Origin of the sequence: Halomonas sp. MMSF_3323, from assembly GCF_030733595.1 — a bacterium.
Taxonomy (GTDB): Bacteria; Pseudomonadota; Gammaproteobacteria; order Pseudomonadales; family Halomonadaceae; genus Halomonas; species Halomonas litopenaei.
This window is the reverse complement of the sequence record NZ_JASHIT010000009.1, coordinates 1-57,120: the sequence shown is the minus strand read 5'-3', so window position 1 is coordinate 57,120 and position 57,120 is coordinate 1. Positions and strand designations below refer to the sequence as shown.

Below are 57,120 nucleotides of genomic sequence, written 5' to 3'. Positions count from 1 at the left end.
GCGGCGAACTCACCGACCACCAGCGAGACGTTGACCAGGATGACACCGGCAACGAACAGCCAGAAGCTCAAGTTGTTAAGGAAGGGGAAAGCCACGTCGCGCGCGCCGATCTGCAGCGGCACCACCAGGTTCATCAGACCGATGACCATGGGCATGGCGACAAAGAAGATCATGATCACACCGTGGGCGGTGAAGATCTGATCATAGTGGTCAGGCGGTAGATAGCCCTCGGCTCCGGCCGAGGCCATGGCCTGCTGGGTACGCATCATGATGGCGTCGGCGAAGCCACGGATCAGCATCACCAGCGCGACCAGGAAGTACATGATACCGAGCTTCTTGTGGTCGACGGAGGTGATCCACTCGCGCCACAGATAGCCCCACTTCTTGAAGTAGGTCAGGCCGCCGACCACGGCGATCCCGCCCAGGGCGATACCGATCGCCACCACCATGATGATGGGCTCCTGGATCGGAATCGAGTCTAACGTCAGTTTTCCAAACATGATTTACTCCGCTGCCTCTGCGCTCATGGACTCGCCGTGAGACTCGCTCTCGTCGCCATGGCCGCCTGCGCCGTGCCCGTTGACCACGCCGCCGTAGGTCTCGACGAACTCGGCATGCTTGCCGCCGGCCAGGAAGCTCTTGATGATGCGCTCATAGAGCGCCGGGGTGATCTCGGAGAAGTACTGGACCTCGTTGTCCTCGCTTGGCGTGGCGAGATCGTAGTACTCCTCGGGGAAGGTCAGCGTATCGGACGAGGAACGCACCTTCTCCACCCACTCTTCGAAGTCCTCGACGGAACCCACGTGGGCGTCGAAGGTCATCTCGGAGAAGCCTGCACCGCTGTAGTTGGTGGAGCGGCCCGGATAGACGCCCTGCTCTTCGGCGATCAGGTGAACGTCGTTATCCATGCCGGCCATGGCGTAGATCTGGCTACCCAGGCGCGGAATGAAGAAAGAGTTCATCACCGAACCGGAGCTCACCCGGAAGCGCACCGGAGTGTCCTCGGGGAAGGCCAGTTCGTTGACCGTGGCGATGCCCTGCTCCGGGTAGATGAACAGCCACTTCCAGTCCAGCGATACGGCCTGGATTTCCATGGGCTCGTTCTGTCCTTCCTTGGCCTCGAGACTGCGGTGCGGGTCGAGACTGTGGGAGGTGTACCAGGTCAACAGCGCCAGGAAGACGATGATGACGCAGGGAATGAACCAGACGATGGCCTCGATCTTGGTCGAATGGGCCCAGTCGGGTGAATAGGTGGCATCGGTGTTGCCACGGCGATAGCGCCAGGCAAACCACAGGGTGAGCACGATGACCGGCACCACCACGATCTGCATCAGACCGAAGGCGGTGAGGATCAAGGTACGCTGCTCACGGCCGATCTCCCCCTTGGGGTCGAGCAGCGCCGATTCGCAGCCCGCCAGCAACAGGGGCAGCGCCAGCATCAGCACAACGCTGAGCACGCGCAGGTACGACTTTCTTCTCATGTAGCAACCTCGTCAGGGCTTGGAGGCGGAATACCAGAGATTACGAGCTCAGGCTCGCGCGATGTGCAGGGGCCGCTGAGGTGGAACATTGCATGCACCTTTGGCAAAAGTTGCATGAAATGTGCCGAACCACGGACTAGACCCGCAAAATTTCGCATCCCCTACCCTGCCTCGGTACCACGACAAGACGTCGTCACCTGAACAAAAGAAGTAGATGGAATGCGACCGGGGCGTATTGTCGACAGAGCGACCAGACTTGAGAAGCGACGATTTGCCGCAGGGGTGTCGCACCTTTCCTTGATCTGTCGCACCAAGGCGTCGCAACAGTGCACAAATGGCCAATTGCCTGGGCCAGCAGAACCTGCCCTGCGACCCAACACCACACCCAGCAAGCACCACCAGGAACCGTATCAGCGAGGCCGGACCCCACCCCATGGGAAAGGCGATCTGATGGAAAAGAACGATAAGCCGCGCCGCGCTATCGCATGACGCTATCTACCCCGACTCCATCGCCCCAACGCCAGGACGAAAGCGATGACGATGCCGAGAGAGCCAGATCGTGAAGTGTCAGATAAGGAAGGGACAGATAAGGGAGGGCCAAAGCATGGAGGGCTTGGTCATGAAAGAGCGAATCGGCGACGAGGGCCAGATCAGCAAGGGGGCCAAGGGAAGGCTCGAGCAGAAGGGACAGACCACAACGAGAGGCGCAACCGTGCGCCCAGGGGACCGCTATCGAGTAAGGCCGTCAGTGACTGAAAAGCCAAGGATCCGCAATACAAGGATCCACAAGCCAAGAATCCGCAAGAAAAGGATCCGCAAGCCAAGGATCCACGCTGGGCAAGAAACCGAAACCGGGAAATCAGGGATGAACCAGCCGAGACGCCACTTCCGGCGTGCGTGACAGGCCTGCGGCACCCTCGCCGTGGGTGATGATGACATCGGCGTCGATCAGGGCGCCAAAGAAGGCGGGACGCAGTACGCCCCACTTGCTGTCGTCGAATACCAGGATCCGCTGGGCGGCGGTTTCGATGGCGGCCTGCTTGGGCGCCACTTCATGAAAGTGAAAGCAGCTCAGGCCCCGTGCGGCATGCACCCCGGCGGCGGAGAGAAAGGCGCGATTGATGCCGAGTCCCCGGACCTGGCGGGCGATGTCATCGCCATCGAAGGACTGGGAGACGCCCTGATAGACGCCGCCCAGCAGGATCAGTCGGATGCCATCGAAATGGCTGACCGCATTGGCTACGTTCAGGGCGTAGGTCACCACCGTCAGGTCTCGTCGGCTGGCCAGTTCTGCGATCATCGGCACCAGGGTGGTGCCGCAATCGATAAACAGGGTATCGCCGTCTTCCACGTAGCCACTGGCGCGGCGACACAGACGCGCCTTGATATCGGCGCCGCGATCCTGTTGAGTTTCCAGGTCGTAGACTGGCGTGAAGTGGGGGTCGTCGCGGCGAACCAGATGCCCGCCCATCAGCATCAGAGGGCTGTCCTTGGTGGACACGTCGCGCCTCAGAGTCATCTCTGACACACCGCAGAGGATGGCGGCGTCCGCCAGCCTCAGGCTGCCGCCTCCGGCGAGCGCCTGCAAAAGGCGCTCCTGTCGCTGAATACTGCGCTGATTCATGGATTCTCCCCCGCGCCTCGACGGTCATGGCTTGCTGCCGTCGTTTTTCAATAAGCATGCCCTGAACTACCGGGTTCAGCCAGTGCCCGGGCAGGTAAGAAAACGCCACTGCACAAATGTTATTTTTCTCACATCAAGTGTTACTATACACTCATTGACGGATGGGCCCAGCCCGTGCCGGCCAATTCCGCTCGACAACAATCACTCGACACGAGCCGCCGCCATGCCCCATCACCTCTATAATTCCTGTTCTGATACCCCATTCGGCATAAGAGATTTCCGCCCCGTTCGAGGCAATTGCCCGCTATCAACGCGATGCGGGACGCCAGACCAGGCCCGAAGTGCGATGATCTATTCTTCAACGTTCATATTTTGATGAGGCGAAGGAACCTATGACACTCCTGATGAGCCTGGTCGGCATGGCCACCCTGATCGCCATCGCCGTCGCGTTCTCCTACAACCGCCGTGCCATTCGCCTGAGAACCGTGGGGGGCGCCTTCCTGATCCAGGCTGGTCTCGGGGCCTTCGTCCTTTACGTGCCCTTTGGCCAGAAGGTCCTGAAGACCGTATCGGACGCCGTCAGCCAGGTGGTGCTCTACGCCAACGACGGCATCGATTTCCTGTTCGGCGGCCTGGCCAACGCCGACAGCGTCGGCTTCGTGTTCGCGGTCAAGGTGCTGCCAGTCATCATCTTCTTCTCGTCGCTGACGGCGGTGCTCTACTACCTGGGCATCATGCAATGGGTCGTGCGCCTGCTCGGCGGCGCGCTGCAGAAGCTGCTCGGCACCTCACGCACCGAGTCGCTGTCCGCCACCGCCAATATCTTCGTCGGCCAGACCGAGGCGCCGCTGGTCGTGCGGCCCTTTATCGCCCGCATGACCGCCTCCCAGCTATTTGCGGTGATGTGCGGTGGCCTTGCCTCGGTGGCGGGCTCGGTGCTTGCCGGCTACGCCGCACTCGGCATCCCCATGGAATACCTGGTGGCCGCCTCCTTCATGGCGGCCCCCGGCGGCCTGCTGTTCGCCAAGCTGATCATGCCGGAGACCGATCCCGAGGCGGATAAGGCCGACCGCGTCTCCGAGGTCATCGAGGACGAGGACAAGCCGGCCAACGTGCTTGACGCCGCCGCCGGTGGCGCCTCGTCCGGCCTCAAGCTGGCGGCCAACGTGGGCGCCATGCTGCTGGCCTTCATCGGCTTGATCGCCCTGCTCAACGGTATCCTCGGTGGCGTCGGTGGTTGGGTCGGGTTCGAGGATCTCAGTCTCGAGCTGATCCTGGGCTGGGTGTTCTCGCCGCTGGCCTTCCTGCTCGGCATTCCCTGGGAAGAGGCGACCCTGGCCGGGTCCTTCATCGGCCAGAAGCTGGTGGTCAACGAGTTCGTCGCCTTCATCAACCTGGCCCCCTATATCGACGGCGAGCAGCTCGTGGCCGCCACCGGCGAGGTGATGAGCGACCATACCGCCGCGGTGCTGTCCTTCGCGCTGTGCGGCTTCGCCAACCTGTCCTCCATCGCCATCCTGCTCGGCGGGCTCGGCAGCATTGCCCCGAGCCGTCGTCACGACATCGCCCGCTATGGCCTCAAGGCGGTACTGGCCGGCACCCTGTCCAACCTGATGTCGGCCTGCATCGCCGGCTTCTTCATGACCCTGGGCGCCTGATCCCACGTCGCGGATCCAGCGCCCGCCCTCACATCTTCGGCCGCCCGAGGCGGCGGCCTGTCCCACTTCAGGAGCCTCCCATGTCCTCCCAGTCGACCAACCCCTCCGTGATCGCTCGCCAGGCACTGTCCTTGATGGATCTGACCAGCCTCAACGATGACGATACCGACCATGTCGTCGAGGCCCTGTGCCAGCGGGCCAAGACGCCGCTGGGCCACACTGCTGCGGTGTGCATCTATCCGCAGTTCGTGGTGCCGGCGCGGCGCGCCCTCACCGCCCACAACCTCAGCGGCCAGGTCAAGATCGCCACCGTGACCAACTTCCCCCACGGCGAAGACGATGTCATGGCAGCCGCCCGCGCTACCCGCGAAGCGGTGGCTTCCGGTGCCGACGAAGTGGACGTGGTCTTCCCCTATCGCGCCTTCATGAATGGCGATGATCAGATCGGCCAGGGACTGGTCGAGATGTGCAAGGCCGCTGCCAGCGGCCGCACCCTCAAGGTGATCCTGGAAACCGGCGAGTTGAAGGACGCCGAGCTGATCCGCCGGGCCAGCGAGCAGGCCATCGCCGGTGGTGCCGACTTCCTCAAGACGTCCACCGGCAAGGTCGCCGTCAACGCGACGCCCGAGGCCGCGCGAGTGATGCTGGAAGTCATCCGCGACGCGGACCGCCCGGTCGGCTTCAAGGCCGCCGGGGGCGTTCGCAGCGTCGAGGACGCCGCCGTCTATCTGGAGCTTGCCGCCGAGATCATGGGTGCCAACTGGGCCCGTCCCGAGACCTTTCGTTTCGGCGCCTCGGGCCTGCTCGACAACCTGCTGATGACCGCCGGTGTCGGTGTCGACGGCGGGGGCCAGTCCGGAGGCTACTGATGCTGTTGCAGGATATTCTTGCCGCCAAGCGTGACGGCCAGGCGCTGTCCAGCGAGGCCATCCGCCAATTCGTGATGGCCATCGCCGATGACAGCGCCGGTCAGGAGCAGATCGGCGCCTTCGCCATGGCCACCTATCTCAACGGCATGACGCTGGATGAGACGGTGGCGCTGACCGAGGCGACCCGGGACTCCGGCAGCGTGCTGGACTACCGGCAGCTTGACCTGCCGGGGCCTATCCTCGACAAGCATTCCACCGGCGGCGTGGGCGACCCGGTATCGCTGATCCTCGGCCCCTGGCTCGCCGCCTGCGGAGCCCACGTGCCGATGATCTCCGGTCGTGGTCTGGGCCACACCGGCGGCACCCTGGACAAGCTCGAGGCCATCGCCGGCTATGACGTCACGCCTCGGCGCACCACCTTCGAGCGCCTGCTCAAGGACGTCGGTGTGGCCATCGTCGGACAGAGCGGCGATCTGGCGCCGGCGGACAAGCGCCTCTACGCGGTGCGCGACGTCACCGCCACCGTCGCCTCGTTGCCGCTGATCGTTGCCTCGATCCTCGGCAAGAAGCTCGCCGAAAACCTCGATGCCCTGGTCATGGACGTCAAGATCGGCAACGGCGCCTTCATGGCGAACGACGACGAGACCCGAACCCTGGCAGCCACCATCGCCGACGTCGCCCGACGTGCCGGCACCCCGACCACGGCGGTGCTCAGCGACATGAACCAGACCCTGGCCGAAAGCGCCGGCAACGCCATCGAGGTACGCGAGTGCCTGGCGATCATGCGCGGTGAGCGGCGCGATTCGCGGCTGTTGACGCTGACCCGCCGCCTGGCGGTGGAAGCGCTGCTGGCCGGCCGACTGGCGACGTCCAAAGAGGACGCCGAACGCCAGCTCGAGGCACGCCTGGCCAGCGGCGACGTGGCCGAGCGCTTCGAGCGCATGGTGGCAGGTCTTGGCGGACCGACCGACCTGCTGGAAAACGCAGGCGCCCTGCCCGCCCCGGCCCCGGTGATCCAGGACGTCCTGGCCGAGCATCCGGGACGGGTGGCACGTCAGGACGTCAAGGCGCTGGGCATGGCGGTGGTCGAGCTGGGCGGCGGGCGCCGCCGTGCCGGCGACGCCATCGACCATCGTGTCGGCCTGGACGCCATCGCCGCCATCGGCCAGACGGTCGACCGTCACACCCCGCTGGCGCGCATTCACGCCGCCAGCCAGGCGGACGCCGACAGACTCGCGGCACGAGTACGTGAGGCCTTCACCCTCGGCGACGAGGGCACGCCCCCGCCACTGGTGCACGAGACCTTGTGCGATCCTTCGATAACGGGAGAGACACCATGAGCCGCGCGATCGTGCTGGTGATGGATTCCTTCGGCATCGGTGCTGCCCCCGACGCCGAGCGCTTCGGCGACGCCGGCGCCGATACCCTGGGCCATATCGCCGAGGCCTGTGCCCGCGGGCAGGCCGACGACCGTGGCCGCCGCGGCCCGCTGCAACTTCCCAACCTGGCCCGCCTGGGGCTCTATCACGCCCACCGCGAGGCCACCGGCGCCAGCGCCGCAGGCATCCAGCTAGGCGAGATCGACGGCGCCTACGCACACGCCATGGAGGTGTCCTCGGGCAAGGACACCCCGTCCGGGCACTGGGAAATCGCCGGGGTCCCGGTGCGCTTCGACTGGGGGTACTTCGAGGACAGGGAGCAGAGCTTTCCGCCGCAACTGCTCGAGGCATTGATCGAGGAGGCGGCGCTACCCGGTGTGCTGGGCAACTGCCACGCCTCAGGCACCGAGATCATCGCCCGTCTGGGTGAAGAACACTGCGCCAGCGGCAAGCCCATCGTCTACACCTCCGCCGACAGCGTCTTCCAGATCGCCGCCCATGAGGACAGCTTCGGCCTTGAGCGCCTGCTGTCATTGTGCGAGACCGCCCGGCGGCTGCTCGAGCCCTACAATATCGGTCGGGTGATCGCGCGCCCCTTCGTCGGTGACGACGCCGCGAGCTTCCAGCGCACCGGCAATCGTCGCGACTATAGCGTCGAGCCGCCCTCGCCCACGGTGCTGTCGAAGCTTCACGACGCCGGCGGCGAGGTCGTGGCGATCGGCAAGATCGCCGACATCTATGCCCACTGCGGCATCAGTCGTCTGATCAAGGCGTCGGGCCATGACGCTTTGATGGAAACGACCCTGGCGGCCATGGATGAACCGGTAGCGAGCGACACCCAGCGCCTGATCATGACCAACTTCGTCGACTTCGACATGGTCTACGGCCATCGCCGCGACGTCTCCGGCTATGCGGCGGCGCTGGAAGCCTTCGACCGACAGTTGCCGGCGCTGCTCGAACGGCTGACCGACGACGATCTGCTGGTGATCACCGCCGACCACGGCTGCGACCCCACCTGGCAAGGCAGCGACCACACCCGCGAGTTCATCCCGGTACTGGCCAGTGGCGCCGGGCTTGCGGCCGGATCGCTGGGGCGTAGGCAGAGCTTCGCCGACATCGGCCAGAGCCTGGCGAGCTATTTCGGTCTTGCCCCCATGGCCGACGGTGAAAGCTTTATCGAGCGCAAACGAGCATTGGATAGACGAGGAGCTTAGATGGCTACCCCCCACATCAAGGCCGAACGTGGTGATTTCGCCGACACCGTGCTGATGCCCGGCGATCCCCTGCGCGCCAGATACATCGCCGAGACCTTTCTCGAGGATGCGCGCCTGGTCAACGAGGTGCGCAACATGTACGGCTACACCGGCCGCTACAAGGGACGCGAGATCTCTGTCATGGGCCACGGCATGGGCATCCCCTCGGTATCGATCTACGCCAAGGAACTGATCACCGAATTCGGCGCCAGACGGCTGATCCGCGTGGGTTCCTGCGGCGCCGTGCGCGACGACGTCAAGGTACGTGACCTGATCATCGGCCTCGGCGGCAGCACCGACTCCGGCGTCAACCGCTCGCGCTTTCGCGGCCTCGACTTCGCCGCCATCGCCGATTTCGACCTGACCCGTGCCGCCGTGGACGCCGCCGGCGCCCAGGGCACCCCGGTCAAGGTCGGCAACATCTTCTCTGCCGACCTGTTCTATCACCCGGACCCGGCGCTGATCGACTGCCTGCGCAAGTTCGACATCGTCGGCGTCGAGATGGAGGCCGCCGGGCTCTATGGCGTCGCCGCCGAATTCGGCGCCCGCGCCCTGACCATCTGCACGGTATCGGACCATATCGTCAACGGCGACAGTCTCTCCAGCGACGAGCGCGCCACCAGCTTCGACGAGATGATGACCATCGCCCTCGAGGCCGTGCTCGAGGACGACCGCCAGCAAACCAGTCGCCAGGAGACCACCCGATGAGCGATCCAAGGACGACAGAGACCGTCGACGCCGATATCGTCAAGGCGCTGATCGAGGTACGCGGCCGCGCCTACGTGCCCTACTCCAGCCATCCGGTAGGCGCCCTGCTGATCAGCGACTCGGGAGCCCGCTATGTCGGCGCCAACGTCGAGGTCGCCCACTACAAGGGGCTGTGCGCCGAGGCCTCAGCCATCGCCGCCATGGTCACCAGCGGCGAGACCCGGCTGAAGGAGGTCTACGTCATCGGTCCCGGCGAGCACCTGTGCACCCCCTGCGGTGACTGCCGTCAGCGCCTGCGCGAGTTCTCCTCCCCCGACACCCTGATCCGGGTGGTGGACGCGGACGGCCAACTGCTCAAGCGCTACACCATGGATGAGTTGCTGCCGGACTCCTTCGGGCCGGAAAACCTGGGCAAGGACTCCGCTTTCGTCAGCTAGGCGAGCGAATTCACTTCCTGGAAGTTGTCCGCTCTGGCGCTGCCGAATCGGCTCGATTTGCCTGGCAGACCTGCCTGAGCGCCAAACGAACTGACTCGGCAACCGGAGCGCTACTGGATGCCCTGAAACAATCTCGGATTGTAGATCCGTGCCCGGATGTCGATGAGCGAGACGTTGTCCATGTCCGGGTGCAGCGGATTCACCACCGCCACCTGATCAATGCCCGCAGCAGCGGTACTTGGCACCAGCAGTATCAAGTTGCGGGCCGCCGACAGGAACGCGGTACCGAGTCGCCGCGTGTGTTCAGGAGGGGGAAACAGGTCCCAGCCATCAGGCAATTCATCGACTCCGACCTTCTCGACGGCGCTGCTTTGTACGTCATAGATGCCCAGGCGAAAATCCTTCGGGACCAAGCGCGGGTCTGGAATATAGTTACCCATTTCCAGCATGGCGACGGAGGCACTGGTACCGAAATACAGCACCGGATGGCCGGGGTCATTCCAGCGCGCCCCATCGTGATAGCTGGCACCGCGCCCGGACAGGTTGGTCAGAAAACGCTCAGGAGCGATACGGTACAGCCTCATCAACTGAAGTCGCCGTGACTGATCTTGCGCAGCACCTGTCGTACCAGTTCACGGCCAGCAAAGGTATCCAGGAGTTCGATCGGGCGCGAGCCGGCGAGTGCGGGTACCTCGGCGTGCAGCCATTGATGACCGACCGCTTCGTCAGCGAACACCTCACCTACCTCGACAAACAACTTCAGCGTGTCGAGCACTTCTTCGCTTTGCGCACGCCCCAGCGCCTTGCGCTTGTAGAAGCGATGCAGATTGCCGGAGTCCGTCTCCAGCAGTCGTACAAAGAGATCGCGGTCGGCCGACAGTGCATCGATCGCCTGTTTGAGCACGCTTCCCGGCAGCCCTTGCCTGACGGTTCTGATAAAAGCGGCTGAATCGGTGTACACCTCGCGGGGCAGGTCGATCTGCGCCATCACCCCGCCACCCGCTGCACGGTCCTTTTCGAGAAGCTCCATCGCGGTCTCCCGGCGCTCACTCGCTGGCACGGCGCCAGCAACATTCCCACCTGTACGCTTCAGCATACATCAGATCGAAGTTTTACCAACATCAATATGACCCAAACTCGGCAAGGGTGCACTTTCGCCGACTCGCCACCACACAGCGGAACGCGTCACCGCCAGCGGGCAGCACCGGCCCGAGCCAATTCGGCCTATGCTCAATACTGTTCAGCGCGACCCCGCCCGGCTCACCACAATCGCTCGAGACGTGACGTTCGCTTTGGCCGCGAGGCAGGACGAGGGTCACCCGCGCTGCATCACCCTGTGCAGGTCATCGGGGTGGCGGCCATCACGGCGCAAGCTCCTGCGTCCAAGTACCCGCCTCAATTCAAACAACAAGGTAACGGTCCATGACCACAGACTTCTCTCCCGGCGACAATATCGCCATGAAGATTCCCGCCCACGAGTACGAGGCGACCGTTGCCTTCTACCGCGAGATCCTGAAGTTCGAGGAATTGACGCCCCCCGGTGACCGGGAGACGCCGCGCTTTGCCTTCGGCGACAAGGTGCTGTGGCTGGATCGCGAGCCGCACTTGAGCCAGGCGGAGATCTGGCTTCAGATCGTTGCCAGCGACATCCAGGCCGCCTCGAGCTACCTCGAACAGCGTGGCTGTCAGCGCTGCGACGAGATCGAGCACCTGCCGGAAGCATTCAACTCGTTCTGGATCACCAGCCCCTGCAATATCATCCACCTGGTGTCACCCGCCGATGACTCGCCCCCCGACGATATGACAAAGGAAAACTGAGCCAGTTGACTGCAGCTGCCGCAGCCAGCCGGACGCAAAAAAGGCCACCACTGGTGGCCCACAAGGCTTGCTGGACTTGCCTGAGATCGGTTCCATCAGACGTGCTGTAGCGTCTTTCGCGTGGCGAGACTGGCGGTGACGCCACGCGATTCGAAGGCTCGTTTGTCCCAAGTGGTGGCCGCGCTTGCTTCAGGCCACCCTTGCTTCAGGCCGCTTTGGGTTCATGAGTCCCACGACGTCAGACGCTTTGCTTCAGGCTACCTTTCCCTTGCTGAAGCGCTTCTTCAGGTAGGCGACGATGTCCATGGATTCGTACATCCAGGTCTCGCTGCCGTCTTCATTGGTAATCAGCAGGCACGGCACCTGAATCTTGCCGCCGCCTTCCTTCAGTGCCTTGCGGTGCGCCGGGTTGGCGCCCGCGTCGCGGATATCCACCTCGACGCCGAGCTTGTCGAGTTCACGGCGCACAAAGGCGCAGAACGGGCAGTGGGCGAAATGGTAAAGCGCGAGATCCTTGGCAACGGTCATGGTGACGACTCCCTCGTGGGTGATACCGCTCGTTGACGATGTGGTCGGTGACGTCACTCCCTTCAAGAGTCGACGACACCCGAAACAGTTGGTGCAGGCGACGGCGCGTTCCGGAGGTTCAACCTTGGCGCTGAGCCTTGGTACCAGACCTTGGCGCTGAGCCTTGGTACCAGACCTTGCCGCCGCCCGACTTGCTAGCTTGGTGTCGCCACTCGCGAGTTCCTGACAGCCTTTCCCGACTTTTCTCACCTCAGTGCATTGCATGCGGGGTACAGCACAACGCCATCAGGTTCCCGGATCGGGCGAGGCGCCGGTAGCACTGGTTTGATGGTGGGGGTCTGCCACCCCGGCCTGGCCTCGGGCGCGCCCGCTGGCATCGCGCCCCTGGTGGTCGGCCTCGCCTTCGCTGGTGGTGCCATCGAGACGCCCGCCGCCACGGCCTTCCATGCTGACGCTGAGGCGCGGCGCGCCCAGTTCGACGCCCATCTCCTCCATGCGCTGCTTGAGCAGCATGTTGAAGGCACGGGCCACGTCCCACTGCATTTCCGGCGAGGTGCGAAAGCGCATCCGCAGGATCGCGCAGCCATCCTCGAAACGATCGATACCCTGCATTTCCAGCGGTGACCAGATGTGGTGGCGCATGATCGGATCCTGGCGCAGATCCCGGGCGGTCTCCTGCATCAGGGTGGTGGCGTCGTCGATCTTCATGTCGAAGGGAATGCGGATCTTCATCAGCGCCACGCCGAACTGCCGCGACATGTTATGGATGGAGTCGATACGCGAGAAGGTCAGGATATGCACGATGCCGTCCAGGTCACGCAGGCGTACGGTCCTGAGCGTCAACCCTTCCACCGTGCCCATGTGGCCGTTGATCTCGACGAAGTCGTCCACCGCCAGGGAGTCCTCGATCAGGATGAAGATGCCGGTGATCAGGTCCTGCACCAGGGTCTGGGCGCCGAAGCCGATGGCCAGACCGATCACCCCGGCACCGGCCAGCAGCGGCGTCACGTTGACCCCCAGATTGGCCAGGCCGACGATGGAGGCGATGATCACGATGGCTGCGAAGATCACGTTGCGAATCATCGGGGTGATGGTCTGGGCCCGTGCCTGGTTGACCCGGCGCCCGCGCGAGCGCGCCGAGGAGGTCAGCGCCCGCTGGATGGCGGTATCGGCGAAGATCCACACCAGCCAGGCCAGCAATACGGTAAAGGCGATCGCCAGGATCGCCTGGCCGATGCGCACGCTGGCCACCCCTTCGCGGCCGATGCCCACCAGCGAGCCACCCCACACCTGCAGCGACAGCTCGGCGAACACCAGCCAGGCAAGCACATGCCCCAGGGTATAGGCGAAACGTTCGAGCCTGCGGCGATACTCGCTGTGGTGGCGGTGGCGACCCCGGCTGTGGTCATGACGTTCGTTCTGGCGGCGCAGCAGCGCGGTAACCACCAGCGTCAGCACCAGCAGGGCGGCGTTGATGATCGAACGGGCCAGTGCGGTACCGACATCGCCTCCGGTGACGAAGATCGCCACCAGCGAGGCCCCCACCAGCAGCAACGCGGGAATATGCCACAGCCGACCGATCACCCGAGTGACCTCGGTGGGACTCGAGCAATCGCTGCGGATGGTGTAGGTGCGGTTGCGAATCAGATGCTTGATCGGCCGCTTGAAGCGAACGATGAAGCGGAAGGTCAGCACCGCGGCCAGGATATTGGCCAGCACCGAGGCTAGCGAGGACAGGTCGACCCCCAGTAGGTCCACCAGACGTTCGGTCTTGAAGGCGTCGCCGAGGGCGATCAGTGCGCCGATGACGAACAGCGGACGCAGAGCCCGCTGCTGCAGCAGCTTGACCGCGGTATAGCGATGCCCGCGGGTGAACACCGAGATGACGATCTCGACCACCACCGACAGGATGCGCCCGCACAGTGCGGCGTAGGCGATCACCGATACGACAGTGCGCCCGGCGCTGCCGGGCACCAGCTGTGACACCCCCAGCACCGCCAGAAAGGCCAGCGCCCAGGGCAGCATGCGGCGCAGAAAGTGAGCCGCCAGCAGCCACGCCTTGGGCTCTCTCGGCAGGTCCATCGGCCAGCCCCGGCGGGATCCGATCAGACGCCCCAGCGCCACCAGGATGATCACCATGCCACCCCAGATCGTCAGCAGGATGCTGAACTCCACGGCGAACTGGGCCAGCTCGCTATGGCTGGTGTCGGCGATCAGGCCATTGATATCGCGCCAGCCCTCCGCCAGCTTGGCGCGCCACTGGGCCATGGGCGACCCGGCCCCTTCGGCCTGCTCGCCAAGCTCGGTGAAGGTGTCGGCAAGCGCCCCCAGCAGTCCCTGGGAACCGGTGCCGGTTTCCGCTGCGGCCTGGCCCGCGTCGCGCAGTGACCTGAGGCTATCGAGCAACTCCTGACGGCTCTGGTCGCTTTCCAGCGTCTGGATCAGGGTATCCAGGGATCGCTGCAGCTCTTCGGAGGAAGCTTCCTGGGGGGCCTGTTCACCGCCCCCGGCCAGGGCCTCCAGCGCCAGGCCCTGGGCCGACGCCTGAACGGGCAAAATACATGCCCCAATTAGAAAGAGAAGCACAAACCATTGAAATATGTGAACTATTTTACTTCTATGCAGCAACATTCGTGCTCCCTGCCGGTGAGGACTCGGCGCCGCCGCCGATGAAAAGTGACCGCCTATGGTAGTCTGCGAAGTAACGTCCCACTAATGCCTTATCAGGATGCCGCCATGAAAGCTCAAGCGCCACCCGAGCCCACCACCGCCGACGGAGACATCCGCAAGGTGGGAGTGGAAATCGAGTTCGCCGGCCTGGACCCCATGGCCACTGCAGAGATGGTCCAGTCCCTGTTCGACGGTCGTATCGAGGTCCAGAGCGCCCACCGGATGAAGGTCAGCGACACCCAGTGGGGCGACTTCAAGATCGAACTGGACTCTCAGTACGTCCACCCCGAATCCCCCGAGGACGCGGCCAAGACGCCCGGCGACGACTGGGATCGCATGCGCCGCGACCTCGATCGTCGCTCTCGCGAGCTGCTTGGCGACATGGTCACCGGCCTGGTGCCGACGGAGGTCGTCTGCCCCCCGGTCCCCTGGGATGAGCTCGACAAGCTGGACACGCTGTTCGACGGACTCCGCGAGCACGGCGCCAAGGGCACCGAGGCCAGCCTGATGTACGGTTTCGGTCTGCATCTGAATCCGGAGCTCCCGAGCCTCGAGGCCGAGGACATCCTGCGCTATCTGCGCGCCTACCTGCTGTCCGCCGACTGGCTGCGCGAACAGATCCGGGTCGATATCACCCGGGAGGTGCTGCCCCACGCCAATCCCTTCCACAAACGCTACTGCCTCAAGCTGTTCGACGAGGACTATGCTCCCGATATCGACCAGTTGATCGATGACTATCTGGCCGACAACGACACTCGCAACCGCGATCTGGACATGCTGCCGTTGTTCGCCCACCTGAGGCCCGACCATCCCCACGAGCTGTTTCGCAAGGAACTTGTCCAGCCGCGACCCACCTTTCACTACCGTCTGCCCAACGCTCAGCTTTCCGAAGCCGACTGGGGCGCGGTGACCGAATGGAACCGCTGGCTCGAGGTCGAACGCCTGGCCTGCGCGCCCGAGACCTTGCATGAGCGTATGGCGGAGTATCGAGCCCGTCACCTCGACAGCTCGCTGTGGCAAAAGATAAAGCACAAGCTCAAGGGAGACTCCAAGGATGGCTGAACGCCCGGTGATCGGTATTTCCACCTCCGACCACAAGAGCCTGCTGGCCTGGTGCTTCGACTGGTTCGCGGTGTGGCGCCATGGAGGCAAACCGCTCAGGCTATCGCCGTCGCGGCCACGACCGGACCGGCTCGATGGCCTGATCGTCGGCGGAGGTGATGACATCCAGGCGCATCTGTACGGCGGCGAGATGCAGCTCGACGTGCGCGTCGATCCAGAACGTGACGAACTGGAACTCGAGCTGCTGGCCCGCGAGATCCCGCGCAATACACCGGTACTCGGTATCTGCCGCGGCTCGCAACTGATCAACGTCCACCTGGGTGGCACCCTGGACAGCGACATCTACACCACCCACGAAGGGCTCAAGCGCCGGCGCACCGTGCTGCCACGCAAGACCGTTGACATCGTCGAGGGTAGCCGACTACATCAGCTGCTGCGGGTCAGCTGGTGTCGCATCAACAGCCTTCATCACCAGGCGGTGGAACACACCGGTCGCGGTGTCGATATCGTGGCACGTGACCGGGACGGCCTGGTTCAGGGGATCGAGTCCCGTGAGCACGACTTCCTGCTGGGGGTTCAGTGGCACCCGGAATTCCTGATCTTCAATCGCCCCCAGCAACGACTCATCCGCGCTCTGGTCGACGCGGCGAGAAAGCCCCACGCCGAGCGCCAGGTGCCACCGGAACCCCGCGCCGAACGTCCCACGCAAAGCGCCTCCTGAGCACGAGCCTTCGAGGGTCAATGCAGCTGCGCGAAAAAGCCCGCCAATCGGCGGGCTTTTCCATGTGGCAACAACATCGTGGCAACGACGTCGCTGACGCGACCCGGCCGGATCAGGCCAGCTTGGCGTCCAGGCTGATCTCGGCGTTCAACAGCTTGGAGATCGGGCAGCCGGCCTTGGCCTTCTCGGCGGCCTCCTGGAACACCGACTCGTCGGCGCCGGGGATGCTGGCGCGAGTGGTCAGATGCACCTTGGTCACGGCGAAGCCACCGTCGACCTCATCGAGGGTCACCTCGGCGCTGGTGTCGATGCTGTCGGCTTCAAGGTCGGACTCGCCCAGAATCATCGACAGTGCCATGGAATAGCAGCTGGCGTGGGCCGCACCGATCAGCTCTTCCGGATTGGTCCCGGCCTGGCCTTCGAAGCGCTGCTTGAAGTCATAGGGAACATCGCTGAGCGCGTCGCTGTTGGTGGACACAACGCCCTTGCCCTGCTTGAGACTGCCCTTCCACTGCGCGGATGCGGTGTTGGTGATACTCATGACGACTCCTTCCAGTTGAGATACACGGGCTGGTAAACACACTACGGTGGCGCCTCTTCCTGAGGCGCTCGCCCCGCCACCTCCCATCGATGGGCGGTACCTGCGGGGCCAATCATCCCTGGCGGGACAACTGATGACTTCACCATGCATCTTGTACCGAGGTCTGTCCAGCCTCGTCTTGCGCGCCGACGGTCATGGCTGCGATAGTCGATCGCATCTCTGGAAAACTATTCCGCAAAGGTGTGCGACATGACGACTGCCAAGGTTCTGCTGGAAACCGGAAGCACCGCCGAGGCCCTGCCTGCCCTGGGCCAGGGCACCTGGTACATGGGTGAAGGGCGTGCGCCCCGGCGACAGGAAATCGCCGCCCTGCAACGTGGGCTGGAGCGAGGTCTGCGGCTGATCGACAGCGCCGAAATGTACGGCGACGGTGCCGCCGAACGCCTGGTCGGCGAGGCCATCCAGGGTCGCCGCGACCAGGCGTTTGTGGTCTCCAAGGTCTACCCCTGGAACGCCGGTCGCGACAGCGCCATCGCCGCCTGCGAAGCGAGTCTTGAGCGCCTGGGCACCGATTACCTGGATCTGTACCTGCTGCACTGGCCGGGGAGCATCCCACTGGACGAAACGCTGGAGGCCTTCGATCGCCTGGTCGCTGCCGGCAAGATTCGTCGCTTCGGTGTGTCGAACTTCGACGTAGACGATATGCAGACGCTGGCTCGCCTGCCCGGTGGCGGCGACTGCGCGGTCAACCAGGTCCTCTACCATCTGGCGTCGCGGGGAATCGAGGTCGCCCTGAGGCCATGGCAACGCCGGCAACGGATGCCGCTGATGGCTTACTGTCCGCTGGCCCAGGCCGGCGCCGTCGGCGCAGATCCCCTGGCCGACCCGCAACTTGGTGAGCTCGCCGCGGACCTCGGCCTGACCCCGGCGCAACTGCTGCTGGCCTGGGCCATCCGACCGGTCGAGGGCCAGCACGAGGTCATCGCGATTCCCAAGGCCGCCTCCCCCGAGCACGTCGACGACAACGCCAGGGCGCTGGAGGTAACCCTGGACGCGGCAACACTTGCGCGACTCGACGCCCTGTATCCGGCGCCCCAGCGCAAGGTGCCGCTGGACATCGTCTAGCCGGGCCGGGCTCGACGAGACACGGGAGTTCGCCTTCGACTCAGCGAAAGCGTGCTTTCAACTCGGCCAGTTGCTCGGCCAGACTGTCGCTGCCGATCTCCCTCAACCTTTCGATATTACGCTCGGGGATAGCCTCGGGGTAGGGATAGTGGGCCAGCGCCCTTTCCAGACCCTCTTCACGCAGCAGATGCCAGACCGGCCAGGGAGAACGATTGGTGAAGTTGGCCGGATCATCATCCTCCACGCCGTCGAAGACATAGTCAGGGTGGAAGCTCGCCAGCTGGAAGACGCCCTCGTAGCCACGGTCGGCGAGCAATGCCTCGGCCATGGCCAGGGCGTCGAGATAGTCGTCGAAGTCGGCAAGCCCTCGGGTGAACACCAGCAGACTGGTCTCCACCTCGGGTGTCGTCTCGAGGTGGTGGCAGGCCTCCATCAGCGCCACCAGGGCGTCCTCGAGCCTGCGCCCGTCGACCTCGATATAGCGAATCGATCCGCGTGTGACCTCACGCCCGGCGAAGGGGCAGACGTTGAGGCCAACCACGAATTCCTCGACCCAGGCTGCGGTGGCCGCAACGCCGGGTGATACCTCTGTGTCGGACATGGCGAGTTCTCGGATGCTTGAGTGAAGGCCGGCTCAGCGCCGTGACGCCAGCCTGTCGGCCAGCCTTGTGGGTTCGGGCAACTTGTAGCGGCCGAGGCAGGCCACCGCCCAGGCCCTGGCCGAATCCACCGACAGCCGGTGGCCCGGCGACACGAACACCGGCTTGACGCCGGCGCGCGAGCGTAGCACGACCCCGATGCGCTCGTCGCCGTCCATCAGGTCGGTACTTTCCGCACGCCCCTCGGGGACCTCGCCATGGCGCCCGGTCAGGCGTTTCTTGGCCACGCCCAGGGTGGGCAGATCCAGCCACAGTCCAAGGTGCGCCGCCACCCCGAGGCGCCGGGGATGGGCGATGCCGTGGCCATCCACCATGACCAGATCCACGCGGCTGTCGAGTCGTTCGAAGGCCGCCAGGGCCGCCGGTATCTCACGAAAGGACAGGAGCCCCGGCACGTAGGGCATGCGCGTCGGCTGACGCGCCACCACCTGCTCGATCGGCGCAAGCCCCGGCCAGGACAGCACCACCACCGCGGCGCGGGTGGTGTCGCCTCCATCTTCGAAGCCGATATCCACTCCGGCAATGTGTTCCACTTCACCGAGGGCGTCCTCGCGTATCAGGCGTCCTGCCAGGGTACGCTGCAAGGCGATGGCCTCCTTCGGTGCCAGGTCCCAGTCGTGCAGCGCAGTCTCTCGTGTCCTGGGGTGCTGGGTCATGTCACCTCCCTGTTGATGACCTGCGGTGGCTGAAGACACCACCCGCTCGCGGTAGACTACGCGCCAGTCACGGGGATCAACAAGCTGCCGGCCGCAGGGCCTGGCGCTCCATCAGGGAGGACGGATGAGGATCATCCACACCGCAGACTGGCATCTGGGCCAGAGCTTTCACGGCCAGGAACGTCACGAGGAACATCGCGCCTTCCTCGACTGGCTGGTCGACATCCTCGCCGAACGCCAGGTGGACGCGCTGCTGGTCGCCGGCGACGTCTTCGATGTGGTCAATCCGTCGCTGCGCGCCCAGGAGCTGCTCTATGACTTTATCGTCAGGGTCCACCAGAGCTGTCCCGACCTGACCATTGCGCTGATCGCCGGCAATCACGACAGCGGCAGCCGCATCGAGCTGCCCGCCCCGCTGATGCAGCACCTGCGCACCCATGCCCTTGGCCGGGTGCGCTTCGTCGATGACGGCGCGCTGGACAGCGATCGCCTGCTGGTGCCCTTGAGCGATGCCAAGGGTGAGGTCCGCGCCTGGTGCCTGGCGCTGCCCTTCCTGCGTCCGGCGGAGATCACCGGTCGTGGCCGGCAGAGCAGACAAGCGGCGGGTGCAGCAGGAGAAGAGACGAACGCCGGCGACGACTATGTGGCCAGCGTCGAGCGGGTCCATCGCGAACTGATCGCGGCGGCCCGGGAAAAGCGCGAGCCTGGCCAGGCGCTGATCGCCATGAGCCACGCCCACCTGCGTGGCGCCGCCGTCTCCGAGGCCAGCGAACGCCCTATCGTCATCGGCGGCGAGGAATCGCTGTCGGCCTCGCTGTTTCCCGAGGACATCGACTACGTCGCCCTGGGGCACCTGCACCGCGCCCAGCGGGTTGGCGACGAACGCATACGCTACAGCGGCAGCCCGCTGCCGCTGGACTTCAGCGAGGTCGACTACCCCCACCAGGTGCTGATGGCGGACTTCGCCGATGGCGCCCTTGCCCATGTCGAGCCCATCAGCGTGCCGCGGGCGGTGGCCATGCGTCGCCTCGGACCTGCTCCGCTGGAAGAGATCCTGGGCGCGATCGAGACGTTGCCGGCCCGCGACGGGGCCGGCCCGGTCGAGCGCTGGGACTGGCTCGAGATCAACGTGCGTCTGGACGCCCCGATGCCGGAGTTGCGCTCGCGCATCGAGCAGGCGCTGGGCGACCGGGCGGTACGCCTGCTGCGACTGAAGCGCGAGCTGCCGGTCACTGAGTCACAGGCACCCGGACGTGGCGAGCGCCTTGAGGACATTGGACCCCGTGAGCTGTTTTCGCGCACCTGGAAAGAGCGCTGGGGCGAGGCGCCGGACGACAGCGTGATCGCCGACTTCGACTGGTTGTGCCAGCGCGTTCAGGACGCGGATGCCGACGACCAGAGCGCGGATGCGCAAGTCCAGCACACCACCGAAGGGGGCACGCAGCCATGAAGATTCTCGCCCTGCGCCTGTCCCAACTGGCCTCCCTGCCCGGTCCGGTCGAGCTGGACTTTACCGCGGCGCCACTGGCCGATGCCGGCCTGTTCGCCATCACCGGCCCCACCGGCGCCGGCAAGAGCACCCTGCTCGACGCCCTGTGTCTTGCGCTGTTCGGCAATACGCCGAGGCTTCGCAACGCCCCGGGGCGCGACTCCCATCTGGAGGACCTGGACGGCTCGCGGATCGCCACCGCCGACCCCCGCAGCCTGCTGAGGCGCGGCGCCGCCAGCGGCTACGCTGAGGTCGACTTCATCGGCCGCGACGCTCGCCGTTACCGCGCGCGATGGGCCGTGCGGCGCGCCCGGGACAAGGCCGACGGCAAGCTGCAGGCGGTGGAGCAATCGTTGACCGACCTGGACGACGAACGCCTGTTGACCGCCCAGAAGCGCGAATTCGCCGAGCTGATCCCCGAGCGCCTGGGGCTATCGTTCGAGCAGTTCACCCGCGCCGTGCTGCTGGCCCAGAGCGAGTTCGCGGCATTTCTCAAGGCCGACGACAACGCCCGCTCGGACCTGCTCGAGAAGCTCACCAACACCCAGGAATACTCGCGCATCTCGGTCGAAAGCTACGCCCGGGCCAAGGAGGCCCGCGACGCGGTGGCCCGCCAGCAGGCGCTGCTCGCCGAGGCCGCGCCCAGCGACGACAGCGCACGCCAGGCCATGGAGCAGGAACTCGCCGAGGCCGGAGGCGAGCTGGACACCTGCCAGCGACAGATGAAGGCGCTGGACGAAGAGGCCCAGTGGCTCGCCCAGGACGCCCAGTGGCGCCAGCGCTGCGAACAAGCCGACGCCAGCCTGGTCGAGGCAGAGGCCCGATGGGAGGCACTGAGCGAGCAGCGCCGTGAGTGCGAGATGCTCGAGCGCGTCGCACCCTGGCGCCCCCAGTTGCTGCGCCAGCGTAGCCTTTCTCGACAGTTGCCGGACCAGCGCCAGCAGCTCGATGAAGCCAAGTCAGCCCTGGCCCAGGCACGCACCGCCCTGGAACAACAGCACCAGCAAACCAGCCGTCGCCGCCAGACCCTGGAGGACAGCGAGCAGGCGCTCGAGCAGGCCCGGCCCGCCATCGCCCAGGCCCGTGAAATTGCCAGCGAACTCAAGGGCCGCGAGCAACAGCATCGACAGCTGGAGGACGAACACCAGAAGCGCAAGCGCCAGCGCGAGGATCTCGACGGGCAGCAGCGAGCGCTGGCAGAGCGCCATCGCCGCCATCTGGAGCAGCGCGACGCCGCCACCCGCACCCTGTCACGCCATCTTGGCCAGCATCAGCAGGTTGCAACGGCCAGGGCCGAGGCCCAGCAACACCTCGAGGACGCCGGCCATCGTCTGCTGGCGCTGTCCGAACTGGAGCAGCGCTGGCGTCTGCTGCGCCAGCTCGATGAGCAACAGCGCCGGCTCGACGCCGAGCGCCGCCGCGACAGCGCACAGCGCGACGAACTGCTGGACCAAGGCAAGCAGGCGCGGGCGCGCCTGGACCACGCCACGGCGGAGCACGAGCAGCTCACGCGCTTTATACAGCGCGCCCGCGCCACCCGAAGCGACAGCGTCGCCGACATGCGCGCCACCCTGGAACCGGACTCCGCCTGTCCGGTGTGCGGCAGTCACGAGCACCCCTGGCGCGACTCGCCCCCCGCCACCCCGGAGGCCACCCAGCTCGCCGCCCAGATCGCACTGGAGGATGATCAGCTCGCCGAGTCCGAAAGCCGACTCGGCGAGCTGCGCGAGCAGCGTGACGCCCTGTTCGGGCGCTTTCAGGCGCTGAAGGCCAGCGTCGAACAGGCCGAGACCAGCCTGCTCGCGCTTGAACCTCGAAGAAACGAGGCCCAGGCCGGTCTCGAAGAAGCCCAGGCCAGGCTCGACGACCCGGCGCTCGCCGAGCAGTGGCGCGCCCTCGACGCCGACGCCCGCCAAGCCTGGCTTACCGAGCACAGCGAAAAGGCCCGCCAGCGCCAGCAACAGGCTCGCGAGCGCCTCCAGGCACTGGACGACGCCGAACGCCAGCTTGCCCCGCTGGCAGAGGCCATCGAGGAAGACGAGCGAGAGCGTCAGGCGCTTGCCTTGCGCGCCACCACCTTCGACGAGGAACTCAAGCGGCTCGACGATCAGCGTCCCGAACTGACCCGCAGCATCGACGAGCACAGACGACGTCTGGCCGAGGCGCTCGGCGATGACCGCTCGGCAGATGCCTGGCTCGAGCGCCTCGAAGCCCAGGTCCGCCAGGCACGTCAGGACCACGAGCAGGCCCGCCAGGCCCATGACCAGGCCCAGCGTCAGGTGCTGAGCCTGACCCAGAGGATCGAGCACGAGGGCAAGGCGCTGGCGGTGCTGGAGGACGAAAAGACCCGCCTGGACGCCGAACTGGAACGCTGGCGCAACGAGCACCCGGACATCACCGATGGCGACCTGGAGCGGCTGCTCGACCAGGCCGATGATGCGCTCAAGGCCCTGCGCGCCCGACTGGACGGCGCCCGCGAGGCCTGCCAGACCGCCCGCACCAGTCGCGACGAGCGTCGCCAGGGCTGGCGCGCCTGGCGGACCCGCCATCTGCCGGAGCAGGACCCGCAGACACTGCTCGACGAGGCCACCCAACGCCAGCTGGATGCACGCCAGGCCGACCTCGACGCCAGACGTGAGGCCAACCGGCCGCGGCTGGAGGCCGCCCAGCAACGCCGCGATGGCGCCCTGCACGCCGTGCGCGACGATGATCGACGCCGGCAGCGCCAACGTGACGGCCTCGAGGCCCTGGAAAGGGCCAGGGCCGAGCATCATCGCTGGGGCCGCATCGCCGAGCTGATCGGCGCCACCGACGGCAAGACCTTCCGGCGCATCGCCCAGGCCTGGAACCTGGAGCGCCTGATCGACGAGGCCAATGTCCACCTGGCGGGCCTCAGCCGGCGCTACCGTCTGGTGAGAGGGGGCAGCCCGCTGGGGCTCCTGGTGATCGATCAGGACGTCGCCGACGAGCGTCGCTCGGTGCACTCGCTATCCGGCGGCGAGACCTTTCTGGTGTCACTGGCCATGGCGCTCGGGCTCGCTTCGCTGGCCTCGGGGGAGCTGGCCATCGAGTCGCTGTTCATCGACGAAGGCTTCGGCAGCCTCGACCCCCAGTCGCTGGCGCTGGCCATGGACGCCCTCGACGGCCTCCAGGCCCAGGGCCGACGGGTCGGGGTCATCTCCCACGTCCAGGAGATGCATGAGCGCATTCCGGTGCAGATCCAGGTGCATCCCGCCGGCAATGGCGAGAGTCGGGTCGCGCTGTCCGACTGAACCCGGTCCGCCCCGCACGTCGCTGTTGGGCGACCCAGTCTTGGGCGAACCAGTCTTGGGCGGTTCCTGTCTTGGGCGGACCAGTCTTGGGCGATCCGGGAGAGCGGCGTGCTCGGGCGGTAACCCGGGGCGATACGCTGGGGCGCGTCGCCTGGCCATGGTACATTGACGCTCCTTGTGACCTCAGTCGACGGAGCCTTCATGACCGCACACGACCTGCTCAAGACCCTGGTGGGCTTTGCCACCGTGTCTCGGGATTCCAACCTGGAATTGATCGCCTTCGTCGAAGAGTGGCTCGACCGCTACGGCGTCGATCACTGGCGGGTCGAGAGCGACGACGGTTCCAGGGCCAATCTGCTGGCGCGCATCGGCCCGGCGGTCGAGGGCGGTGTGGTGCTCTCGGGCCATACCGACGTGGTGCCGGTGGTGGGCCAGCCATGGACCAGCGATCCCTTCACCCTGACCGCCGGCGAGGGCGACAATGCCGGGCGCCTGTACGGTCGCGGCACCTGTGACATGAAAGGCTTCATCGCCTGCGCCCTGGCCGAAGTACCGCGCTGGAGCGAACTGGAGCTTGAGGTGCCGATCTGGCTGGCGCTGTCCTACGACGAGGAAATCGGCTGCGTCGGCGCCCCGCGCATGATCGAGACGCTGATGGCCGAACACCCCCGCCCTGCCGCCGTGGTGGTCGGCGAGCCGACCCTGATGGAGCCGGTGGTGGCCCACAAGGGGGCCAGCAACTTCCGTACCACGGTGATCGGACGCGAAGCCCACTCGAGCCAGGTGTATCAAGGGGTCTCGGCGATCCACGTCGCCGCCCGCCTGGTCACCCGCATCGAGGACGTGATGGCGGAGCTCAAGGAAGAGGGTCGGGTCGACGAGGCCTTCAGCGTGATCCACTCGAGCCTGCACGTGGGCAAGATCGAGGGTGGCACCGCCATCAACATCATGGCCAGGCGCTGCAGCTTCGAATGGGAAATTCGCCACCTGCCCACCGATGACGCCAAGGAGCTGCTGGCCCGGGTCGAGGCCACCGCCCGCGAACTCGAAGCCCGCATGCGCCAGCGCGCCCCCGAGGCCTCGATCACCACCGAGGCGCTCAACACCACCGTGCCGGCCCTGGCCGATCGTGACAACAGCGAGGCGCTGGGCCTGTGCCGCGAACTGCTCGGAGACAGCCCCGACGGTGCCGCCGTGGCCTACGCCACCGAGGCCGGTCAGTTCCAGCTCGCCGGCCTGCCCACGGTAATCTGCGGCCCCGGCAGCATCAGCCAGGCCCACCAGCCCGACGAATACATCGAGCGCGAACAGCTCGACGCCGGCAGCCGCTTCATGGTCGCCCTCGGTGATCGCCTCACGCGCGGCTGAATCTACACCTGCAAGCGCCCCTGGATTCCCCTTTTCGAGCCAAGACCGTGACCCACACTGCTTCAAGCCCGGCGAGGCCTGTTGAGCCGCCTCGCCTTGCCATCTTCAAGACCGGCGACAGCTTCGCCGATGTCGTCGCCGAGCACGGCGACTTCGAGGACCTGTTCAGCGCACGTCTCGACGGCTTTCGTCGTCGTGGCGGCGTCATCGAGGTGATCGACGTTCGCCGCCAGCCGCTGCCGGCAATCTCTGATCAGGACGGGGTGATGGTGACCGGGTCCCACGCCATGGTGTCCGACCGGGAAGCCTGGAGCGAAGCGCTGAAACCCTGGCTGAGGGAGGCACTCGACCACGGCCTGCCACTGTTTGGCGTGTGCTATGGCCACCAGCTGATGGCCGAAGCCTTCGGCGGCAGCGCCGGCTACCACCCCCGGGGGCGAGAATGCGGCTCGCGTACCCTCACGCTGACCGAGGCCGGTCGCGGGGACCCGCTGTTCGGTGCGCTGCCCGATGCTTTCGCCGCCCAGCTGACCCACGCCCAGAGCGCCCTGTCACGCCCCGAGACCGCCACGGTCCTGGCGGCCAACGACCATGACCCCAACCAGGCCCTGCGCTATGGCCCTGCCCAGTACAGCGTGCAGTTCCACCCGGAATTCACCGTCCAGGTGACCGCAGCCTACCTGGCACACCAGCGCGATATTCTTGTCGCTCAGGACGAGGACGTCGAGGCACTCGAGCGGTCTGTGGTCGAGACCCCCGAGGCCAGCAGCCTGCTGGACGCCTTCGCCCTGACCCTGTTCGATCGGCGAAGCTAGCCAGACGAGACATCTCCAGGCAAGCAGGTCGCCTGGCGCTGGGCGATACGCGGCGCGGCACCCTGGTGCGGCGTTGCCTCGCGTTGCGGCTCCAGTGTCAGGCGGCAGCGCTCCCGCGGGCTCGGCCCCCAGCGAAGCTGATAGCCGCGGTGTGCATCGATTCCCCTGACCACTGCCATGCGCCCCTGACCCAGCACCGCCAGCACGTCTCCATCGGCGTCGATCAACTGCGCGCCGAAAGGCGCCGGCGTGGTCACCCGCACCAGGGTCGGCGCCCCCACCAGGGTGTCGTAGGTCAGCCTGACGATAGCGCCTCGGCGAGGCGCTACTCGCCTGGCATTGCCCTTGATCTCGACGCCATCGGTCATGCCGGAGGGATCCAGCGCCACCCGGTTGTAGCGGTAAGGTGTCAGTCCGCTGATCGCCCCCTTGCCTCGCCCGTCCAGCAACACCTGGTCATGTTGAGAAATCGCCGCGCCCTTGGCGCCCGGCGCCTCGATGACCGCCATGGTCTCGCCTTGATCCCGTGTCAGCACCAGGCCACCCGCATAGGCAATGGCGGTGCCATCGGCGCTGGCGCTGTAGCTGCGGTAGTCATCTCCGGCGCTGAGGTTGAGGCCAAGACGTACCCTGGAGGTGTCCATCCCCAGGTTGCCGCCATAGCTTGAATCGTGCGACCGGTCATCACGGCTGTGATTGACGTAGACACCATAGTTCAGCGCGCCGCTGTCGCCGCTGAGGTTCAACTGGCCCGAGCGATGATCGCCCCGATGGGCCAGATTGGAGGTCAGTTGCAGGTGGCCTCCCAGCGGAAGGCTGAGATTGAGGTAGAACTCGTTGGTGTAGTCGCCTTCGGTCTCGCTACGGCCTGCGGTGGCGCTCAGGGTGCCCCAGGAGAAGCCACGACTGACACCGACCTGATAGGTGGTCGCGTCCTCGCGATCCCAGTAGTCGGCGCTGATGCCAGAGGCAAAAAGCCTGGTGCCGCCGGCCAGGGTCTGGGTCAGATTGACCTCGAGACGTTGGCGTTCACGGTCCCGTGGTGAGGATGTCGTTGCATCATCGCGCAGCAGCGCAACGTCCGAAAGGCTCAGATAGTGCTGACTGGAAAAACGGTAGTTGACCACCGACAGCTCGGTGTCGGTGGGATCAAAACGGGTGTTGTAGCTCACACGAAAGCTCTCGCCACGCGGGCTCTCCGGCTCACCGCTCAGCGCCTCCAGGTGATTCGCCCGGGTCATGGTGGCATCCAGCGCGAAGGCGCCCAACAGGGTCGACACGGCGCCACCGGCAAGCCCCGCCATATAGTCCTCGGCCAGGATGGCGCCGGAGTATAGCGTCAGCCGATTGCTGACCCCGCGTCGGTATTCGGCCTGAACGAACCGGGGCAGGTCGACGAGGCCGTCATCCCGATACTCCCCCAGGGTCAGGTGGAAGCGATGGGCGCCGGGTCGCAGCAACTGTGCCACCGAGGTATAGGGCAGCACGAAGGCGCGCTCGCTGCCGTCGGCTTCGGTAATGGTGACCTCAAGGTCGTCAGCCACATTGGTGGCGTAAAGGTCGTCGATGGCAAAGGGGCCGGGCGTCACGCTGGTCTCGTAGATGACGTCCTCCCCCTGACGGACCGTCACCCTGGCGTTGGTGCGAGCGGTGCCTCGCACTACCGGGGCGTAGCCCCGCCGGGAAGGAGGCAGCATGGCATCGTCGCTGGCGAGCTGGACGCCGGTGAAGGGTATCGACTCGAATCCCATCCCGGAGGTCTGATACTCGCCGATGACCAGGTCGGCCTGCCAGGGCGTCACGTCGTGGCGCAGGTAGGTGTTGGTGACATGATAGTGGGCGGTCTCGCCACTGGCGTCATCGAGACTGGCATTGTGACGAAGCTGCCAACCGCCGAGGTTCACCCCGGCGTTGATCCCGAGTCGATAGTCCTCACGGGACTCCTGCCCGTCGCGCTCGCCACGGAAGGCATTGCTGTTGTAGCGAACAAAGGCGCCATTGATGCCGTCCTGCCACGCCTCGGCCGGCACCTTTCCCCTGACGCGATGCCGCAGATAGGCCTGGGGCACGCTCAGTTCAAGTCGCATGTTCGCCGAGTCGGTCGAGCTATCGACGTAGGGATAGCGAGCGGCCAGATCGACGCACTCGCGGCCTGAGTCGCCTCCCCCTGCCGCGGGCTTCAGCGGCAGGCGCTTTATCGCATCAAGCGACAGACACAGACGCGTCCCTTCCGGGTCCTCACCGATCGTCACCGTCTCGCGACCGAACGCCTGGCCATTGACCAGAACGTCGAGTTCATAGCGACCAGGGGGGACCGTCATACCCTGCTCGAAGCGGGTCAGGTCCATGCCCTGGAGTGATCCTTTCAGCAGCTTGGCGTTGAAGGCGTACTCGACCCGGCGCTCGGACGCACCGCCGGTCACCCTGCTACCGTCGTCGGCCCGGGCGGACAGACCGGCGTCGGTGACGAGGGACAGCCCCAGCGCAATGAGCACAGACAGGCCTCCGTGCCGCCGCAAGCCTCGAACCTTGCCGGCTGCTGTGCCAGACAGACGTTTCACAGCTCGAATCGGCGCCGCTGCGTCACCCCGTAGTCATTGATCCAATCGAAGAAACCCTGGGAGGTTGCCAGCGGTTCGATGCCGAAACGGCGGGAGCTCTGGGCCGGGATCAGGCTGCCACGAGCCGTGACCTGGTGCTCTTCGTTGCCTAGCCCGACCCGACGAAGCGACACACTGTAGGGGCTCTCATTACGGGCCACCAGCGTCCAGCGGCCTGGCCCCCGCTCAAGCTCCCAGTGAAGCTGCTCGGCGGCCTGCTCGGGGGAAGCGGCAAGCCCGACGGGTCGATAGAACAGCTTGATGCGGGTGCGGTATGCCAGCTGCAGCACGTTTCGGTCCGGCGCCGCCTGGGTGGCGGGCACCTCCAGCACGTTCAACCAGTAGACAGACTCGCGATCGACAGGCGCCACCTCGCCCAGATAGGCGATCCGAATCGCCTGTCCTCCATGGGCATTGATGCGTGTCACCGGCGGTGTCGTCAGAAACGGCACCTCGACACTCTCCGGCGTGGAGTCCGGGTCGCCACGATCGATCCACACCTGCACCAGCGACGGCGTATCGCCCGCATTGGTCAGCGCGACGCTCACATCCCTGGCATCGGCGGGGTAGATCACCCGGGTGCCCGAAACCACCACACTGGCATCGACACGACTGACAAGGCTGCAAAGCGCCACCAGCGCCAACAGCGCCACTCCCCTTCCCCACGACTCCCGTACACGCATGATCCCTATGCCTTTCTGTAGCCTTTATGAAGCCTTGCCAGACGCCCTACCTCCGCGCACTTCTGCCAGTGCGGGCGGACTGCGAGATCTATTGGTAGTTCAGGGTATACACCGCTGAGGTGCTGACGGTCCCCGCGACGGCGTCCGCGCCACTGGCGTAATAGCGCGCGGTGTAGCGAAGTTGAGTCGCCGTGGTGTCGTCGGCCAGATCCATCGCGGTGGCATCATTGGCGATCAGATTGATCACCTTGTTGGTATGGTCGAGCAGTTGTATCTCGACGTTCTTGGCGCCGCCGGTACCTGCGGTATTCACCAGATAGCCGGTGGCGGCATCGACATTGGTAGGCTCGAAGTACGGCTTCACATTGTCCACGGCAGCGGAGCAGTTCATGTCGATGGTGAAGGAGGTGTCACCCGCCGTCTCACCGCTCTTCAAATCGCTGACACTGACCGTGGGAAGCACCACAGTGCCATCCCCGGTTCCCGCATTGTTGACCTTTACCGTACAGGTCGTGGCAAGCACCTTCCCGGATATCGTGATGGTGCCGGTGGCGGCGTATCCATTGCCTGCCAGGGTAAAAAGCATGACGCCAAGCAGCCATCCCTTGCCTGTTTTCCGTTCCATGTCCCGTCGCTCTCCATTGCAATCATGCCTTCAGCCCGGCCGGGACAAGAGAGACCCTGTCACCGCACCTGGATGTTACACTTTGCAACATTATGTCGTGCTTCGACCATCAGGAGCGGCAGCATCGGGTCAGAGGTTGACGTAGGTCAGGCGGGGAGAAAGTCGACATGCAAGGGAATGGGATGAACATCGGGCCCGATCCCCGGGAGCCAACGCCCAGGAAGCCAGCGAAACATGCACACGCAAACGGGCCGGTGGATATCCACCGGCCCGTTCACGAAACTTGCCTTGTCGTGATCCGATGCGTCATCGGATCAACAGGGGCCTTGTACCAGCTGTCGGCTCAGGCCCCTGGCACCTCGATCAGGCGCGCGACTGGCGACGCACAGGCGCCTCGTCATCGCGACGACGACGGGGAGCACGCTCGCCGCTGCGCTCGCCACCACGCTCAGCGCGATCACCGCCACGGTCTTCGCTGATTTCCAGCGGACGACCGGCCACACGGGCACGTGCCATCTTGGCCAGGATGCTGGCCGGCAGACCATTGGGCAGCTCCACGGTGGAGAAGCCGTTACGGATGTCGATGCGGCCGATACGGGCGCCTTCGATACCACCTTCGTTGGCCAGGGCTCCGACCAGTTGGCCAGGCTTGACGCCATCCTTGTGGCCGACGGAGACGCGGTAGCGGGTCATGCCTTCGCTGGGTCCACGGCTCTCGCGGCGACGCTGCGGCTTGCCGTCACGCGGGGCGCGGTCATTGCGCTCCTTGCGCGGCGCCTGCAGGCGACCGATGGGTGCCTCGTCGGCGCGCGCCATGGCGGAGAAGGCACAGGCCAGCTCGATGGGATCGTAGCCTTCCTCGACCAGACGCTCGACCAGAGCACGCTGCTCTTCGGCACCCTTGGTGACGGAGGCGATCACGCGCTGATGGAAGACGTTGTCGCGGTGGGCACGAATGGCGGCCTCGTCGGGCAGCTCCATGACCGCCATCTTCTGGCCGGTGGCCTGCTCGAGCCAACCTACCTTGCGGCCTTCACGGAAGCCGGCGAAGGTGATCGCCACACCGTTGCGGCCGGCACGGCCGGTACGGCCGATGCGGTGGGTGTAAGCCTCGGCATCCTGGGGCAGGTCATAGTTGATGACGTGGGTGATGCGCGGCACGTCGAGACCACGAGCGGCCACGTCGGTGGCGATCAGCACATCGACCTTGGCGCGCTTGAGGCGAGTGATGGTGCGCTCGCGCAGGCTCTGGTCCAGATCACCGGACAGGCTGGCGACGTTGACGCCACGCGCAGACAGCTGCTCCATCAGAGTGGTACAGGCGGCACGGGTGCGCACGAACACGATGGCGGCGTCCACCGGCTCGACTTCAAGGATGCGCGACAGCGCTTCCAGCTTGGCGCCACCATCGACGCGCACCAGGCGCTGTTCGATGCTCTCGGCGGTGGTGGTACGCGCCTCGATGGCGACCTTGACCGGATCCACCAGGTAGCGATTGACGATGCGCTCGATCTCGGTGGGCAGGGTCGCCGAGAAGAACACACGCTGGGCGTTCTCGGGGGTATCGGCGACAACACGCTTGACGTCGTCGATGAAGCCCATGCGCAGCATCTCGTCGGCTTCGTCCAGCACCAGAGCGTTGAGGCCGGAAAGCTTGAGGCTGCCACGATCCAGGTGATCGATGACGCGGCCGGGGGTACCGACCACTACCTGGGCGCCACGACGCAGCGCGCTGAGCTGCTCACGGTATTCCTGGCCGCCGCACAGGGTGGCGACTTCCAGACCCTTGAGGTTCTGGCCGTACTTGCTGAAGGAGACGGCTACCTGCTGAGCCAGCTCGCGGGTCGGTGCCAGTACCAGCACCTGGGGCTCACGCCGATCGAGTTCAATACGAGACAAGATGGGGAGCGCGAAGGCAGCGGTCTTGCCGGTGCCGGTCTGGGCCTGGCCCAGCATGTCGCGGCCTTCCAGCAGGGCTGGAATGGTCTGCGCCTGAATGGGCGAGGGAGTCTCGTAGCCCAGGGTCTCGATGGCGGAGAGAACGGCAGGCAGCAGGGCCAGATCACCAAAAGACGGTGAAGCGACAGTCGTCGAGGTCATGAATCACACCTTGGTAGGCCGGGGTTACCGGCAAAATAACGTGGTTGGCGTCCCTGACGCGCCCGTATTCGGGGCGAACAGAAATACGTCGCTCTACTCGTGGTAGAGCAAGGTCAACAAGTCTGTTGTCAACATTCGGAGTCGGGGACGCCGGTCGCACCTGGCATCGGCTCACGCAACTGCGTGGAGCCATCGTGGCGACCGTTTGCACCGCGGGCGTCGGGATCGACGTCGGGTGCTCCATCTTCACAATTCGAACGCGTCTTGCGCGTTGCAGCATCTGTTTGAACTCTCGAGGCCGCTTGGGCGTCGGAGGTCGCTGCGTCATGATGGTGGGGTCAACACATGCGAGGAGGGAGCATGCTACCATCGACTCATGGCTCTGACCAGCCCTTTTATGATCGAGCCCCCTTTTTCTGCCCCGGAGACACCAATGCCCCAACTATGGGTCGACGCCGACGCCTGCCCCAGAGTCGCTCGCGACATCATCGTCCGCGCCGCCGAACGCACCACCACCCAGACCTGGTTCGTCGCCAACCACCAGATCCCGTTGCCCAGTTCGAAGTGGGTCAAGGCCATGGCGGTGAGCCATGGCTTCGACGCCGCCGACAACGAGATCGTCAGCCGCATCGCACCCGGTGACCTGCTGGTCACCGCCGATCTACCGCTGGCACTGGAGGCGCTGGACAAGGGGGCCATGGTAATGACCAACAGAGGCGAGACCCTGGATCGCAACAACATCAAGGCACGCGTACAGATGCGCGACTTCATGGAGACGCTGCGTGCCAGCGGCGAGCACACCGGCGGCCCCAAGGGCTACTCGGACAGTGATCGACGGGAGTTTGCCAACGCCCTCGATCGCTGGCTGGCCAGGCACGCACGCTGATCGAGCCGCCCGGACCGGCTCACGAGCCGGTCCCCTCCCCCACCCACGGCTCACCAGCGGATCCTCTCCGCCAGCGTCTGACTCAGCCCTGGTAGACGCCTTCTGAGGCCAGACGCTCTCTGTCGTGGTCCCGATCCAGTCTCAGCACAGGCCCCAACGGCACGATGGCGTTGGGATTGATGGTGTCGTGGCTCATATAGTAGTGGCGCTGGATATGATCCAGGTCCACGGTCTCGGCGACACCCGGCCACTGGTAGAGCTCGCGCAGGTAGTGCGACAGATTGGGATAGTCCTCGATGCGATAGAGGTTGCACTTGAAGTGGCCATGGTAGACGGCATCGAAACGCACCAGGGTGGTGAACAGACGAATATCGGCCTCGGTCAGCCAGGCTCCGGCCAGATAGCGATGATTGGCAAGCCTCGCCTCGAGCCTGTCGAGACAGGCGAACAGCGCCGAGACGTGACGTTCGTAAACCGCCTGATCGGAGGCAAAGCCCGCCTTGTAGACACCATTGTTGATGTTGTCGTAGACGTCGGCGTTGATCTCGTCGATGGTCTGGCGCAGGAACTCGGGATAGAAGTCGAGACGATTGCCGGTCAGCTCGTCGAAGGCCGAGTTGAACATTCTGACCAGTTCGGCCGACTCGTTGTTGACGATGCGCTTGCGCTGCTTGTCCCACAGCGCCGGGACGGTCACCCGACCGGTGTAGTGAGGGTCGGTCAGGGTGTAGAGCTCATGATGAAAGCTCACGCCGTTGATCGAGTCACCACTGGAGCCTTCGGCCTCGTTGTAGCTCCAGCCCTTGTCGCCCATCAGCGGACTGGTGTGGGAGACGTCGATCAGCGCGTCAAGCCCCTTGAGTCGGCGCATGATCAAGGTGCGATGGGCCCAGGGACAGGCCAGACACACGTACAGGTGAAAACGTCCCGCCTCGGCCTTGATGCCTGGCTGGCCATCGGGGCCCGGCGCGCCATCGGCGCTGACCCAGTCTCGCAACTGGGCGGACTCTCGCACGAACTCGCCGCCGGTACTCTCGGTGTCGTACCACTGGTCGTGCCAGACCCCATCGATTAACAGTCCCATACGGTCTCTCCCGTGAAGCGCCTTGGAGAGCCCAGCATACGGTGGAAAGAATCGACTACAAGCGCACATTTTGCCGCCAACCTTTCGATTCTTTCGAACCCATTGCCTCCGATGTGCCCAGACCTCAGCAACTGCAGTCCCGGACAGCCTGGCGCAGATGCTCCGCCATGGCCCTGGTGGCGGGTCCCGCCCGGTCGGCGTCGCGATGATACAGCTGGATGGGCACCTCACGCGTACCGCCGGCCTGCAGCGGCAATGGCTTGAGCCGGCCACTGGCCAGTTGGTCGCGAATGCGGGTCTTGGGCAACCAGGCAAACCCCAGCCCGTGCTCGAGCATCTCTACCGAGGTGGCGATATGGCTGACGGTCCAGCGCTGCTCGGCCTTGAGCCAGCCCGAATCGCGCGACGCCCTTTGCGACGAGTCCCTCACCACGACCTGGCGATGGTGCTCCAGATCCCTGAGGTCCAGCGGCCTGCTCATGGCATGCAGAGGGTGGTCCGGGTGAGCGACCGCGATAAAAGGCACGCTGACCAGGGGTTCGCCCAGGTAGCCCGATGTGGTCACCCCTGACACCACCAGGTCGGCTCGGCCATCCTCGAGCATTTCCACACCACCATTGAGTACCGACTCGTGCAATTGCAGCCTGACTTGCGGAAGAGCGCTGGAGAAAGCTTCCATCGCCTTGGCCAGTACGTTCGAGGGAAAGATCTGGTCGATGCTCAGCACCACCTCGGCCTCCAGGCCTTCCCGCAGTCGAGCGGCGATATCCACGAGCGCGTCGGAGCTCTCCAGCAGCTGGCGGGCACGGCGCAGCAGCAAGGCCCCTTCCTCGGTAAGCCGAACCTGGCGCCCCACCGGCTCCAGCACCTTGACCCCCAACTGCTCCTCCAGCTTGTGCACTGCATGGTTGAGGGTCGAAGGGCTCTTGTGAACGGCTTCGGCGGCCCTGGCAAAGCCACCGTGATCGACCACGGCGGCGAGCATCTGCCACTGTGCGAGCGTGACACGCGACATGCTTGAATCCTTTTGACGATATCCATTGAGCATGCCAGCCGACGGCGCCAATGGCACGACTTGCCATCGATGAAAGTCACGATACGCCCCTAGCGCGCGGGGCCTTCTACGGTGCCAGGCCAGTCATTGGACTTATATCAACAAAATGAGACTTATCGTCCTTCAGGGGGAGTAGAAAGCACTACGACTTACCGGGGGGTTGCATTTGTTCAACGCTAAGGGTCCAATGAAGAACAGTTAATAAACAGCGTTCGAACAAGGTTTTGTCACAGCTTCATCCATTCCTGGCGCCCCCGGTCACATAAACCACCGGGCGATGCGCCATCCGCTGTATGGCCATACAGTCTAGGCATACCATACTTCATGGGGTATGGTGCAATAGCCTATATATTTACCTTCATCAATTTTTCTATGGCCCTTTTACCATGATGCGAATCCTCCATTCGCTGCCCCGCACGCACAAGCTGCTGCTGTTACCCGTTGCCACCATGGTCACCGTGCTGGGCGCCCACAAGATTGTCACCACCTACGAAGACGTCCAGCGAGGCAATGAATCGCTGGAGTCAGTTCTGGTTCCGCTAGGAGAGTCTGCCTCGCCGGAACTGCCATCGCTGAACTTCGAGCGAACCCAGGTCGCCGAAGCCATCGACCTGGCGCTGGATGCCACCAGCCAGCACATCCCGATTTCCCAGCTCAAGGCCAGCGAAATCGTCGACATCGACTTCGTCGACGAGGCCCACGCCGACGTCAAGTTCGAGAACGCCATGCGTTCATCGTCGGGACTACCTCCTCTTACCTTACAATCCTCTCGCACGCTTCCTGGCGCCGCTGATTCATCCACCGCGGCGCCAGTTGCGTTGGACGGCAATCCGCAGCCGCCCGCCTTCAAGCTCGACGAAGGCTCCCTGCATATCGCCGTGGTGCTTGGCACCGTGGCCAGTGGGCTGCTGGAGCAGCAGTCACTGGACGTCGCCAGCGACGCCACTTCCTATGAGGATGTCAGCGAAGACGAGCTCGAACTGTTCGATGAAGGCCCGATCGTGCTCGAGGAAGAGATTGCGGCCAACGAGCCGTTCGTCCCGACCTGGCAGACCTATCGCGTCCAGCAGGGCGACACCTTTGCCGAAATGGCCGAAAAGACCCTGGGGCTGGGCTACAGCGAGGTCATGGCGCTGCTCGAGGACCTGCCCGACCAGAACGTGCTGACCCGCTGGCGCGTCGGTAACACCTTCGAGTATCAGCTTGGCGAGGACGGTCGACTGCTGGCGCTGCGCATCATGAAGAACGTGCGCGACGGCTACCTGATCGAACGCCAGGATTCAGGCTTTGACGTGGCGACCATCGAGCGTGCCGGCGAAGCCTCACAACGCCTTTACGCCGGCACCGTGAGCGGCAGCTTCGCTCGCTCCGCCGAGGCCGCAGGCCTGAGCCGTGCCGAAGTCTCGGAGATGGCGCGGGTGCTCGAGAAGAAGCTCGACTTTCGCCGCGACACCCGTCGCGGAGACAGCTTCCGGGTACTGGTCGAGTCCGACATCATCGACGGCCAGCGCCTGGACCCCCGCGTGCTGGCGGTGTCCTACGACGGCGAGCGCATGGACCTGACGCTGGTGCGCAATCCCGAGGACAACAACTTCTACACCCCCGAAGGCCAGAGCCTCGACCCGGCCTTCAACCGCTACCCGTTCTCCGGCAGCTACCGCATCAGCTCCAACTTCAACCTCAACCGCCGCCATCCGATCACCGGCCGCGTCAGCCCGCACAAGGGCACAGACTTCGCCATGCCGATCGGCACCGGCATCGAGACCCCGGCCAATGGTCGCGTGGAAAAGGTCGGCAACCACCCGGCGGCGGGTCGCTATATCGTGATTCGTCACGACAATGGCTACAAGACACGCTACCTGCACCTGTCGCGCCCGCTGGTCAGCACCGGACAGCGCGTGACCATGGGCGAACGGATCGCCCTGTCGGGTAACACCGGTCGCAGCACCGGACCTCACCTGCACTACGAGGTCATGGTCAACAACAATCAGGTCAATGCGATGCGCGTGGCCCTTCCGGAAAACCAGAGCCTGTCCGGTCAGGCGCTGGCCTCCTTCCAGCAGGAAACCGGCCCCACCCTGGCCGCGCTTCAGACCGCCAAGCCCGGCTCCGAAGTGGCGCTGGCCAACGACCTGGCCGCCGACAGCGACATCTGATGCTCCGCTGCGGTTGATCACGACAAGGCCCTGCGACAAGCCCCTGCAACAAGGCCCTGCTGCGACACAGCAGGGCCTTGTCGTTTCAGCCCAGGAGACTGGGGCAGAGGGGACAGCGGCACACGAGAGACAGGTGCAGAGAAGACAGGCTCGATCGGTTCGGCGTCAGGCGCGCCCGCGCCAATAGTCCATGCGCCGGACCAGCTGGTCCTTCCAGTGTTGCGCCAGGGCTTCGACGCCGTGCAATTCGGCCATGGTATCCAGGGGCGCCCTGCGGTCTTCCAGCACCCGCCAGCAGGCCTCCACGCTCCACCTTTCATCACCGCGCTCGACCACCTCGATGACAGGCCCCGGAGCAATCCATCCTTCCTCCAGCACGCGGTAGAGCCAGCCCATCCGGGCCTCCTGCATAAAGGCCCGCGCCAGTCCCGGCTGGCCGGTACGGGCATCGACCTTGGCACAGGGTTGCCTGGGCTGGGTCACCTGCACCAGCGCTTCGCCGATGCGATAGACGTCACCGATACGCACCTCACGCTCATCGGCCCCTTGGCTCGCAATATTCTCACCCAGCACGCCGGCCTCCAGCGCCACACCGGCGTCGGGATAGCGCTCGCTCCAGCGGGGATAGTGATCGGCGCAGTAGTGACACAGGGCGCGGTCCACCCCGCCGTGGTCGACCTGATTGGCCTGGCTGTCGTTGGAAAGCCCCAGTCGGGATAGCCATTGAGGCTCAGCGGCAGCGACCTTGTAGATACCACTCTTCTCACCGAAGCCCGGCAGCATCTGGGGCTCGCTGATATAGGGCCCCCTGACATTTGAAAATTCCATCCTTGCCCCCATCGTCCTTCTCTTGTCGCTATTCGCCGCCCATGCTTGAGCGCTTGTCGTGCTCCTTGCCCCTGCTTGCGAACGCCGCCTGGGAATCCTCCGGCTCCGCTGGACGCCCTGCATCAAGACGCACCGATATTCAGCCGCCACGTGCGCCTTCATACATGACCATCCAGGCGACGCCGAAGCGATCCTTCACCAGGGCAAAGCGCTCGGCCCAGAAGGTTTCCGACAGGGGCAACATGATCTCTCCACCTTCAGCAAGCCCGGAACAAAGCCGTTCGGCTTCTTCGCGTGAGTCCACTGAAAGCGCCAGAGAAAAGCCCTGAGGCGCCTCCCCAGAGGCGTCCGACCCCATCAGCACATGACCCGCCACCTCGATCTGCATATGCATGATGTGCTCTGGTGACGGTGTGCCCGCTTCCCCGCATCCAGCATCAGGTGCATCGGCGGGCATGTCCCTGTAGCGATGAAGCTCGCTCACTCGGCCGTTCATCAGCTCGGCATAGAACGCCAGGGCCTCTTCACACTGGCCGTCGAAAAACAGGTAAGGGTAGATTTGCATGAGCTTTTCCTGATGACTCAACGACGTTCTTTCGATGCTCGGGTCGGCGGTCCGAAGGACTGGCGCCGGACGTCATCAAGATAGCCCAGAAATCACTTCGACGAGGCGTAGTAGTCGTCCAGCAGCCGCATTCCCTGCTCGATGTCGGCGGTCACCGCGCGACAGAAGGCGTCCCTGTCCCCCCGGCGCAGCGCCTGGGTAATCTCACGATGGTGATCGTCGGCGATGGCGGAGCCGCCCCAACGCGTGCAGATAAAGCCCATGCTGGGACCGTATTGCTGCCATAGCTGCTCGACCAGCGGCAGCAATACCGTCGAGCCGCTCAGCCGGTAGATCAGAAAGTGAAAGGCGTGATTGCCACGCATATAGCTCTTGAGATCAGCAGCTTCGATGGCTCGATTGATGCCATCGTCCAGCGCCTCCAGGGCGTCGATGTGCTGGTGCTCGATCGCGATAAAGGCTTGCCGGGCCAGCTCGGTTTCCAGCCGCCTGCGGGCGAACAGCACCTCGGTGAAGCGCTCCCGGCTCAAGTGCGGCACGATGATCTTGCGGCTGTCGACAAACTGCAGAGCCCCCTCGCTCACCAGCCAGCGCAGCGCCTCCCGAGCAGGCATGGCGCTGGTGTCATAGCAGGCGGCGATGCCGCGGATCGAAAGCACCTCGCCCGGACTGAAGGCCCCTTCGCACAGACGACGCCTCAGGTCCTGGTGAATTCGGGTCGAGGCGGTATCCGGCAGGTAGGGCGGAGGCGATGGTTCCGTGCCGATCGGCGCGACCATGGCGTCATCGCTATTGTCAGTATGAACGTCGGTCATTGCGCTTCCTTGTCACTCCTCTGTCCATTCCTCTCAGCCATTCCGCTCTCTATTCCCTTCTCCATTCCGCTCTCCATTCCTTTCTGCCATTCCGCTCTCTATTCCCTTCTCCATTCCCCTCGCCATTCCTTTCTCCACTTCACTCCTCACGCCAACCCACTATAACTTTTCTATCACTCCCCTTTTGCTTCTTTTGCCGGCCGCCCGTCGACCGCTCGTCTGTCGCCATCGGCGAAAAATCCGACAGGCCGCTGGCCTGCCACCATCACGGCGATATCTACCTGCGTCTGGCGTCAAGACTAGCCCATCGCGATGACGATAGCCCACGCCGAGACGCCGCAGCCTGGGCCGCCCAGGGTCGAATTCGCATCTTGTGCGCATCTGCAAGCCCTGCTAGTGTGATCACAACATGTGATCACACTAATAACAAGCTGCCATCGTTTCGGGAGTCGTCATGAGCGAACCGCGCTGCGCGTCCTACTACGCCGCGACCATCCACGAAGAAGCCGAATATCCCAGGCTCGAGGGCGAGCATCGGGTCGACGTTGCGGTGATCGGAGGCGGCTTCACCGGCGTCAACACCGCGCTGGAACTCGCCGAGCGTGGCTACCGGGTAGCGCTGGTCGAGGCCAACCGGATCGGCTGGGGGGCCAGCGGTCGCAATGGCGGTCAGGTCACCGGCAGCCTGTCGGGGCAGGATGCCATGCTCAAGCAGCTCTCCGGCCCGCTAGGGCGAGAGGCAGCCGAGAACTTCGTCTGGGATCTTCGCTGGCGAGGCCACCGCATTCTGCGTCAGCGTGTCGACAAGTACGCCATCGCCTGTGACCTGAAGTTCGGCCACCTGCACGCCGCCTACCGACCGAGCCACATGGCCGAGCTTAAGCGCGACGTCGAGGCGGCCCAGGGCCACGAGATCGCCCGGCACCTGAGTTTGCTGGACGCCGATCAGACACGCGAACTGGTGGGCACCGAGCTCTACCATGGCGCGGTGCGCAACGACTACAACATGCACCTGCACCCGCTGAACCTCTGTCTTGGCGAGGCCCGCGCCCTTGAGGACCTGGGCGGCTTGCTGTTCGAGGACACCCGGGTCACCGAGATTCGCCACGGCACTACCCCCTGTGTCGTCACCGAGCGTGGCCAGATCCACGCCGACAGCGTGGTGCTGGCCGGCAACGCCTATCACCGGCTGGAGCGCAAGGCGCTCAAGGGCAAGCTGTTCCCCGCCTCTCTCGGCATCGTCACCACCGCCCCGCTGAGCCGGGAGCAGCAGGCCGCGATCAATCCCCAGGACCTGGCGGTCTACGACACCCGCTTCGTGCTCGACTACTACCGCCTGACCGCCGACGGTCGCCTGCTGTTCGGTGGCGGCGCCAACTATTCCGGCCAGGACTCAGCGGATATCGGCGCCGAACTGCGCCCCCGGCTCGAACACACCTTCCCGCAGCTCAAGGGCATCGCGCTCGACTACCAGTGGCAGGGCAAGGCGGGCATCGTGATCAACCGCATCCCTCAGCTCGGCAAGCTGTCACCCAACGTCTTCTACGCCCAGGGCTACTCGGGCCACGGCATCGCCACCTCGCATATCGTTGGCAACATCATGGCCAGGGCGGTCAGCGGTCAGCTGGAGGAGTTCGACCTGTTCGCCGACATGCGCCACTGGCGCATCCCGGTCAGCGAGCGCCTCGGCAACGGCCTGTTGGCCGCGGGCATGTGGTACTACCAGTTGCGCGAAAAACTGCGCTGAGCGTCCGCCGCCGACTCGCCGTCGGCAGCTCGATATCGACCGGACCTTTCACCATCAACGACGCCAACATCAACGACAACCAATAGCTGTCACGCCACGCTCCTGATCGACGCGACCCACGGCCATCGCCAGGTCGCTTCACCAACAACAATGATCGTCCAGGAGGACATCCATGGAAGCGTTTTTCCCCGCAGGCGGCTGGCTGGTGCTGCTGCCCACCGCCGTTGTACTGCTGCTGGCACTGTGGAGCCGTCGCGCGCTCGAGCCGCTGGTGGCCGGCGCCTTCGTCGGCACCCTGTTGATCGAGCCGACCAGCGCCCTCTCGACCCTGTCGGAGAGCCTGCTCAACGTCCTGACCGACGAGGACGTGGCCTGGGTGATCGCGGTATGCGGGCTGATGGGCTCGATCATCGCGCTGCTGCTGAAGTCCGGCGCCTCGCGTTCCTTCGCCGAAAGCCTGTTGCGCTACATCACCAGCAAGCCCCGGGCGCTGCTCGGCTGCTGGTTCATGGGCATCGTGCTGTTCGTCGACGACTACCTCAACTCCCTGGCGGTCGGCACCTCGATGCGTCAGGTGACGGACCGCTTCAAGACGTCACGAGAGATGCTGGCCTACGTCATCGACTCCACCGCCGCACCGATCAGCGTACTGATCCCGATCTCGACCTGGGCGGTGTTCTTCGGCGCGCTGATCGAAAAGAACGGCCTGGCCGCCGACGGCCAGGGAGTCTGGACCTATATCCAGGCCATCCCCTTCATGTTCTATCCGTGGATCGCGGTGGCCATGGTGCCGCTGGTCGCCTACGGCAAGATTCCGCTGTTCGGTCCGATGAAGCGCGCCGAGCAGCGCGCCCAGCTCGAGGGTCGCTGCGTGCCGCCCGGCGCCGAGCACATCGATGAAGAGATCGCCCACCTGGCGGCCAAGGACCAGACACGCAGCAGCGTCTGGATGTTCCTGCTGCCGATGATGTCGCTGGCCTTCTTCACCTGGTACTTCGATCTCGATTTCCTGATGGGCATCTTCGTGACCCTGGCCGGCATGATCGTGGCCTTCATCGGCCTGAAGAAGCTGACCCCCGGCGAGACCTTCGACAACATTCTGGAGGGCTTCAAGTCGATGCTGGATGCCCTGGCGGTGCTGGTGGCGGCCTTCATGTTCAATGACGTCAACACCACCCTAGGACTCAACGAGTACATCATCACCACGGTCGAACCGCTGATCAACGCCCAGATCCTGCCCTTCATCATCTTTGCGCTGATGGGCTTCGTCTCCTTCGCCACCGGTTCCAACTGGGGCGTGTTCGTGATCATCCTGCCCATCGTCACCACCCTGGGCCACAATCTGGGCGCCGACATGACGCTGGTGATCGGTGCCACCCTCTCGGCCAGCACCTTCGGCAGCCACGCCTGCTTCTATTCGGACGCCACGGTGCTGACGGCCCAGGCCAGCGGCTGCACGCCCTTCCAGCACGCCTTTACCCAACTGCCCTACGCGGCCCTGGCCGGCTTGCTGGCCGCCGCCCTCTATCTGGTACTGGGATTCATGTGATGACGAAAGCGGAGTCCAACGACGCCATCTTCTGGTCACACCGAGACAACGGGCGAGTCCCACTCGCCCCCCTCTCCATTGCTGAACAGGCCATCGATGAACGGACCACCGATGAACAGGCCATCGGTGAACAGACCGGGGATAAACAGGCTATCGATGAACAGACCGGGGATGAACAGGCAGACGTGGTCATTGTCGGCGGTGGCTTCACCGGCCTGTGGACCGCCTATCACCTCAAGCGCCTGGCCCCGGAGAAGGACATCCGGGTCCTCGAGGCCAGGCGTTTCGGCCACGGCGCCTCCGGGCGAAACGGGGGCTGGGTGGTGGGCAACCTGGCGGGCCTCGAGCGGCACCTGAAGGGCCTGACCCTGGCCCGGCGCCAGGCGCTGTGCGAGCTTTTGTCCGCCAATGTCGACGAGATCGGCACGACCCTCTCGCAGGAAACCATCGACGCCGACTTCCACAAGGGTGGGGCGCTCTACGCGGCGGCGCGCTACCCGGCCCAGGAGGCGCTCCAGCGGGACTACCTCGCACACCTACTGGAACTCGGCCATCGCCAGCATGACTGCCGCTGGCTGTCCGCCGACGAACTCAGCGACCAGGCCCGCTTCCGCCGCCCCTTCGGTGGCATCTTTCATCGTCAGGTCGCCACGCTGCACCCCGGCAAGCTGATCGATGGGCTGGTCGAGCGACTCGCGGCCATGCGGGTCAGGCTTTACGAACAAAGCCCGGCGACGAGCATCGATGACGGCAAAGTGACCACGCCCCAGGGCAGCATCCGCGCGCCGATGATCGTGATGGCCACCGAAGGCTACAACACCCTGCCCCAGCTACGTCCCCACCTGGTCCCGGTCTCCAGCCTGGTGATCGCCACCGAGCCCTTGAGTCAGAGCCAGTGGGATGCCATCGGCCTGGCACAGCGGCCGACCTTCGCCGACGCCAGCCGGTTGATCAACTACGGCCATCGCAGCCGCGATGGTCGCCTGATCTTCGGCGCCAGGGGTCGCTACCGCTTCAACGCCCGTCCGCGTCACCAGGCCTCCATCACCCAGGGCGACATCCAGATGCGCAAGGCGCTGCTCCAGGATCTGTTTCCCGACCTCGGCGAGGTCGATATCAGCCACGGCTGGGGCGGCACCCTTGGCCTCTCGCGCAGCTTTCGCCCCCACGCCCTCGTCGATCGGCGAGCCGGCATCGCCACCGCCGGCGGCTATGCCGGCGAAGGCGTCGCCGCCAGCCACCTGATGGCGCGCACCCTGGCAGAGATGCTCTGTGGACAGGACACACCGCTGACACGGGCCCCTTGGGCCTTCGATGGCTGTGCACTGGACCAGGTGGTTCGTCGCTGGGAGCCCGAACCCCTGCGCTGGCTGGGCGCCCAGACCATCACCCTGAGCTACGCCACCGAGGAGGCCCTGGCGTCGCGTGAGCGCCACCTGCCGCTGATCGGCCCGGCGCTGAGCCGACTCAACGACCGTTTTGCCGCCGTGATCGAGTAGACAGCGACAGCCGCGATGCAGGCCGCACACTCGTCACCTTGCCCCGGAACTGCCAAAGGAGACACCGCCATGTTGATCGTTCATAGCGACGCCACCCGCGACCGTCGCACTCTCACCGAGCTGTTTGCCGGCCAACTGGTCGCGCCCTTCGAGTGTCCCGAGCGGGTGGACTACATCATCGAACGCGCCAGGACCGAGTCCATCGGCGAGATCCGCGGCCCCGACGAGCATGGACTGGAGCCGGTGCTGGCCATCCATGACGCGGACTACATCGACTTTCTGCGGGTTGCCTGGCGCGACTGGCAGGCGGCCGGTTACCAAGGCGAAGCGATTCCCAATATCTGGCCGACACGACGGATGCCCGGCGGCCCCATACCCCGCCATATCGAGGGCCGCCTTGGCTACTACGCCCTGGCCGGAGAAACCTCGCTGAACGCAGACACCTTCGAGGCGGCCCTGCTCAGCAAGGACATCGCCCTGACCGCCCTGGACCAGGTGCTCGACAGCGGCGCGCCGGCCTTCGCCCTGTGCCGACCGCCCGGCCATCACGCCGCACGGGACCAGTACGGCGGTTACTGCTTCATCAACAATGTGGCGGTATCCGCCCAGCGGGCACTGGACCGGGGCCACCGGCGTGTCGCCATCCTCGACATCGACTTCCACCACGGCAACGGCACCCAGGACATCTTCTACGAGCGCAGCGACGTGCTCACTCTCTCGCTGCACGGCGACCCCATGGACGAGTTTCCCTACTTTCTCGGCTTCGCCAACGAGACCGGACGAGGTGACGGCGAGGGCTACAACGTCAACTACCCCCTGCCCAGCGGCACCGACTACGCCCGTTGGGCGCAGGCGCTGGATGACGCCATCGCGCGCGTCAGGGACTTCGCCCCGGACATGCTGATCATCGCCCTCGGGGTCGACACCTTCGAGAACGATCCGATCAGCTCCTTCACCCTGCAAAGCGACGACTATCTGGACATCGGCGCCCGCCTCAAGCGCATCGGACTGCCCACACTATTCGTGATGGAAGGCGGCTACGCGGTGGAAGAGATCGGGGTCAATGCGATCAACGTGCTCAAGGGCTTCGACAACGCCTGAGCCCCGGCACACGGCACAAGGAACAAGGCACAAGGCACGACCGATTCGACGAAAACGCTCGACGCCCCGTACGACATCAGTAGGTCGCTTGTCCCGGACGGGCGTCGGCGCCACGCGAGCACCGCCGGTTTTCCATACTGGTTTGCCACGGGGACCGTGCACGGTTCGGCGAAACGTCTCCCCCGACGCAGCCGCCAGACCGCATCGACGACGGCAACCTGGAACGGGCGGTAGACCACGCCCTGAGCAGCGCTCAGAACAACAACAGCAACAACAGGAACCGACCCATGACACAACAACGACGTTCCAGCCTCCCCGAGGCCCCCGACGGCCAGGACAGCGGCCTCAAGCGCATCCTTGGCCTGCCTGCCCTGGTGTTCTTCGGCCTCGCCTACATGGTGCCCCTGACCGTATTCACCACCTACGGCGTGGTCACCGAAACCACCGGCGGCCATGTGCCCATGGCCTACGTGATCACCCTGGCGGCGATGTTCTTCACCGCCTACAGCTACGGCAAGATGGTCGAGCACTACCCTACCGCCGGCTCCGCCTACACCTACACACGCCGCGCCTTCGGTGGCCGTGTGGGCTTCATGGTGGGCTGGGCGCTGCTGCTCGACTACATCTTCCTGCCGATGATCAACTACCTGGTGATCGGGATCTACATGAAGGAGGTCTTCCCCGCCATCGATCAGGGCGTCTGGGTGGTAGGAGCCATCGTCGCCGTGACCGCACTGAACATCCTGGGCATCAAGCTGGTGGCCAAGATGAATCTGATCATCATCGGCTTTCAGTTCGTCTTTCTGGCCACTTTCATCGCCATCTCGCTGAAGGTCATCGCCGGTGGCGAAGCCCCCTCGCTGCTGGCGCCCTTCCACAGCGAAGGGCTCCAGTGGACCACCATCGTCGGTGGTGCCGCCATCCTGTGCCTGTCGTTTCTTGGCTTTGACGCCGTCTCTACCCTGTGCGAGGAAACTCGCGAGCCCAAGCGTGACATCCCCCGCGCCATCATGCTGTGCACCCTGATCGGCGGCGGCCTGTTCATTCTGGCCTCCTGGGTCGGGCATCTGGTGTTTCCCGACTATCACAACTTCGGCAGCGCCGACTCGGCCGCGGTGGACGTGATGCGCCGCGCCGGCGGGGGCTTTTTGGTCGCCTTCTTCACCGCTGCATATGTAGCAGGCTGCTTCGCCTCGGCCATGGCCGCCCAGGCCAGCGTCTCCCGGATCCTGTTCGCCATGGGCCGCGACCAGGTCCTGCCCAAGGTCTTCGGCAAGCTCAGCCAGCGCTACGGCACCCCGCTGGGGTCGACGTTGATCGTCGGCGCCATCTCGCTGATGGCGCTGGTCATCAGCCTGGAGCTGGCCGCCACCATGATCAGCTTCGGTGCTCTGGTCGCCTTCTCCTTCGTCAACCTTTCTGTGATCAAGCACTACCTGGTGGATGAGCACCTGATGCAACCCAAGAACCTGCTGCGCTACGGCGTCATGCCAAGCGTCGGCTTCCTGTTGACTATCTGGCTGTGGTCGAGTCTGTCGCTCAACACCTTCCAGGTGGGACTCACCTGGGTCGCCGTCGGCTTTGCCTACCTGCTCTATCTGACCCGCCTGTTCAAGGTCGAAGTACCGGACCTGGAGCTCAAGGAAAACTGAGCGCTGACCGCGGCGCCTCCGATCAGAGCGTCGCGGTTTACAGCCCCTGCCCACAGCGCCGACATCCCGGGATGTCGGCGCTCTTCTTTGGCGCACCACAAACCTTGCAAGATCGCGCATCGAGGCATCGCATCGACCTTTTTTCCGGCCGTGTTGTGGCAAGGCACAGCCATGAAGAGCACCGCTGCAGGACTGCCCTAAGGTAAGAGACAGCTATCGAGAGTCCCTTCCCATGGAGAGCCCCGCCCATGACGCTACGCCTGCCCACCCTGATGCTGCTGACACTTGCCCCGCTGTCCACCTGCCTGGCGGCAGAAACGATCTACGTGGTCACCAACAAGACCGAAGGCAACTCGGTCGCCGCCTTCCATGCCGACGATGACGGCACGCTTTCCCTAGCCTCCGAGTATCCCACCGGGGGCCTTGGTACCGGTGATCTGGAGATTCCGGCTCTGGAGAAGAACCCTGACCACCCGCTGGCCAACGGCGATGACCCCCTGATCTCCGCCAACGCCATCGCGGCCTCCGCGGACGGCGGCTGGATGGTGGCGGTCAACCCAGGCGACGGTACCCTCAGCCTGATGAACCGCGCCCCCGACGGCAGCCTTCAGGCCGTCAACAGCGTGACGGCCTCGGACCGTTTCCCGATTTCTGTCGCCATCCACGGCCACCTCGTCGCCTCCGCCAGCGTGGGTGACAGCAATCAGGCTGGCTCCATCGCGCTGTATCGCCACACCCCCGAAGGACTGATCGCGATCCAGGGCAGCCGGCGCGACCTGGGCGCCCGCCCCTCGACCATCGCCTTCTCGCGTTCCGGAGCCTTCGTCATCGTCAACGAGCTGGTGACCGGCAAGATTCACAGCTTTGCGGTCAGTGACGATGGTCTGTCCGCCGATCCGATCGCCAGCGTGGACAGCCCGCGTGCGCCGGCCGAACGCTTCCACGCCATACCGGTGGGCTTCGCCATCGGCCAGGGGGACCAGGGCGAGACCCTGCTGATGTCGGAGGCACGCTTCCTGACGCCGGAGTTCGGCCTGCGTGAGGAGGCCGACAAGGTACCCCAGAGCCCGCTCTACAGCTGGCAGACCAGCTCGGTCTCGAGCTATGTGCTGGATGATCATGGCGGACTCACCCTGAAGACCGCCGACGCCCTGACCGGCGCTGCCATGGAAGGAGGAGAGATCGCCAACTGCTGGGTCGCGCTGAACGCCGACGGCGACACTCTCTACACCGCCAACGCCCTGTCGAGTTCCATCAGCCGCTACAGCGTCAAACCGAACGGCAGCATCGCCCTCGAGGATGCTACCGCCTACAAGGACGACGGCGAATTGCTGTTCTTCTCGGACATGGCGCTGAGCCCCGACGGCGACACCCTCTATCAGCTGGTCGGCAACACCGGCCAGGTGATGGCCTTCGATGTCGCCGAGGATGGTGGTCTATCCCTGCGCACCAGTGCAGGCGGACTGCCGGAGCTCGGCAGCTACGGCCTGGTGGTGCTGGAAGACGGCTAGCCTTGTGGCACTGGAAGACGGCAGATACGGCGACGCCTGGAGCACTGCCCGAATAGTCGACGAGCGCAGGCACTTTTCAGACAAGCCCTAGCGAAAGTGCGGATTCAGCCTGCCAATTTCGTAGAGATCGTGAAGGTAGACGTCCAGCTTGTAGACCAGGTGGGTGGCGACGATCAACAGCGCGATCAACGAAAGCAGGATGGCGGGATCGTTGGCCCAGGCGAACGCCGGTGAGCCCAGTCGATAGCCGATGGTATAGACGCTGAGCCCACCCAGCCCCAGCACCGATAGGCACAGCGCGATGATCACGATGATCAGGGTGCCACGCAGGTCCCGGCTCGGCGGGCGGGTCGTCCAGCTGGCCAGATGGCGGACCATGATGCGCCCATTGGTGACGATCTGGCGACGGCGGCGTAGCAGCATGGCGGCATTGACCGGCTCGTCGTCCCGGGAAAAGGCCGCCAGCGCTACCCTGGGGTCGACGCGGCCATCGAAGCGCTCGTTCACCGCCCGGGCAAAGGCCTCGCGATCACCGGTATTCCTGGCCTGCTCGGCCAGCCGCGACAGCTCCTCAAGCGCCTCGGCGTCCATTCCGGGACGCTTTTCGAAGTCGGCAAAGTGCTGCTCGTAGTAGATGTAGTAGACCTGATAGATCGACAACAGCACGGCCGCGTAGATCATCACGTAGAGGGCGATATCTGACATGCGTTTCTCCCTGTCCCTGGCGGTAGGCCGTCGGGACACACGATCCCGAAGCGGCACAAAGATCCCCATTATCTGAATCTTTTATTATGGCCGGTAGCGGGTGTTTTGCCGCACCCTTGTCGGCCACCTTGTGACATAAGCAAGAGCCCCCGACGGGCATCCGACGGGGGCTCTTGCTGCAATGGCGTTGTTTCAGGGCAGGAGCCGAATGTTCGGCTCCCCTCCCTGCTCGCCTATTGTGACGCCTGATCCGGCAGCTTGTAGGCCATCACGTAGTCACCGATGGTGGTGCCGATCGAGCCATGCCCCCCGGCCACCAGCACGACCATCTGCTCGCCCTGGCTGTTGAGGTAGGTCATCGGCGTGGCCTGGCCGCCGGCTGGCAGCCGCGACTCCCACAGCTGCTCGCCGGTGGTCAGGTCGTAGGCACGGAAGTAGTCGTCCACGGACGCCGCCAGGAAGGCTACTCCTCCGTCGGTGATGATCGGACCGCCGATACCCGGCACCCCCATCTCGAAGGGCAGCGGCAGCGCTGTCATGTCTTCGATGGTACCGTTCTTGTGCTGCCAGGCGACCTCACCGGTACGCAGGTCGGTGCCGGCCACGTAGCCCCAGGGCGGCTGCTGGCAGGGAATGCCCAGCGGCGACAGGAACGGCTTCATCTCCACCGCGTAGTCGGCACCGGCGTTCTCGTTGAGCCCCTGCTCACCCTGGTTGGTCTCGCCGAGTTCGGCGCCGTCCTTGGGCACCAGAGTGCTGGTGAAGGCCAGATACAGCGGCATGCCGAACATCACCTGGCGCTTGGGGTCCACCGCCAGGCTACCCCAGTTGAAGACGCCGAAGTTGCCAGGGAAGACGATGGTGCCCTGCTCGGACGGCGGGGTGTACTGACCCTCGTAGCGCAGCGAGCGGAACTGGATACGGCAGACCATCTGGTCGATCAGGCTGCCTCCCCACATGTCGGCCTCGCGCAGCTTCGGCGGACGGAAGCTCAGGGCAGACCTGGGCTGGGTCGGTGCCGCGTAGTCGCCTTCGATGGTGCCCTGCGGTGCCGGCTCCTCGGTGATCGGGAAGATTGGCTCGCCGGTGGCGCGGTTGAGGACGTAGACGTCCCCCTGCTTGGTCGGCACCACCAGCGCGGGCTGCATGCCCTCGTCGGTCTCCAGGTCGACCAGACTCGGCTGCGCCGGGGTGTCCATGTCCCACAGGTCGTGGTGGACGAACTGCTGGACCCACTCCACCTGGCCGCTGTCCAGACGCAGCGCCACCACCGAGGTGGCGAACTTCTCTTCGGCCTCACTGCGGAAGTGGCCGAGCTGGTCCGGGGTCCGGTTGCCCATCGGGAAGTAGATCAGCCCCAGCTCTTCGTCGGCGCTGGCCACCGCCCAGCTGTTGGGGGAACTGGTGGCGTAGGTCTCGTCCTCGCCGATCGGCGCGGTCTCGTCCGGGTTGCCGGAATCCCAGTTCCAGCGCAGCTCGCCGGTCCTGGCGTCGTAGGCGCGGATCACGCCGGAGGGTGAATCGACGGCGTAGTTGTCATTGACCGCCCCGGCTACCACCACCAGGCCATTGGCCACCACGGGGGGCGAGGTCGAGTAGTAGAAGCCGGACTGGGTGAACGGCATGTTGTGCATCAGGTCCAGTTCGCCGTTGTCGGCGAAGTTGGCGCAGCGGGCACCGGTGGCCGGATCGACGGCCAGCAGGCGCGCATCGGAGGTCGGCATGAACAGCTGGGCGTCGCACTGGATCGGCTCCAGCGCCTCGGCCGGCTGGCTCGCCGCCGCGACGTCGAGGCTATCGCCATCGCCGGATGCCGGCGGCAGGTAGGAGACGCCACGACAGGTCTGGTGCTGGCGTGAGCTTTCCGCCGGCACCTTGGCGTCATACTGCCAAAGCTTCTCGCCGCTATCGGCGTCAAGCGTCACCAGCCAGTTGTGCGGCGTACACAGAAACAGCGCATTGCCCACCTTGAGTGGCGTGGCCTCGTAGGTGGTCTCCCCGACGTCGTCAGGGCCCTTCCTGTCACCGGTCTGATACTGCCAGGCCAGTTCCAGTTCGCCGACGTTATCCTGGGTGATCTGGTCCAGCGGCGAGTAGCGCTGACCCAGGTTGCTGCGACCGTAGGCGTGCCAGCTCGCCTCCGGCGAATCGCCAAGCTCGGGTGACTGGACGATCTCGTCCTCGTTGAGTCGCCCCTCGATGCGATGGGCATCCACCGCCAGACTACCCAGCAGGCCTACACCCAGCACCGCCCAGACCGGCAGCAGCACCGCCGTACCCAGGCGCTTGCCGGCACGCGACGGCCACAGCAGCGGAATGGCTAGCAGCATCAACAGGCCCATGCGGGTGGCCAGCGGCCACCAGTCGTAGCCGGATTCCCAGAGGGCCCAGGCGGCCGTGGCGATAAGCAGCCCGGCGTAAAGCAACTGCGCCGGCACGCGACGGGAGCGCGCCATGGCGCCCACCGCGATCAGCACCAGACCGGCCAGGGCGTAGTACCAGCTTCCACCCAGGGTGACCAGCCATGCGCCGCCCCCCAATAGCGAAAGCCCCACCAACAACAAGATGAGGGAGTAGATGATCATGATCCAAGGTCCTTGCGCTGAATCGTTTAAGTGGCCGGCATGTTAATTGATTAGCATGAGAATTAACATGCCGGTGCACAGCTTCAGTGTAGGCCCTCTTCTTGTAATACAGGCAAGTTGCCTGCGTCTTTTCAGGGCACGGCCAAGGCGACCCGGAGTCACCCTGGAAGGCGACAGCGCCTCAGCAGAGGCTCTCGCAGCGCTGCGGACGATCCCCCATCCTGGCCAGTCCTTCGTGCAATGCCTCGAGCTCGGCCCGTCGCCCACGGGCGCCGGCTTCGAGACAGTCGAGCGCCCAGTCGGGCAGCTCGGCGCTCAGCCGGTAGTGGACCCACTGGCCATCGCGACGATCCTGGAGCAAACCACAGCGACGCAGCTCTGCCAGGTGGCGTGACACCTTGGGTTGCGACACCTCGAGCACCGCGGTCATTTCGCAGACGCAGAGCTCTCCTTCCCGCAGCAGCAACAGCATGATCGACAGGCGCGTCTCTTCCGACAGGCACTTGTAGAGGCGTAACGGGTCCAGCGACATCATCGGCGTTTCCTGTTCATCTTTGCCTGTTCATCTTTTTTCCCTGGGCAGCGGCTTTCTTCGTTCAGCGCCACGGGGTTCCTCCGCGGGCCGACTATCCTAGGCTCTGTCCGAAAAGTCGGCGAGCGAAGGTTAGACAAGGCAAAAATCGGTGAGACAGCGCAGTTTACGGGGTGTAAATGAGCATGTTGATCCGATTTTTAACGCCGTATTACCGAGCGTAGGCACTTTTCAGACAAGCCCTAAGCGGGCCTTGCCTCGTCGTCAGCGGCTGCGGGCTCAGGCTGACCATCGCCGGGCAAGGCCAGTGCCATCAGGGCGCTGGCCAGCACCAGCGCCGCCGACACCCACAGGCAGGCCGACAGCCCCTGGCTTTGATACAGCCAGCCCGACAGCAAGGTGCCGAGCAGGCGCCCCATGGCGTTGGCCATGTAATAGAAGCCCACGTCCATGGAGGCACCCTCGGCGCGGGCGTAGTGCACGATCAGGTAGCTGTGCCAGCTCGAATTGATGGCGAACAGCACCCCGAACAGCAACAGGCCTACCACCAGCCAGCCCACCTGAGCCAGCGGCAGCACCGCCAGCAGGGCTGGCAGCCCCGCCAGGGCCAGCGCCCAGAATACCGTCGTGCGTCGCTGGCTTCCTGCCATCAGCGAGGTCAGCCGGGGCGCCTGGGTCTGGACACCCCCGTAGCCGATCACCCAGATCGCCAGCAGCCCGCCCACCGTCCAGTGGCTCCAGCCATGCTGGTCATAGAGAAACACCGGCAAGGCCACCACGAACCAGACATCCCGGGAGGCAAACAGACACAGGCGCGCGGCCGACAGGACATTGATCGCGCGGGACTTGGAAAATATCTCGGAGAACTTGGGCTTGCGCTTCGCGCGCCCCAGATCGGCCTTGAGGCGAACCAGCGAGAGGACCAGCACCGCCAGCAGCATCACCGCCATGACGATGACCGCACCACGAAAGCCGATCAGCGTCAGCAGCAGGCCGCCGAGGAAGAAACCGGCTCCCTTCAGCGCGTTCTTGGAGCCGGTCAGGATCGCCACCCAGCGATACAGGGTGGAGTTTGCCGAGGCACTCTCGGCGGGCACCAGTACCTTGACCGCGCTCTTGGCACTCATCTTGTTGAGGTCCTTGGCGATGCCCGACAATGCCTGGGCCGCCATGACCCAGGCCACGCTCAGCGCCGAGGACGGCACCATCAGCATGGCCAGCGCCACGATCTGCAGAGCGAGTCCCAGGTTCATGGTGCGATTGAGCCCCAGCCGTGCCCCGAGCCAGCCCCCCACCAGGTTGGTGATCACCCCGAAGGCTTCGTAGAACAGGAACAGCATCGCCACCTCGAGGGGCGAATAGCCCAACTGGTGGAAGTGCAGCACCACCAGCATGCGCAGGGCGCCGTCGGTAACGGTAAAGGCCCAGTAGTTGCCGGTGATCAGCAGGTACTGGCGGATTTCGAAGGGCAGCGCCTTCACCCGCGCCATCAACGATTCAGCCACGACCCACCTTCAGCGCCAGCTCTGCGGTGCGGTTGGCGTAGCCCCACTCGTTGTCGTACCAGGCGTATAGCTTGAGCTGGGTGGCGTTGACCACCATGGTCGACAGCGCATCGATGATCGAGCTGCGCGGGTCGGTGCGGTAATCGATGGACACCAGCGGGCGCTCCTCGTAGCCGAGAATGCCGGCAAGCTCCCCTTCGGCGGCCTCGCGCAGGGCGGCGTTGACCTCATCCACCGTCACCTCGCGTTCAAGTTCGAAGACCATGTCGGTGAGCGAGGCATTGGCCAGCGGCACGCGTATGGCGTGGCCATTGAGCTTGCCCTCGAGCTCGGGAAAGATCGCGGTAATCGCCTTGGCCGACCCGGTCGTGGTCGGGATCAGGCTCATGCCACAGGCCCGCGCCCGACGCAGGTCCTTGTGAGGCGCGTCGAGGATGGTCTGGGTGTTGGTGATGTCATGCACCGTGGTCATGGAGCCATGACGGATACCGAAACGCTGTTGAATCACCTTGACCACCGGGGCCAGACAGTTGGTGGTGCAACTGGCGGCGGTGACGATGCGGTGACGCTCGGGCTCGTAGAGATCGTCGTTGACCCCCATGACCACGTTGAGCACGCCCTCCTCCTTGACCGGCGCGCTGACCACGACGCGCTGCACGCCCTGGTCGAGATAGGCCTGAAGCCTGTCCAGGGTCTTGTGCTTGCCAGAGCATTCGATCACCACGTCGCAGCCGGACCAGTCCGCGTCGGCCGGAACGCTTGCTCCGCTGAAGGCCACCGCGCGACCGTCGAGGTTCAGCTGCTCGCCCTCGCCATTGATCCCGCCCTCAGGCGAAAAGTGGCCGTGCACCGAATCGAACTCCAGCAGGTGGGCGAAGGTGGCGGCGTCACCACCGGGATCGTTGACGCGAACCAGGTCGACCTCCCCGGCGGCGATACGCGGCCACAGACTGCGAACCACCAGGCGGCCGATCCGTCCGAAACCATTGATACCGATACGTAGTGTCATGAAAGTCTCGCTTTAGAAAGTGAGTATCGCGCCTCGGCACCCGCCAGGCTCTGCCGACAGAGGGTTGCGCCATCAATCGTCGGCCAGGTGGCGGGCGCGATCACGATCCTTGATCTGCAGCCACAGCATCAGGCGCACGCGGATTTCCTGAAGCGCCTGGGCGTAGGCGTTGTCACGCTCGATGCCACGGGGATCGCGGATATCCCAATAGAGATGCTCGTCGCGACTGCCCTCCCAGTCGCGACAGGTTTCCTGGGCCTTGTCGCAAAGCACGATGACGGCATCGAAGTGCTGTCCCTCAAAGCTGTCGAGGGACTGACTGGCGAGCCCCTCGGTGCTGATGGACTGCTCCTTGAGCGCGGCCAGCGTCTTCTGATGCGGCTCGTCCGGCTCGGTACCGGCGCTGAAGGCATCGAAGCGATCACCGGCCAGGTGGCGCAGCAGCGCCTCGCCCATCAGCGAGCGAGCGGAATTGGCGTGACACAGAAACAGCACGCGTTGCTTGCGGGACTCTTGTGACATCGTCATCGGGGGCGCCTCAGGATATATGGAATTTCATATATACGAGACAAGGATGTCAATTCCGTGACCGTTTCGCGTCCACCACAAGGAATCGACGGCAGGCGCCAGTATCAGTGGGCGGCGACCGAGGCCTGGCGCCTCAGGCGCACGATGGTGATGATGTTGGTGGCGAAGATCAGCGTCTCGGCCAGAGTGCCACCCAGCGAACCTGCCAGCAGATTGCTGATGATCCAGCAGAAGGCGGCGCCGGCCAGTACCAGACGCATCGCCACCCCTCTGAGCATGAACATGGCAAAGGTGCCAAGCAGCCCTGCCGCCAGGGCAGGAAGATCACGCGCATCGCTCCAGGTCAGCGCCGCTACCAGCAAGGTGGCGAGCAACATGCCAAGCATGATCGCCAGATTGCCGGGAAAGCGTCGCGCCAGAGCGATGCGCAGGATGATCAGGGCCGAGATCGACGCGGCTACCCAGCTCCCCAGCAGGGCAAACTGGGTCGCGAAGGCCAGGTTGGCTCCCAGCAGCAATACCAACAGCTTGTCGTCATGCCGGCTGGCGAAGCCGATCACACAGAGCGTGAGCGCCACCAGGCTGACGGCCTGCCCGGCGAGCCATCGCAGCCCCATCTCCTCCATGCCAAGCCCCCAAGCGATCGAAAAAGGATCGGTCATCCTAGCACGGCTGTTGCGCTGTGCCGGGCAGGCAGGCAAGCGACCGAGCCTGTCCGCATGCGTGGTGACGACGCGCGAAGGCTGGCAAGGCCGCTGCCCTCGCACTAGGCTAAACCGAACTTTGCTACGCGTAACCGCCCATGCCCCTCTCGGACTTTCCCTGCGACCAATACCTTGAGCGTATCGGCCTTGTGCAACCCGTCGAGGTGTCTGCCGAGTGCTTGCGCGCGCTGCATCGCGCCCAGCTCACCTCGCTGCCCTTCGAGAACTTCGATATCTGCCTGGGCTGCGGCGTGGATGTCAGTGCTCAGGGCATTCTGGCCAAGCTCATCGGTCAACGCCGGGGCGGCTACTGCTTCGAGCTCAACGGCCTGTTGCTGATGGCACTTGAGGCCTTCGGATTCGAGGCCAGGGCCCTGTTGGGACGTGTGCATCTGTCGGGAACCCCCACCGGGCGCAGTCATCAGGTATCGCTGGTGACGCTGGACAAACGCCAATGGCTGGTCGACGCCGGCTTCGGCACCAATACGCCCCGGGCCCCGATCCCGCTGACCCCGGACACCCCGCTCCACATCGGAGACCAGACACTACGACTGGTGGAGAACGCTCGCTACGGGATCATGCTGCAATCATTGATGGGAGCCCAGTGGGTCGACCTCTATAGCGTCGATTTCACCACGGTCTGCGAAGGTGATATTCAGATGGCCAATCACTTCACCTCCACCTGGCCAGGCCTGCACTTCACCACCTCGCGCATGGCCGCGCTGGCCACCCCCGAAGGCCAGATCAGCCTTTCCGACTTCACGCTGAAGATCCGACGCGGGGACACGACAAGCGAACAGCTCCTGCCCCCGGGCGCGGCCTATCTGGCGGCGCTTGAAGAGCACTTCGGGATCGTGCTGGAGGCGAGCTACGAGGATCTCGCCCCACTCTAGGGCTTGTCTGAAAAGTGCCTGCGCTCGGTAATACGGCGTTAAAAATCGGATCAAAATGCTCATTTACACCC

49 protein-coding genes (1 of these 49 only partly in view) are annotated in these 57,120 nt (G+C 64.8%); 23 read left to right on the top strand and 26 right to left on the bottom strand.

The window, feature by feature from the left end; genetic code table 11:
* The 3 genes from cyoB to RBB39_RS06195 form a co-directional block, all read right to left on the bottom strand.
* Positions 1–500, bottom strand: partial view of a cytochrome o ubiquinol oxidase subunit I gene (gene cyoB / locus RBB39_RS06205; RefSeq protein ID WP_045991923.1) — the start only. 1,483 nt of this gene lie to the left of the window's left edge; the window shows 500 of its 1,983 coding nt (coding positions 1–500); its start codon is at positions 498–500; its stop codon lies beyond the left edge, outside the window.
* A 3-nt stretch (positions 501–503) separates the two neighbouring features.
* Positions 504–1,481 (bottom strand): ubiquinol oxidase subunit II, encoded by a 978-nt coding sequence (gene cyoA / locus RBB39_RS06200; protein WP_045991922.1) that lies wholly within the window; start codon positions 1,479–1,481, stop codon positions 504–506.
* Between the two features lie 859 nt (positions 1,482–2,340).
* Positions 2,341–3,105, bottom strand: coding sequence for a DeoR/GlpR family DNA-binding transcription regulator (locus tag RBB39_RS06195; protein ID WP_045991921.1), 765 nt, complete (start codon positions 3,103–3,105; stop codon positions 2,341–2,343).
* A 392-nt stretch (positions 3,106–3,497) separates the two neighbouring features.
* On the opposite strand from RBB39_RS06195, the gene RBB39_RS06190 reads away from it, so the two are divergent.
* From RBB39_RS06190 to cdd, 6 genes are all read left to right on the top strand, one after another.
* Positions 3,498–4,763 carry a NupC/NupG family nucleoside CNT transporter gene (locus tag RBB39_RS06190; RefSeq protein WP_045991920.1) on the top strand — a complete coding sequence of 422 codons (1,266 nt, stop codon included), beginning with the start codon at positions 3,498–3,500 and terminating at the stop codon, positions 4,761–4,763.
* A gap of 80 nt (positions 4,764–4,843) precedes the next feature.
* Positions 4,844–5,632 carry a deoxyribose-phosphate aldolase gene (gene deoC / locus RBB39_RS06185; RefSeq protein WP_045991919.1) on the top strand — a complete coding sequence of 263 codons (789 nt, stop codon included), beginning with the start codon at positions 4,844–4,846 and terminating at the stop codon, positions 5,630–5,632.
* A complete protein-coding gene (deoA, locus tag RBB39_RS06180; RefSeq protein ID WP_045991918.1) occupies positions 5,632–6,972 on the top strand; it encodes a thymidine phosphorylase in 1,341 nt (446 codons plus the stop codon). Before deoC ends, deoA begins: the two co-directional genes overlap by 1 nt.
* A complete protein-coding gene (locus tag RBB39_RS06175; protein ID WP_124802476.1) occupies positions 6,969–8,225 on the top strand; it encodes a phosphopentomutase in 1,257 nt (418 codons plus the stop codon). Before deoA ends, RBB39_RS06175 begins: the two co-directional genes overlap by 4 nt.
* Positions 8,226–8,972 (top strand): purine-nucleoside phosphorylase, encoded by a 747-nt coding sequence (gene deoD / locus RBB39_RS06170; RefSeq protein ID WP_045991916.1) that lies wholly within the window; start codon positions 8,226–8,228, stop codon positions 8,970–8,972.
* Positions 8,969–9,409 carry a cytidine deaminase gene (gene cdd / locus RBB39_RS06165; RefSeq protein ID WP_045991915.1) on the top strand — a complete coding sequence of 147 codons (441 nt, stop codon included), beginning with the start codon at positions 8,969–8,971 and terminating at the stop codon, positions 9,407–9,409. Before deoD ends, cdd begins: the two co-directional genes overlap by 4 nt.
* A 110-nt stretch (positions 9,410–9,519) precedes the next feature.
* Here the strand turns inward: cdd and RBB39_RS06160 are convergent, their stop codons facing one another.
* Together RBB39_RS06160 and RBB39_RS06155 are read right to left on the bottom strand one after the other, a co-directional pair.
* The gene (locus RBB39_RS06160; RefSeq protein ID WP_045991914.1) at positions 9,520–9,993 is read right to left on the bottom strand and encodes an RES family NAD+ phosphorylase; all 474 of its coding nucleotides are present in this window, start codon (positions 9,991–9,993) and stop codon (positions 9,520–9,522) included.
* Positions 9,993–10,439, bottom strand: a complete 447-nt coding sequence (locus tag RBB39_RS06155) for an antitoxin Xre/MbcA/ParS toxin-binding domain-containing protein (RefSeq protein WP_045991913.1) — start codon at positions 10,437–10,439, stop codon at positions 9,993–9,995. The genes RBB39_RS06160 and RBB39_RS06155 overlap by 1 nt, the downstream gene beginning before the upstream one ends.
* 392 nt (positions 10,440–10,831) lie before the next feature.
* On the opposite strand from RBB39_RS06155, the gene RBB39_RS06150 reads away from it, so the two are divergent.
* A complete protein-coding gene (locus RBB39_RS06150; protein WP_045991912.1) occupies positions 10,832–11,227 on the top strand; it encodes a VOC family protein in 396 nt (131 codons plus the stop codon).
* Positions 11,228–11,479: 252 nt separating this feature from the next.
* Here the strand turns inward: RBB39_RS06150 and RBB39_RS06145 are convergent, their stop codons facing one another.
* Both RBB39_RS06145 and RBB39_RS06140 read right to left on the bottom strand, forming a co-directional pair.
* Positions 11,480–11,755, bottom strand: a complete 276-nt coding sequence (locus RBB39_RS06145; RefSeq protein ID WP_052704282.1) for a glutaredoxin domain-containing protein — start codon at positions 11,753–11,755, stop codon at positions 11,480–11,482.
* Positions 11,756–12,040: 285 nt separating this feature from the next.
* Complete coding sequence (locus tag RBB39_RS06140) at positions 12,041–14,386, bottom strand: mechanosensitive ion channel family protein (protein WP_045991911.1); 2,346 nt, start codon at positions 14,384–14,386, stop codon at positions 12,041–12,043.
* A gap of 105 nt (positions 14,387–14,491) precedes the next feature.
* Here RBB39_RS06140 and RBB39_RS06135 point away from each other — a divergent pair, with 105 nt between their 5' ends.
* Positions 14,492–15,487, top strand: coding sequence for an amidoligase family protein (locus RBB39_RS06135; protein ID WP_045991910.1), 996 nt, complete (start codon positions 14,492–14,494; stop codon positions 15,485–15,487).
* Entirely contained in the window at positions 15,480–16,208 is a 729-nt protein-coding gene (locus RBB39_RS06130; RefSeq protein ID WP_045991909.1) for a gamma-glutamyl-gamma-aminobutyrate hydrolase family protein, read from the top strand. Before RBB39_RS06135 ends, RBB39_RS06130 begins: the two co-directional genes overlap by 8 nt.
* Before the next feature lie 112 nt (positions 16,209–16,320).
* Here RBB39_RS06130 and RBB39_RS06125 read toward each other — a convergent pair whose 3' ends face one another.
* The gene (locus tag RBB39_RS06125) at positions 16,321–16,749 is read right to left on the bottom strand and encodes an OsmC family protein (RefSeq protein ID WP_045991908.1); all 429 of its coding nucleotides are present in this window, start codon (positions 16,747–16,749) and stop codon (positions 16,321–16,323) included.
* A 249-nt stretch (positions 16,750–16,998) separates the two neighbouring features.
* On the opposite strand from RBB39_RS06125, the gene RBB39_RS06120 reads away from it, so the two are divergent.
* Positions 16,999–17,874: an aldo/keto reductase gene (locus RBB39_RS06120; protein ID WP_045991907.1), complete on the top strand. Its 876-nt coding sequence runs from the start codon at positions 16,999–17,001 to the stop codon at positions 17,872–17,874.
* 40 nt (positions 17,875–17,914) lie between these two features.
* On the opposite strand, the gene RBB39_RS06115 is transcribed toward RBB39_RS06120, so the two are convergent.
* Both RBB39_RS06115 and nfi read right to left on the bottom strand, forming a co-directional pair.
* Complete coding sequence (locus RBB39_RS06115) at positions 17,915–18,475, bottom strand: DUF1415 domain-containing protein (RefSeq protein ID WP_045991906.1); 561 nt, start codon at positions 18,473–18,475, stop codon at positions 17,915–17,917.
* 33 nt (positions 18,476–18,508) lie between these two features.
* A complete protein-coding gene (gene nfi / locus RBB39_RS06110; RefSeq protein ID WP_045991905.1) occupies positions 18,509–19,189 on the bottom strand; it encodes a deoxyribonuclease V in 681 nt (226 codons plus the stop codon).
* A gap of 124 nt (positions 19,190–19,313) precedes the next feature.
* On the opposite strand from nfi, the gene RBB39_RS06105 reads away from it, so the two are divergent.
* The 4 genes from RBB39_RS06105 (at position 19,314) to RBB39_RS06090 (ending at position 26,133) form a co-directional block, all read left to right on the top strand.
* The gene (locus RBB39_RS06105) at positions 19,314–20,639 is read left to right on the top strand and encodes an exonuclease SbcCD subunit D C-terminal domain-containing protein (RefSeq protein WP_045991904.1); all 1,326 of its coding nucleotides are present in this window, start codon (positions 19,314–19,316) and stop codon (positions 20,637–20,639) included.
* Positions 20,636–23,950 (top strand): AAA family ATPase, encoded by a 3,315-nt coding sequence (locus RBB39_RS06100; RefSeq protein WP_306168927.1) that lies wholly within the window; start codon positions 20,636–20,638, stop codon positions 23,948–23,950. Before RBB39_RS06105 ends, RBB39_RS06100 begins: the two co-directional genes overlap by 4 nt.
* Positions 23,951–24,151: 201 nt before the next feature.
* Positions 24,152–25,318 (top strand): acetylornithine deacetylase, encoded by a 1,167-nt coding sequence (gene argE, locus RBB39_RS06095; RefSeq protein WP_045991902.1) that lies wholly within the window; start codon positions 24,152–24,154, stop codon positions 25,316–25,318.
* A gap of 47 nt (positions 25,319–25,365) precedes the next feature.
* Positions 25,366–26,133: a glutamine amidotransferase gene (locus tag RBB39_RS06090; protein ID WP_045991901.1), complete on the top strand. Its 768-nt coding sequence runs from the start codon at positions 25,366–25,368 to the stop codon at positions 26,131–26,133.
* On the opposite strand, the gene RBB39_RS06085 is transcribed toward RBB39_RS06090, so the two are convergent.
* The 4 genes from RBB39_RS06085 to RBB39_RS06070 form a co-directional block, all read right to left on the bottom strand.
* Positions 26,130–28,628 carry a fimbria/pilus outer membrane usher protein gene (locus tag RBB39_RS06085; protein WP_306168926.1) on the bottom strand — a complete coding sequence of 833 codons (2,499 nt, stop codon included), beginning with the start codon at positions 28,626–28,628 and terminating at the stop codon, positions 26,130–26,132. The two genes, RBB39_RS06090 and RBB39_RS06085, sit on opposite strands and share 4 nt — an antisense overlap.
* A 62-nt stretch (positions 28,629–28,690) precedes the next feature.
* A complete protein-coding gene (locus RBB39_RS06080; RefSeq protein ID WP_045991900.1) occupies positions 28,691–29,416 on the bottom strand; it encodes a molecular chaperone in 726 nt (241 codons plus the stop codon).
* 88 nt (positions 29,417–29,504) lie between these two features.
* On the bottom strand, positions 29,505–30,041 hold the full coding sequence (locus RBB39_RS06075) for a fimbrial protein (RefSeq protein WP_052704279.1): 537 nt from the start codon (positions 30,039–30,041) through the stop codon (positions 29,505–29,507).
* Between the two features lie 363 nt (positions 30,042–30,404).
* Positions 30,405–32,141, bottom strand: a complete 1,737-nt coding sequence (locus RBB39_RS06070) for a DEAD/DEAH box helicase (protein ID WP_045991899.1) — start codon at positions 32,139–32,141, stop codon at positions 30,405–30,407.
* A gap of 433 nt (positions 32,142–32,574) precedes the next feature.
* Here RBB39_RS06070 and RBB39_RS06065 point away from each other — a divergent pair, with 433 nt between their 5' ends.
* Positions 32,575–33,027 (top strand): YaiI/YqxD family protein, encoded by a 453-nt coding sequence (locus RBB39_RS06065; RefSeq protein WP_045991898.1) that lies wholly within the window; start codon positions 32,575–32,577, stop codon positions 33,025–33,027.
* 82 nt (positions 33,028–33,109) lie between these two features.
* Here RBB39_RS06065 and RBB39_RS06060 read toward each other — a convergent pair whose 3' ends face one another.
* Entirely contained in the window at positions 33,110–34,111 is a 1,002-nt protein-coding gene (locus tag RBB39_RS06060; protein WP_045991897.1) for a glutathione S-transferase family protein, read from the bottom strand.
* Positions 34,112–34,235: 124 nt separating this feature from the next.
* The gene (locus RBB39_RS06055; RefSeq protein ID WP_045991896.1) at positions 34,236–35,126 is read right to left on the bottom strand and encodes a LysR family transcriptional regulator; all 891 of its coding nucleotides are present in this window, start codon (positions 35,124–35,126) and stop codon (positions 34,236–34,238) included.
* A 425-nt stretch (positions 35,127–35,551) separates the two neighbouring features.
* Between RBB39_RS06055 and RBB39_RS06050 the strand changes: the two genes are divergently transcribed.
* Positions 35,552–37,321, top strand: coding sequence for a peptidoglycan DD-metalloendopeptidase family protein (locus RBB39_RS06050; RefSeq protein ID WP_045991895.1), 1,770 nt, complete (start codon positions 35,552–35,554; stop codon positions 37,319–37,321).
* Positions 37,322–37,486: 165 nt separating this feature from the next.
* On the opposite strand, the gene RBB39_RS06045 is transcribed toward RBB39_RS06050, so the two are convergent.
* From RBB39_RS06045 to RBB39_RS06035, 3 genes are all read right to left on the bottom strand, one after another.
* Positions 37,487–38,149, bottom strand: coding sequence for an MOSC domain-containing protein (locus RBB39_RS06045; protein ID WP_045991894.1), 663 nt, complete (start codon positions 38,147–38,149; stop codon positions 37,487–37,489).
* A 139-nt stretch (positions 38,150–38,288) separates the two neighbouring features.
* Entirely contained in the window at positions 38,289–38,735 is a 447-nt protein-coding gene (locus RBB39_RS06040; protein ID WP_204248925.1) for a VOC family protein, read from the bottom strand.
* 71 nt (positions 38,736–38,806) lie between these two features.
* Complete coding sequence (locus RBB39_RS06035; protein WP_052704278.1) at positions 38,807–39,529, bottom strand: GntR family transcriptional regulator; 723 nt, start codon at positions 39,527–39,529, stop codon at positions 38,807–38,809.
* Between the two features lie 454 nt (positions 39,530–39,983).
* Between RBB39_RS06035 and RBB39_RS06030 the strand changes: the two genes are divergently transcribed.
* The 6 genes from RBB39_RS06030 to RBB39_RS06005 all read left to right on the top strand — a co-directional run bounded on the left by RBB39_RS06030 (position 39,984) and on the right by RBB39_RS06005 (position 48,588).
* Entirely contained in the window at positions 39,984–41,276 is a 1,293-nt protein-coding gene (locus RBB39_RS06030; protein WP_045991892.1) for an FAD-binding oxidoreductase, read from the top strand.
* Between the two features lie 172 nt (positions 41,277–41,448).
* Positions 41,449–42,825: a Na+/H+ antiporter NhaC family protein gene (locus tag RBB39_RS06025; RefSeq protein WP_045991891.1), complete on the top strand. Its 1,377-nt coding sequence runs from the start codon at positions 41,449–41,451 to the stop codon at positions 42,823–42,825.
* A complete protein-coding gene (locus RBB39_RS06020; protein ID WP_306168925.1) occupies positions 42,825–44,324 on the top strand; it encodes an FAD-binding oxidoreductase in 1,500 nt (499 codons plus the stop codon). Before RBB39_RS06025 ends, RBB39_RS06020 begins: the two co-directional genes overlap by 1 nt.
* A 69-nt stretch (positions 44,325–44,393) precedes the next feature.
* Positions 44,394–45,425 carry a histone deacetylase family protein gene (locus tag RBB39_RS06015; protein ID WP_306168924.1) on the top strand — a complete coding sequence of 344 codons (1,032 nt, stop codon included), beginning with the start codon at positions 44,394–44,396 and terminating at the stop codon, positions 45,423–45,425.
* Positions 45,426–45,712: 287 nt separating this feature from the next.
* Positions 45,713–47,077: an APC family permease gene (locus tag RBB39_RS06010; RefSeq protein ID WP_045991889.1), complete on the top strand. Its 1,365-nt coding sequence runs from the start codon at positions 45,713–45,715 to the stop codon at positions 47,075–47,077.
* A 248-nt stretch (positions 47,078–47,325) separates the two neighbouring features.
* On the top strand, positions 47,326–48,588 hold the full coding sequence (locus RBB39_RS06005; RefSeq protein ID WP_124802500.1) for a 3-carboxymuconate cyclase: 1,263 nt from the start codon (positions 47,326–47,328) through the stop codon (positions 48,586–48,588).
* Positions 48,589–48,675: 87 nt separating this feature from the next.
* Here the strand turns inward: RBB39_RS06005 and RBB39_RS06000 are convergent, their stop codons facing one another.
* The 7 genes from RBB39_RS06000 to RBB39_RS05970 all read right to left on the bottom strand — a co-directional run bounded on the left by RBB39_RS06000 (position 48,676) and on the right by RBB39_RS05970 (position 56,114).
* Positions 48,676–49,293: a hypothetical protein gene (locus tag RBB39_RS06000; RefSeq protein ID WP_045991887.1), complete on the bottom strand. Its 618-nt coding sequence runs from the start codon at positions 49,291–49,293 to the stop codon at positions 48,676–48,678.
* 233 nt (positions 49,294–49,526) lie between these two features.
* Positions 49,527–51,878 (bottom strand): glucose/quinate/shikimate family membrane-bound PQQ-dependent dehydrogenase, encoded by a 2,352-nt coding sequence (locus tag RBB39_RS05995; RefSeq protein WP_045991886.1) that lies wholly within the window; start codon positions 51,876–51,878, stop codon positions 49,527–49,529.
* Between the two features lie 181 nt (positions 51,879–52,059).
* The gene (locus tag RBB39_RS05990; RefSeq protein ID WP_204248924.1) at positions 52,060–52,413 is read right to left on the bottom strand and encodes a metalloregulator ArsR/SmtB family transcription factor; all 354 of its coding nucleotides are present in this window, start codon (positions 52,411–52,413) and stop codon (positions 52,060–52,062) included.
* A gap of 239 nt (positions 52,414–52,652) precedes the next feature.
* Positions 52,653–53,900, bottom strand: a complete 1,248-nt coding sequence (arsJ, locus tag RBB39_RS05985; RefSeq protein ID WP_213230378.1) for an organoarsenical effux MFS transporter ArsJ — start codon at positions 53,898–53,900, stop codon at positions 52,653–52,655.
* Positions 53,901–53,907: 7 nt separating this feature from the next.
* The gene (locus RBB39_RS05980; RefSeq protein ID WP_253028663.1) at positions 53,908–54,924 is read right to left on the bottom strand and encodes an ArsJ-associated glyceraldehyde-3-phosphate dehydrogenase; all 1,017 of its coding nucleotides are present in this window, start codon (positions 54,922–54,924) and stop codon (positions 53,908–53,910) included.
* A gap of 72 nt (positions 54,925–54,996) precedes the next feature.
* Complete coding sequence (locus RBB39_RS05975; protein ID WP_308812402.1) at positions 54,997–55,452, bottom strand: arsenate reductase ArsC; 456 nt, start codon at positions 55,450–55,452, stop codon at positions 54,997–54,999.
* A gap of 104 nt (positions 55,453–55,556) precedes the next feature.
* A complete protein-coding gene (locus RBB39_RS05970) occupies positions 55,557–56,114 on the bottom strand; it encodes a YgjV family protein (RefSeq protein WP_239452632.1) in 558 nt (185 codons plus the stop codon).
* Positions 56,115–56,254: 140 nt separating this feature from the next.
* Here RBB39_RS05970 and RBB39_RS05965 point away from each other — a divergent pair, with 140 nt between their 5' ends.
* The gene (locus RBB39_RS05965; protein ID WP_045995109.1) at positions 56,255–57,049 is read left to right on the top strand and encodes an arylamine N-acetyltransferase; all 795 of its coding nucleotides are present in this window, start codon (positions 56,255–56,257) and stop codon (positions 57,047–57,049) included.
* The last annotated feature ends 71 nt before the right edge of the window (positions 57,050–57,120 follow it).

Excerpts from the sequence above, each read along its gene's own strand:
- RBB39_RS06005 (WP_124802500.1), top strand. The coding sequence starts at position 47,326 with ATGACGCTACGCCTGCCCACCCTGATGCTGCTGACACTTGCCCCGCTG.
- RBB39_RS06065 (WP_045991898.1), top strand. The coding sequence starts at position 32,575 with ATGCCCCAACTATGGGTCGACGCCGACGCCTGCCCCAGAGTCGCTCGC.
- RBB39_RS06070 (WP_045991899.1), bottom strand. The coding sequence starts at position 32,141 with ATGACCTCGACGACTGTCGCTTCACCGTCTTTTGGTGATCTGGCCCTG.
- RBB39_RS06015 (WP_306168924.1), top strand. The coding sequence starts at position 44,394 with ATGTTGATCGTTCATAGCGACGCCACCCGCGACCGTCGCACTCTCACC.
- RBB39_RS06000 (WP_045991887.1), bottom strand. The coding sequence starts at position 49,293 with ATGTCAGATATCGCCCTCTACGTGATGATCTACGCGGCCGTGCTGTTG.
- RBB39_RS06130 (WP_045991909.1), top strand. The coding sequence starts at position 15,480 with ATGGCTGAACGCCCGGTGATCGGTATTTCCACCTCCGACCACAAGAGC.
- RBB39_RS06120 (WP_045991907.1), top strand. The coding sequence starts at position 16,999 with ATGACGACTGCCAAGGTTCTGCTGGAAACCGGAAGCACCGCCGAGGCC.
- RBB39_RS06155 (WP_045991913.1), bottom strand. The coding sequence starts at position 10,439 with ATGGAGCTTCTCGAAAAGGACCGTGCAGCGGGTGGCGGGGTGATGGCG.
- RBB39_RS05970 (WP_239452632.1), bottom strand. The coding sequence starts at position 56,114 with ATGACCGATCCTTTTTCGATCGCTTGGGGGCTTGGCATGGAGGAGATG.
- RBB39_RS06125 (WP_045991908.1), bottom strand. The coding sequence starts at position 16,749 with ATGAGTATCACCAACACCGCATCCGCGCAGTGGAAGGGCAGTCTCAAG.
- RBB39_RS06020 (WP_306168925.1), top strand. The coding sequence starts at position 42,825 with ATGACGAAAGCGGAGTCCAACGACGCCATCTTCTGGTCACACCGAGAC.
- RBB39_RS06140 (WP_045991911.1), bottom strand. The coding sequence starts at position 14,386 with ATGTTGCTGCATAGAAGTAAAATAGTTCACATATTTCAATGGTTTGTG.
- RBB39_RS05965 (WP_045995109.1), top strand. The coding sequence starts at position 56,255 with ATGCCCCTCTCGGACTTTCCCTGCGACCAATACCTTGAGCGTATCGGC.
- RBB39_RS06080 (WP_045991900.1), bottom strand. The coding sequence starts at position 29,416 with ATGCGTGTACGGGAGTCGTGGGGAAGGGGAGTGGCGCTGTTGGCGCTG.
- RBB39_RS05990 (WP_204248924.1), bottom strand. The coding sequence starts at position 52,413 with ATGATGTCGCTGGACCCGTTACGCCTCTACAAGTGCCTGTCGGAAGAG.
- RBB39_RS06100 (WP_306168927.1), top strand. The coding sequence starts at position 20,636 with ATGAAGATTCTCGCCCTGCGCCTGTCCCAACTGGCCTCCCTGCCCGGT.
- RBB39_RS05975 (WP_308812402.1), bottom strand. The coding sequence starts at position 55,452 with ATGACGATGTCACAAGAGTCCCGCAAGCAACGCGTGCTGTTTCTGTGT.
- cyoA (WP_045991922.1), bottom strand. The coding sequence starts at position 1,481 with ATGAGAAGAAAGTCGTACCTGCGCGTGCTCAGCGTTGTGCTGATGCTG.
- RBB39_RS06055 (WP_045991896.1), bottom strand. The coding sequence starts at position 35,126 with ATGTCGCGTGTCACGCTCGCACAGTGGCAGATGCTCGCCGCCGTGGTC.
- RBB39_RS05980 (WP_253028663.1), bottom strand. The coding sequence starts at position 54,924 with ATGACACTACGTATCGGTATCAATGGTTTCGGACGGATCGGCCGCCTG.
- deoC (WP_045991919.1), top strand. The coding sequence starts at position 4,844 with ATGTCCTCCCAGTCGACCAACCCCTCCGTGATCGCTCGCCAGGCACTG.
- RBB39_RS06115 (WP_045991906.1), bottom strand. The coding sequence starts at position 18,475 with ATGTCCGACACAGAGGTATCACCCGGCGTTGCGGCCACCGCAGCCTGG.
- RBB39_RS06160 (WP_045991914.1), bottom strand. The coding sequence starts at position 9,993 with ATGAGGCTGTACCGTATCGCTCCTGAGCGTTTTCTGACCAACCTGTCC.
- RBB39_RS06150 (WP_045991912.1), top strand. The coding sequence starts at position 10,832 with ATGACCACAGACTTCTCTCCCGGCGACAATATCGCCATGAAGATTCCC.
- RBB39_RS06025 (WP_045991891.1), top strand. The coding sequence starts at position 41,449 with ATGGAAGCGTTTTTCCCCGCAGGCGGCTGGCTGGTGCTGCTGCCCACC.
- nfi (WP_045991905.1), bottom strand. The coding sequence starts at position 19,189 with ATGACCCAGCACCCCAGGACACGAGAGACTGCGCTGCACGACTGGGAC.
- RBB39_RS06175 (WP_124802476.1), top strand. The coding sequence starts at position 6,969 with ATGAGCCGCGCGATCGTGCTGGTGATGGATTCCTTCGGCATCGGTGCT.
- RBB39_RS06010 (WP_045991889.1), top strand. The coding sequence starts at position 45,713 with ATGACACAACAACGACGTTCCAGCCTCCCCGAGGCCCCCGACGGCCAG.
- RBB39_RS06145 (WP_052704282.1), bottom strand. The coding sequence starts at position 11,755 with ATGACCGTTGCCAAGGATCTCGCGCTTTACCATTTCGCCCACTGCCCG.
- deoA (WP_045991918.1), top strand. The coding sequence starts at position 5,632 with ATGCTGTTGCAGGATATTCTTGCCGCCAAGCGTGACGGCCAGGCGCTG.
- RBB39_RS06195 (WP_045991921.1), bottom strand. The coding sequence starts at position 3,105 with ATGAATCAGCGCAGTATTCAGCGACAGGAGCGCCTTTTGCAGGCGCTC.
- arsJ (WP_213230378.1), bottom strand. The coding sequence starts at position 53,900 with ATGGCGCGGGTGAAGGCGCTGCCCTTCGAAATCCGCCAGTACCTGCTG.
- RBB39_RS06030 (WP_045991892.1), top strand. The coding sequence starts at position 39,984 with ATGAGCGAACCGCGCTGCGCGTCCTACTACGCCGCGACCATCCACGAA.
- argE (WP_045991902.1), top strand. The coding sequence starts at position 24,152 with ATGACCGCACACGACCTGCTCAAGACCCTGGTGGGCTTTGCCACCGTG.
- RBB39_RS06060 (WP_045991897.1), bottom strand. The coding sequence starts at position 34,111 with ATGGGACTGTTAATCGATGGGGTCTGGCACGACCAGTGGTACGACACC.
- RBB39_RS06050 (WP_045991895.1), top strand. The coding sequence starts at position 35,552 with ATGATGCGAATCCTCCATTCGCTGCCCCGCACGCACAAGCTGCTGCTG.
- RBB39_RS05995 (WP_045991886.1), bottom strand. The coding sequence starts at position 51,878 with ATGATCATCTACTCCCTCATCTTGTTGTTGGTGGGGCTTTCGCTATTG.
- RBB39_RS06075 (WP_052704279.1), bottom strand. The coding sequence starts at position 30,041 with ATGGAACGGAAAACAGGCAAGGGATGGCTGCTTGGCGTCATGCTTTTT.
- RBB39_RS06045 (WP_045991894.1), bottom strand. The coding sequence starts at position 38,149 with ATGGAATTTTCAAATGTCAGGGGGCCCTATATCAGCGAGCCCCAGATG.
- RBB39_RS06105 (WP_045991904.1), top strand. The coding sequence starts at position 19,314 with ATGAGGATCATCCACACCGCAGACTGGCATCTGGGCCAGAGCTTTCAC.
- RBB39_RS06190 (WP_045991920.1), top strand. The coding sequence starts at position 3,498 with ATGACACTCCTGATGAGCCTGGTCGGCATGGCCACCCTGATCGCCATC.
- RBB39_RS06035 (WP_052704278.1), bottom strand. The coding sequence starts at position 39,529 with ATGACCGACGTTCATACTGACAATAGCGATGACGCCATGGTCGCGCCG.
- deoD (WP_045991916.1), top strand. The coding sequence starts at position 8,226 with ATGGCTACCCCCCACATCAAGGCCGAACGTGGTGATTTCGCCGACACC.
- RBB39_RS06135 (WP_045991910.1), top strand. The coding sequence starts at position 14,492 with ATGAAAGCTCAAGCGCCACCCGAGCCCACCACCGCCGACGGAGACATC.
- cdd (WP_045991915.1), top strand. The coding sequence starts at position 8,969 with ATGAGCGATCCAAGGACGACAGAGACCGTCGACGCCGATATCGTCAAG.